The sequence below is a fragment of the Plesiomonas sp. ZOR0011 genome, assembly GCF_000800945.1.
Classification (GTDB): Bacteria; Pseudomonadota; Gammaproteobacteria; order Enterobacterales; family CAMTGL01; genus Plesiomonas; species Plesiomonas shigelloides.
Genome location: NZ_JRKB01000021.1, coordinates 1 through 57,671, shown reverse-complemented (window position 1 = coordinate 57,671; position 57,671 = coordinate 1). Strand labels below are relative to the sequence as shown.

The 57,671-nt window shown below is 51.2% G+C and carries 44 protein-coding genes (1 of these 44 running past the window's edge); 30 read left to right on the top strand and 14 right to left on the bottom strand.

Annotated features, from left to right (window positions below):
- On the bottom strand, positions 1-50 hold the beginning of the coding sequence (locus tag L975_RS03610) for a DUF417 family protein (protein ID WP_047707232.1). 424 nt of this gene lie to the left of the window's left edge; only the first 50 of its 474 coding nucleotides appear in the window; the start codon lies at positions 48-50; its stop codon lies off the left edge, out of view.
- A gap of 123 nt (positions 51-173) precedes the next feature.
- Here L975_RS03610 and L975_RS03605 point away from each other — a divergent pair, with 123 nt between their 5' ends.
- The gene (locus L975_RS03605; RefSeq protein WP_218185547.1) at positions 174-1,088 is read left to right on the top strand and encodes an AraC family transcriptional regulator; all 915 of its coding nucleotides are present in this window, start codon (positions 174-176) and stop codon (positions 1,086-1,088) included.
- A gap of 69 nt (positions 1,089-1,157) precedes the next feature.
- Here L975_RS03605 and L975_RS03600 read toward each other — a convergent pair whose 3' ends face one another.
- The 4 genes from L975_RS03600 to ebgR all read right to left on the bottom strand — a co-directional run bounded on the left by L975_RS03600 (position 1,158) and on the right by ebgR (position 7,642).
- Entirely contained in the window at positions 1,158-2,603 is a 1,446-nt protein-coding gene (locus tag L975_RS03600; RefSeq protein WP_047707230.1) for an amino acid permease, read from the bottom strand.
- Positions 2,604-2,721: 118 nt separating this feature from the next.
- Positions 2,722-3,171 (bottom strand): beta-galactosidase subunit beta, encoded by a 450-nt coding sequence (locus L975_RS03595; protein WP_010863255.1) that lies wholly within the window; start codon positions 3,169-3,171, stop codon positions 2,722-2,724.
- 3 nt (positions 3,172-3,174) lie between these two features.
- Positions 3,175-6,279 (bottom strand): beta-galactosidase subunit alpha, encoded by a 3,105-nt coding sequence (gene ebgA, locus L975_RS03590; RefSeq protein ID WP_047707229.1) that lies wholly within the window; start codon positions 6,277-6,279, stop codon positions 3,175-3,177.
- Positions 6,280-6,658: 379 nt separating this feature from the next.
- Positions 6,659-7,642, bottom strand: a complete 984-nt coding sequence (gene ebgR, locus L975_RS03585) for a transcriptional regulator EbgR (protein WP_047707227.1) — start codon at positions 7,640-7,642, stop codon at positions 6,659-6,661.
- A gap of 458 nt (positions 7,643-8,100) precedes the next feature.
- Between ebgR and L975_RS03580 the strand changes: the two genes are divergently transcribed.
- From L975_RS03580 to L975_RS03545, 8 genes are all read left to right on the top strand, one after another.
- Entirely contained in the window at positions 8,101-9,180 is a 1,080-nt protein-coding gene (locus L975_RS03580; protein WP_052181248.1) for a UDP-glucose--hexose-1-phosphate uridylyltransferase, read from the top strand.
- Between the two features lie 62 nt (positions 9,181-9,242).
- A complete protein-coding gene (gene galK, locus L975_RS03575; RefSeq protein WP_047707225.1) occupies positions 9,243-10,403 on the top strand; it encodes a galactokinase in 1,161 nt (386 codons plus the stop codon).
- 73 nt (positions 10,404-10,476) lie between these two features.
- On the top strand, positions 10,477-11,532 hold the full coding sequence (galM, locus tag L975_RS03570; protein ID WP_047707297.1) for a galactose-1-epimerase: 1,056 nt from the start codon (positions 10,477-10,479) through the stop codon (positions 11,530-11,532).
- Between the two features lie 67 nt (positions 11,533-11,599).
- Complete coding sequence (locus L975_RS03565) at positions 11,600-11,932, top strand: tRNA-binding protein (RefSeq protein WP_010863249.1); 333 nt, start codon at positions 11,600-11,602, stop codon at positions 11,930-11,932.
- 483 nt (positions 11,933-12,415) lie between these two features.
- Complete coding sequence (locus tag L975_RS03560) at positions 12,416-14,626, top strand: autotransporter domain-containing protein (RefSeq protein WP_081995590.1); 2,211 nt, start codon at positions 12,416-12,418, stop codon at positions 14,624-14,626.
- A 376-nt stretch (positions 14,627-15,002) separates the two neighbouring features.
- A complete protein-coding gene (locus tag L975_RS03555; RefSeq protein WP_039045120.1) occupies positions 15,003-16,358 on the top strand; it encodes a diguanylate cyclase domain-containing protein in 1,356 nt (451 codons plus the stop codon).
- A gap of 7 nt (positions 16,359-16,365) precedes the next feature.
- Complete coding sequence (locus L975_RS03550) at positions 16,366-17,664, top strand: glycosyltransferase (protein WP_218185546.1); 1,299 nt, start codon at positions 16,366-16,368, stop codon at positions 17,662-17,664.
- A 1-nt stretch (position 17,665) separates the two neighbouring features.
- A complete protein-coding gene (locus L975_RS03545) occupies positions 17,666-18,703 on the top strand; it encodes an HlyD family secretion protein (protein WP_047707219.1) in 1,038 nt (345 codons plus the stop codon).
- An 88-nt stretch (positions 18,704-18,791) separates the two neighbouring features.
- Here the strand turns inward: L975_RS03545 and L975_RS03540 are convergent, their stop codons facing one another.
- Positions 18,792-19,691 (bottom strand): dihydrodipicolinate synthase family protein, encoded by a 900-nt coding sequence (locus L975_RS03540; protein ID WP_047707216.1) that lies wholly within the window; start codon positions 19,689-19,691, stop codon positions 18,792-18,794.
- A 283-nt stretch (positions 19,692-19,974) separates the two neighbouring features.
- On the opposite strand from L975_RS03540, the gene L975_RS03535 reads away from it, so the two are divergent.
- From L975_RS03535 to nanQ, 5 genes are all read left to right on the top strand, one after another.
- On the top strand, positions 19,975-20,847 hold the full coding sequence (locus L975_RS03535; RefSeq protein ID WP_039045116.1) for a MurR/RpiR family transcriptional regulator: 873 nt from the start codon (positions 19,975-19,977) through the stop codon (positions 20,845-20,847).
- 377 nt (positions 20,848-21,224) lie between these two features.
- Positions 21,225-21,932, top strand: a complete 708-nt coding sequence (locus L975_RS03530; protein ID WP_047707213.1) for an N-acetylmannosamine-6-phosphate 2-epimerase — start codon at positions 21,225-21,227, stop codon at positions 21,930-21,932.
- Complete coding sequence (locus L975_RS03525) at positions 21,929-22,855, top strand: N-acetylmannosamine kinase (protein ID WP_047707209.1); 927 nt, start codon at positions 21,929-21,931, stop codon at positions 22,853-22,855. Before L975_RS03530 ends, L975_RS03525 begins: the two co-directional genes overlap by 4 nt.
- Positions 22,856-22,899: 44 nt before the next feature.
- Positions 22,900-24,381 (top strand): sodium:solute symporter, encoded by a 1,482-nt coding sequence (locus tag L975_RS03520; protein WP_047707295.1) that lies wholly within the window; start codon positions 22,900-22,902, stop codon positions 24,379-24,381.
- A gap of 149 nt (positions 24,382-24,530) precedes the next feature.
- The gene (gene nanQ, locus L975_RS03515) at positions 24,531-25,007 is read left to right on the top strand and encodes an N-acetylneuraminate anomerase (RefSeq protein WP_218185545.1); all 477 of its coding nucleotides are present in this window, start codon (positions 24,531-24,533) and stop codon (positions 25,005-25,007) included.
- A gap of 132 nt (positions 25,008-25,139) precedes the next feature.
- On the opposite strand, the gene L975_RS03510 is transcribed toward nanQ, so the two are convergent.
- Positions 25,140-26,462, bottom strand: a complete 1,323-nt coding sequence (locus L975_RS03510) for a Na+/H+ antiporter family protein (RefSeq protein ID WP_047707291.1) — start codon at positions 26,460-26,462, stop codon at positions 25,140-25,142.
- A gap of 613 nt (positions 26,463-27,075) precedes the next feature.
- On the opposite strand from L975_RS03510, the gene L975_RS03505 reads away from it, so the two are divergent.
- From L975_RS03505 to L975_RS03480, 6 genes are read left to right on the top strand one after another with little or no spacing between them, the layout of a single operon-like run.
- On the top strand, positions 27,076-27,759 hold the full coding sequence (locus L975_RS03505; RefSeq protein ID WP_047707206.1) for an ABC transporter ATP-binding protein: 684 nt from the start codon (positions 27,076-27,078) through the stop codon (positions 27,757-27,759).
- Entirely contained in the window at positions 27,747-29,021 is a 1,275-nt protein-coding gene (locus L975_RS03500; protein ID WP_047707204.1) for an ABC transporter permease, read from the top strand. The genes L975_RS03505 and L975_RS03500 overlap by 13 nt, the downstream gene beginning before the upstream one ends.
- Positions 29,014-29,847 carry an outer membrane lipoprotein-sorting protein gene (locus L975_RS03495; RefSeq protein ID WP_230400773.1) on the top strand — a complete coding sequence of 278 codons (834 nt, stop codon included), beginning with the start codon at positions 29,014-29,016 and terminating at the stop codon, positions 29,845-29,847. Before L975_RS03500 ends, L975_RS03495 begins: the two co-directional genes overlap by 8 nt.
- Positions 29,844-31,157 (top strand): hypothetical protein, encoded by a 1,314-nt coding sequence (locus L975_RS03490; RefSeq protein ID WP_218185544.1) that lies wholly within the window; start codon positions 29,844-29,846, stop codon positions 31,155-31,157. Before L975_RS03495 ends, L975_RS03490 begins: the two co-directional genes overlap by 4 nt.
- Positions 31,157-32,290 (top strand): sensor histidine kinase, encoded by a 1,134-nt coding sequence (locus tag L975_RS03485; protein ID WP_081995589.1) that lies wholly within the window; start codon positions 31,157-31,159, stop codon positions 32,288-32,290. Before L975_RS03490 ends, L975_RS03485 begins: the two co-directional genes overlap by 1 nt.
- Positions 32,290-33,075, top strand: a complete 786-nt coding sequence (locus L975_RS03480; RefSeq protein WP_047707203.1) for a LytTR family DNA-binding domain-containing protein — start codon at positions 32,290-32,292, stop codon at positions 33,073-33,075. The genes L975_RS03485 and L975_RS03480 overlap by 1 nt, the downstream gene beginning before the upstream one ends.
- 157 nt (positions 33,076-33,232) lie before the next feature.
- On the opposite strand, the gene L975_RS03475 is transcribed toward L975_RS03480, so the two are convergent.
- Entirely contained in the window at positions 33,233-34,297 is a 1,065-nt protein-coding gene (locus L975_RS03475) for a permease (RefSeq protein ID WP_047707201.1), read from the bottom strand.
- 112 nt (positions 34,298-34,409) lie between these two features.
- Between L975_RS03475 and L975_RS03470 the strand changes: the two genes are divergently transcribed.
- The 3 genes from L975_RS03470 (at position 34,410) to arsA (ending at position 37,145) form a co-directional block, all read left to right on the top strand.
- Complete coding sequence (locus L975_RS03470) at positions 34,410-34,706, top strand: helix-turn-helix transcriptional regulator (RefSeq protein ID WP_010863229.1); 297 nt, start codon at positions 34,410-34,412, stop codon at positions 34,704-34,706.
- 162 nt (positions 34,707-34,868) lie between these two features.
- Positions 34,869-35,297, top strand: coding sequence for an arsenite efflux transporter metallochaperone ArsD (gene arsD / locus L975_RS03465; protein ID WP_047707199.1), 429 nt, complete (start codon positions 34,869-34,871; stop codon positions 35,295-35,297).
- Between the two features lie 69 nt (positions 35,298-35,366).
- Positions 35,367-37,145 carry an arsenical pump-driving ATPase gene (arsA, locus tag L975_RS03460; RefSeq protein ID WP_047707197.1) on the top strand — a complete coding sequence of 593 codons (1,779 nt, stop codon included), beginning with the start codon at positions 35,367-35,369 and terminating at the stop codon, positions 37,143-37,145.
- 106 nt (positions 37,146-37,251) lie between these two features.
- On the opposite strand, the gene L975_RS03455 is transcribed toward arsA, so the two are convergent.
- Positions 37,252-38,454: an MFS transporter gene (locus L975_RS03455; RefSeq protein ID WP_047707196.1), complete on the bottom strand. Its 1,203-nt coding sequence runs from the start codon at positions 38,452-38,454 to the stop codon at positions 37,252-37,254.
- 153 nt (positions 38,455-38,607) lie between these two features.
- On the opposite strand from L975_RS03455, the gene L975_RS03450 reads away from it, so the two are divergent.
- From L975_RS03450 to L975_RS03440, 3 genes are all read left to right on the top strand, one after another.
- Complete coding sequence (locus tag L975_RS03450) at positions 38,608-39,495, top strand: LysR family transcriptional regulator (protein ID WP_230400772.1); 888 nt, start codon at positions 38,608-38,610, stop codon at positions 39,493-39,495.
- A 202-nt stretch (positions 39,496-39,697) separates the two neighbouring features.
- On the top strand, positions 39,698-40,693 hold the full coding sequence (locus L975_RS03445) for an alcohol dehydrogenase catalytic domain-containing protein (protein ID WP_230400771.1): 996 nt from the start codon (positions 39,698-39,700) through the stop codon (positions 40,691-40,693).
- 211 nt (positions 40,694-40,904) lie between these two features.
- Positions 40,905-41,087, top strand: a complete 183-nt coding sequence (locus tag L975_RS03440; protein ID WP_039045106.1) for a hypothetical protein — start codon at positions 40,905-40,907, stop codon at positions 41,085-41,087.
- 165 nt (positions 41,088-41,252) lie between these two features.
- On the opposite strand, the gene melB is transcribed toward L975_RS03440, so the two are convergent.
- The 3 genes from melB to L975_RS03425 all read right to left on the bottom strand — a co-directional run bounded on the left by melB (position 41,253) and on the right by L975_RS03425 (position 48,399).
- Positions 41,253-42,629 carry a melibiose:sodium transporter MelB gene (gene melB / locus L975_RS03435; RefSeq protein WP_047707194.1) on the bottom strand — a complete coding sequence of 459 codons (1,377 nt, stop codon included), beginning with the start codon at positions 42,627-42,629 and terminating at the stop codon, positions 41,253-41,255.
- A 382-nt stretch (positions 42,630-43,011) separates the two neighbouring features.
- Entirely contained in the window at positions 43,012-45,132 is a 2,121-nt protein-coding gene (locus tag L975_RS03430) for an alpha-galactosidase (protein ID WP_047707193.1), read from the bottom strand.
- A 144-nt stretch (positions 45,133-45,276) separates the two neighbouring features.
- Positions 45,277-48,399, bottom strand: a complete 3,123-nt coding sequence (locus L975_RS03425) for a beta-galactosidase (RefSeq protein WP_047707190.1) — start codon at positions 48,397-48,399, stop codon at positions 45,277-45,279.
- Between the two features lie 531 nt (positions 48,400-48,930).
- Here L975_RS03425 and galE point away from each other — a divergent pair.
- The 4 genes from galE to galM (L975_RS03400) all read left to right on the top strand — a co-directional run bounded on the left by galE (position 48,931) and on the right by galM (L975_RS03400) (position 53,471).
- Complete coding sequence (gene galE, locus L975_RS03415) at positions 48,931-49,962, top strand: UDP-glucose 4-epimerase GalE (RefSeq protein WP_047707187.1); 1,032 nt, start codon at positions 48,931-48,933, stop codon at positions 49,960-49,962.
- 80 nt (positions 49,963-50,042) lie between these two features.
- A complete protein-coding gene (locus L975_RS03410; protein WP_047707185.1) occupies positions 50,043-51,095 on the top strand; it encodes a UDP-glucose--hexose-1-phosphate uridylyltransferase in 1,053 nt (350 codons plus the stop codon).
- Positions 51,096-51,228: 133 nt separating this feature from the next.
- Positions 51,229-52,389: a galactokinase gene (galK, locus tag L975_RS03405; RefSeq protein ID WP_047707182.1), complete on the top strand. Its 1,161-nt coding sequence runs from the start codon at positions 51,229-51,231 to the stop codon at positions 52,387-52,389.
- 20 nt (positions 52,390-52,409) lie between these two features.
- Positions 52,410-53,471 (top strand): galactose-1-epimerase, encoded by a 1,062-nt coding sequence (gene galM / locus L975_RS03400; RefSeq protein WP_047707180.1) that lies wholly within the window; start codon positions 52,410-52,412, stop codon positions 53,469-53,471.
- A gap of 119 nt (positions 53,472-53,590) precedes the next feature.
- On the opposite strand, the gene L975_RS03395 is transcribed toward galM (L975_RS03400), so the two are convergent.
- Both L975_RS03395 and mgtE read right to left on the bottom strand, forming a co-directional pair.
- A complete protein-coding gene (locus tag L975_RS03395) occupies positions 53,591-54,589 on the bottom strand; it encodes a substrate-binding domain-containing protein (RefSeq protein ID WP_047707179.1) in 999 nt (332 codons plus the stop codon).
- A gap of 227 nt (positions 54,590-54,816) precedes the next feature.
- The gene (gene mgtE / locus L975_RS03390) at positions 54,817-56,196 is read right to left on the bottom strand and encodes a magnesium transporter (protein WP_047707178.1); all 1,380 of its coding nucleotides are present in this window, start codon (positions 56,194-56,196) and stop codon (positions 54,817-54,819) included.
- Positions 56,197-57,671 lie beyond the last annotated feature (1,475 nt).

The following is a 57,671-nucleotide window of genomic DNA, read 5'->3' as shown; positions in this document are numbered from 1 at the left end:
GCGAGTAGATAACCTTTATTGTATTGCGATAATTTATTGCAGTGTGACATTGCGCCTCCTCAATGGGTCATGAGCCCTGAGTGATTAATCCGTTATGTCAGAAATACTGACGTTACCTGGGCTTACCTTTTCAGAGCTTGAGTCTGCTTGAGTTGCGAAGCGGGTTTGTTACCATGCGTCTTTTAAAATATACCGGTCGTCTCAAAATGGATTTATTGTCACGCCTGCTGAGTCAGTCAGCGCCACAAACGCACCTGTTTTTTGCCGGTAACTTATGCGAGCGTTCGGAAAGCCGCGATTACCCTGATGGTGGGCACTTGCACTTGCTGCGTCGCGGTGAGCTGATGTTGTCGGATGAGACCGGTGGGCGTTGGCAGCTGACAACGCCGACGCTGGTTATGTTTCCCAAAGGTCGTGCCCATCGCCTTGAGCCGCAGCAATTAGCGGGATGCGATCTGGTGTGCGCCAGTTTCTCATTAGGGCCAAATACGGACTCCCCCTTACAGCAAGCGTTGCCGGAGGTGCTGGTGTTACCGCTCAGTGAGGTCGCCTTACTGGAGCCGGTGCTCGCGATGCTGTTTGATGAGGCCTTTGCGGCGCGCTATGGGCAAACATCAATGCTGTCGCGACTGCTCGAGATGCTGATCATCTTATTGCTGCGCTATATCGTGGCGCAGGGTTTGTGTCAGCACGGGATGCTGGCGGCGTTGTCGGATAGCAAACTGGCCAAAGCCATGTTGCTCATGCATGAGCGTAAAGACGAGCCGTGGACGGTTGCCTCGTTAGCGCAAGGGGCGGGGATGTCACGGGCGCGCTTTGCCGAGCATTTTCAGCGTCTTATCGGCCAATCCCCTTTGGCGTATTTAACCCAACTGCGTATGACGCAGGCCTGTCAGCAGCTGCTGCAAGGCCAGTCGGTGTTAGCGGTGGCGCTGAGTAACGGCTATAGCAGTCAGACGGCGTTTTCGCGCGCGTTTGTGCGCGCGATAGGAATGAGTCCGGCACGCTGGTTGAAAGCGCAGCAGGCGAAAACCGCGCATGATGCGCGTTTGCCGTTTAGCCATAACGGCAACGCTGACGAACAATAAAAAAATCCGAAACTCCTAACGAGTTTCGGATTGGTATTAGCACTGGCTTTTACGCCATTTTCTGTTGCATTACGAGGCTTGGGTTGAAACCTGAGTGGTTGGCTGCGCTTCTTTGGCTCGCGCTTCCTCTGTCAGTGAGGCTTCGTATTTGTTGTATTTCCACCAAGCAAAGCCCAAGAAAATCACAATCCCGCCTACGTTGTAGAAGATGATGGTCATGATGTCCGCGCCGGTTGGGAAGGTCGACGCCAAGAAGCCCACCGCAAAAATCATCATCAATACTGAAACTACTACAATACCGGTGGTACGTGAGCCCATTTTGAAGTCACGTGGCAGGTGATCCAGTTTCAAGCGCAGGTTCAGGTACGCCAGCATGATGAACAGTGGCGGCAGCATGGAGGCCGCAGCGGTCATGTTGATCACGGTGTTCATCAGGTCTTGTGCGGTGTTTGAGCCCATGGTTGGGATCAGCATCAGTGGCAGCACAATCAGGTATTGGATCCACGCTGCGCGTGCCGGTACGCCATTTTCGTTCAGCTCAACGGTCTTCTTACCAAAAATGCCTTCAGGGATTTCAGAGAAGAAGATTTTCACTGGGGTCGCAGTCCACATCAGCAGTGAGCCGAACATGGCGGTGAAGGATACCAGACCGACAAAACGGTTCATCAATACCGCAGGCAGACCAAAGTAAGACGCCAGACCTTCGAACACTTGCACAGAGCCGCCAGTGTATTTCAGGGTATCACTTGGCACAAACACGTTGATCAGCAAAGAGGCGATGGAGTACAGCGCGCCGATGAAGATCCCGGCAATGATGATCACTTTCACGAAAGACTTGGAGCCGCCTTTCACGTCATTTACATATACCGCAACCGATTCCGCACCACCCGCAGCCATAAAGATCCAAGTGGTAATACCCAAAAACGCCCAGCTGAAATCCGGGATCATGGCATCAACGGTAATCGGGTCAGCCGGCTGTACGCCACCGATTAACGCCGCGCCCGCTAACAGAATGTAGGACATCGTCAGCAGCAGCATCAGGGAGGAGGTCACCGAGGTGATAGGGCCCAGCATCTTAGCACCATTGGTCGACACATAGGTGGCAAAGGCGAACAAAATCATGCTCAGACCGGTGGTCGCCAGCGGAGTGAGGATGTATTCGTAGCCCAAAAACGCATACGAGGCGTAGGCGATCACGCGCGGTAACAGTGAGGTGAAGAAGAACAGGTTAACGAACCAGTAGGTGTAGGCTGAAATGAAGGCCCAACGACCGCCGAGCGAACTTTTCACCCACGCGTATACACCGGCTTCGGAGTTTTTATTCAATGACACAAATTCCGCGATGATCAAGCAAAACGGAATAAAGTAAAAAATGGTGGCCAGAAAGAACATCGGCGCGGAAGCCAGACCGATTTCGATGTTGTTGTTGATGACATTGTTAAAGCTGAAGACCGCCGCAAAGGTGAGCGACAGTAACCCGAACTTACCTATCGTATTCCGTTTGGTATCAGACATCATCCATCTCCAGGATTGTGTTTTATTGTGGGCCGAAAGGGCAGGTGGCAGGGTAGGGACAGTCCTGCACCTTTCGGCTTTTTTGTTTCGGTGTTAGCAGTGACAAAGCATCGGGTTGTTACTTATTCAGGAAGTAACCGTCTTCAATGGTGACTTTCAGCACCACTTTGCGCACCTGTTCGCCGCTTACGCAGCGATAAGCACAGCTGTTGTCATAGATGGCGACTTGCCCTTCGCGCAGCTCGCGGGTTTCGCCTTGGCCGTGCAGAAATTCACGATCAGTCTCGTCGCGGTAGGCTTCCAGCACGGTCAGATTAGCTTTAGGTGCAAACTCCACCTGCTCACGACCGGCTAAGTAGTAGTGCACATCGAAGTAGCGGCGATTGCCTTCAAAGCGCTGCGCTGGGATGACACCGTCTTGCACCATGTACACCAGCGAGTCACCGATGGAGTGCATCACGCCATCTTGAATGTTGCCGATGTTATTGATGGCTTCTACGCAGCGGTTCCATTTGCGGCCGTTGCGGTAGACTTGCTGGAACTGTTCCAAACTCTCTAACACGATCATGAATTACGCCTCATTCTCGGATGGGGTGGACTCGGATGGAGTGGCGAAGAAATCGGTAGCAAACTGATGTTTGGCCAGCGCCGTGGCGCTGCAATCACCGGCTTGTAACGGCATCAGGGTCAGGCCGTAGGCAAAGCGGTCCATGTACACGCGATAAGAGTCGAGCACTTCGCTGCCCCACGAGTTAGAGCCCAAGCCCATCACTTGATGGTCCAGATTCAGGGTGATGTAGCCGCTCTTTTCCAGCTCGTTGGTGTGCTGGGCCTGATGCAGGTTCTGGTTGGTGTAGAACCACGCGCTGAAGTTGATTTCTTGCTGCGGTTTAACCAGCAAACCACTGCCATGGCGGTCAGTGAGCGCTGCCCAACGGGTGTTCTGACGGTTGCCGTTGTTTTGCGGGAACGGGTAGTTCTCGAACATGTCAGCCACGGTGGTGTGGTACACATCAATCAGGTTGGCTTGGCAGCTGTCTTGATAGTTCTCTTCTGGGCCGCGGCCATAGTAGGTCACTTGGTCAAAGTCCGCGTGAATGCCTAAATCCAAACCAATCACTGGGATGACATGTGGGTAATCGCCATAACTCTCGCCGCTCAACGCCACATTCAGTTGGCCTTGGGCATTGATCTGGTAGCGATAGGTGCAGCGCATGCCAAAATCAAACACCGGTGGTGCGATGATGCTGGTGGTGGTGATATTGATGACCTCACCACACTCGCTCACGTCCATCTGGCGGAAGTGCTCTTGCATGATAGGCAAGTGCGCAGGCTCCCACAGACCTTGATGCTCTTGCTTGTGGTTATCGATCATCGGTTTGAAGAAATTCAGCTTAGGTGCTGACTGAATCAGCTCTTTACCGTTTACTAGCCACGAGGTCAGCTTGCCGTTGACCTTGGAAAAACGCAGGCAGAAGTTATGACCGCTGATGGTGTGCGACAGGCGATCTTCGCTGCGCTGCAAGGCGATCGCGTTGTGGTTGGTGTACAGCGGCGCACAAGCGGTATTGGCCTTGAGGTTAAATTGATAGACCGCGATGTCGTGATTGGCGGCGCAGTATGGCGTGCGAGAATCTTTACGTACCGTGAAGTTGATAAAGGTTTCCCGCTCATCCAACGCCGGCAGCGTCAGTTGCATTTCGCGTTCGGAGTCTGCTGGCAGGCCGAGCACTTTGAACTGCTGGGTGGCGAGCGTTTCCCCTTCAGCGCGCACTTCGGCGGTGATGGTGTAGTCATCCAGCGTGGAGAACCAGAACTTGTTGCTCACCACAAACTGGCCATTGCTGGCATCTAATGCGCGGATTTTCACCGGCGCAATCACTTGCTTGTATTCTTTCAGGCCTGGGCTTGGAGTTTGATCGGGGTAGATCAGGCCATCCATACAGAAGTTGTAGTTATTCGGGTAATCACCGAAGTCGCCACCGTATTTGTAGAAGGCGTTACCTTGTTCATCGCGGGCGAAGATGCCGTGATCGCACCATTCCCACACATAGTGACCTTGGATGTGTTTGTGGCGATAGAACACATTTTGGTATTCGGTTAAGCCGCCGGGGCCATTACCCATCGCGTGGGCGTATTCGCAGATAATGCGAGGCTTAGCGTGTGGATGCTCGCCGAAGTGATTCATCAACTGGGCGCGCGAATACATGGTGGAGATCACATCCACCACTTCGGCGTCACGATCTTCTTCGTAGTGCACCAAACGGGTGTCATCCAACGCTTTGGTGGCGTGGTACATGGCGCGGATATTACAGCCATAACCGGACTCGTTACCCAGTGACCACATGATGATGGAAGGATGGTTTTTCTGCGCATGCACATGACGCACAGCGCGATCAACGAACACCGCTTCCCACTCTGGATCATCGGTGATGCGGCTCAGATCGCCGACGTTGGCAAAGCCGTGAGTTTCGACATCGGTTTCGGCCATCACAAACAGACCGTAGATATCGCACAGCTCGTAAAAACGCGGATCGTTCGGGTAGTGCGCGGTGCGTACCGAGTTGATATTGTGCTGCTTCATCAGGATCAGGTCTTTTTCGACGCGATCCATGCCCACGGCGCGACCTTTGAGGTGATCGTTATCGTGGCGGTTCACCCCGTGCAACATCACGTAGTGATTGTTGATGTAGAACAGGCCATCGCGCACCTTGATATCACGAAAGCCCACACGCTGCGGGATTACTTCCACTGTCTGGCCATGCGCATCGCGCAGCGTCAGCATCAGGCGATACAAGTGCGGATTTTCCGCGCTCCACGCTATTGGATTGAATACATCGATAGCAAACGTGGTACGGGCGCGCTGGTTGATATTCAGGTTATCGCAGCAGCCTTCGGCGATAATTTGTGCGCCATCATACAGGGCATAACCCAGGCTATAGCCTTGCGCGACGGTGGTTTGCAGGTTTTCCAGCTCAACATGGCAGGAGAGGGTGGCGCTCTGGTAATCAGCCGCAAAGTCGGTGCGCACGGTAAAATCTTGCACATGCACCGGCTCTTTACCCACCAGATACACGTCACGGAAAATGCCAGCGGTCCACCACATGTCTTGGTCTTCGATGTAGGTGGAATCCGCCCATTGCATTACGCGAACTGACAACAGGTTTTCACCTTGCTGCACCAGCGCGGAGATATCAAATTCGGCGGTCAGGCGGCTGCCTTTGCTAAAGCCAGCATACTGGCCGTTGATGTAGATTTCGAAATAGGTTTCGACGCCGTCGAATTTCAAGATGGTTTGTTGGTTGTGCCAGCCTTCGCCCAGCGTGAAGGTGCGCTGGTAAGCGCCGGTTGGGTTGTCGGTAGGGACAAACGGCACATCAATTGGGAACGGGAACCCTTCGTCGGTGTATTGCAGGTCGCCGTGGCCTTCCATCTGCCACATGTTTGGCACGGTGATGTGGCCCCAATCGCGCATTGGCGCGGAGTAAAACTCATCCGGCACCAGCAGTGGATTGCTGAAATAGTGAAAAGACCATTGGCCGCTCAGCAGCATAAAGCGATGGCTGAGTTCGCGCTGGAACGTCTGCGCTTTTTCAGGGCAGTCATAGCCAAAGAAGTAGGCCCGCGGAGCCATCCGGTTCTCATGCAGACGGTGGATGTTTTCCCAATTGTTCACGTTTTATTCTCCTCTCGGCATGGCCATTTAGCGTTGCTAAAGATGGCCACTCACCGATGTCATTCGTAAAAGCGGGTACGGATTCTGGAAAATATATTAGTAAAAATTTACTAAATTAAATTGGTAAAAGTTGTTTTACTTAAACGCGATCACGAAAACGGTGAGATTTTGAACATGGGCTGTGATCGGGATAAAAATTATCCACGTATTGAAGGGGCAAAAACGGCAAGGAAGAGGGGGCTAGAAGATAAGATTGAGAACAAGTGTTCAGCGCGGGAAGTGGCGATGCTTGCTGTGATATCTGCGCTGCTCGCGCGAAGGCGCGCAGCGCAATTGACATGTGGTTTTTGAACGTCGTTTATGTTCGACAGTGGCGCCGTTAGCGTGTGGTGCCGCGTAACTTCAGCTTGGTTGGAACATACACTTGCAGTGGCAGTGCGCGGCCATCGCGCGCTTTTTCCACCAACATGTTGACCCCTTGTATCCCCATCATTTCGGAGTGGATACGCACCGTGGAAAGCGGCGGATAGGTAAAGCGGGCGGTTGGAATATCATTCACGCTAATCAGCGAGATATCATGCGGGATCTGCAAACCGTGCTCCAGCAACGCGCGAAGTACGCCGATCGCGATAGAGTCAGAGGCAATAAACAAGGCTTGTGGCCGCTGAGAATGACTCAGCATCTCACGGGCTAGGTGGTAGCCGGAGGCACTGGAAAAGTCACCGCGATAGATATCGCTGTCACGCACCACGCCTTTTAGCTGACCGTATTCGGCAAAGGCCATTTCGCGAATATCGGCACGGCCGGGGGCATCTTGTCCGCCGATAAAGCCAATGCGGTCAATTCCCTGACTGATATAAAAATCAATCACTTCCTTGCTAATTTTGGCCAAATCAATGTCGACCGAATCATAGCTAGACTTATCATCGTGAAAATCCAAACAGCAGATATTGTCAGTTAACTGTGCTGCTTGCTGGATGACCGCGTGGCTGGTTTTACCCACCAGCAAGATCCCCGTAACTTTCTTTAGCTCTGGATCTATCCCACTTTCGTAGCTGTTGGTCAGCTGCAAACCCAGTTTTTCGCATTGGGTTTCAATGCCATGGCGAATCGACAGGTAGTAGGGGTCATTGATTTCGGCATCTTGGCGGTAGTTATACAGCGCCAGAATGTGGTGCTCGGGGATCGCCGCCACATGGGCTTTTTTGGCGCTGCTGGTTTTGTACTCCAGCTTTTCGGCAATCTCCAAAATGCGGTGTTTGGTCTCTTCCTTAACGCTTAAGGAAGGGTCGTCATTGAGTACGCGCGAGACGGTTGCCAGCGATACGCCTGCTTCCGTTGCAATATCTTTTAACGTGGCCATGTTGTTATCTCTGTCGCTATCTCGTGTTTGCCATTTGGCGGCGTAGCTTGGCTGAGTGCTTTAGCGTGGTGGCGCAGCACTGCATGTAAAACAGCGCGTAAAAAAGCACGTAAACAGCTCGCAAAGGCAGTCGTTAACGGCATTGTAAATTATGCCGCAAAATATGCATTCATTTTTAGTAAAACAGACAATTTATATCCGACTCGGTTTTTCACGTGTCATGGATCACACTAGCATGGCATTTACTGAATTAAATAATGTTTTAGTAAAATTTTACCTTTGCCGTTTTGATCACGGAACCCGAATAGAGGGGTTGTTAATCTGGTCATCAATCACATGGACCAGACTGAGGATCGCGAGGGTAAGCAAAACGCTGGCTATCGAGGTATCCACAGTGCTCTGCCACCCGCCCAATGACGCTATTCGCGCGGGTAGGGCGGCATGACAGGAGAAAACCTATGCAAGTTACCTCTGCGGCGTTTGTCGCTGGGTTGGATCCGGCTAACGATCCACATCGCCGTTATAACCCACTGACCGGCCAGTGGGTCTTGGTTTCCCCGCATCGCGCGCAGCGCCCGTGGAGCGGACAAGACGAAGCCCCTGCCGAGCAGGCGCTACCAAGTTATGAACCCAAGTGCTTCTTGTGCCCGACCAATACGCGGATTTCTGGCGATGTGAACCCTGATTACGTGGGCACCTATGTATTCAGTAATGATTTTGCGGCGCTGAAAACCGATACGCCGCAGATTAGCGCGCAAGATAACCCGCTGTTTCAAACCCAAGGGGTGCGCGGACTGAGCCGAGTGATCTGCTTTTCCCCCGATCACAGTAAAACGCTGCCGGAATTATCCTTGCCGCAGATTGAAGGCGTGATTGAGACATGGAATGCCCAAATTGAAGAGCTGGGGAAAACCTATCTGTGGGTGCAGGCGTTTGAGAATAAAGGCGAAACCATGGGCTGCTCGCAGCCTCATCCGCATGGTCAAATCTGGGCTAACAGTTTTCTGCCCAATGAAATTGCACGTAAGGATCAGCATCTAGAGGCGTATTACCAGCAATATGGCCGCAATTTATTGCTCGATTATGTGGCCGCCGAGCTGTGTGATGGGGCGCGGATTGTTACGGAAACCGAGCATTGGGTGGCGTTAGTGCCGTACTGGGCGGCGTGGCCATTTGAGACCATGCTGCTACCGAAAGCGGCGGCGCGCCGCATGAGTGATTTAAGCGCGGCGCAGCGTAGCGATTTAGCGTTGGCATTGAAAAAGCTAACCAGCCGCTACGATAACTTATTCCACTGTGCATTCCCGTACTCCATGGGTTGGCATTACGCGCCGTTTTTTACCGATGGCCGTGACACCGCGCATTGGCAGTTGCATGCATTGTTCTACCCGCCACTGCTGCGTAGCGCATCGGTGCGCAAATTTATGGTCGGCTATGAAATGCTGGCGGAAACGCAGCGCGATATTACCCCAGAGCAAGCCGCTCAGCGTTTACGCGATGTCAGTGATATTCACTATAAAGACAGCGCGCAAGGATGATGATGTGCGGATAACACACGGGTGTTGTTCGCCAACAACTGAAAAATAGGAAGAAACCACTGATGTCAGAATTAACGCAGAAAGTCACCGCCGCGTTTACCGAGATCTTAGGCTACGCGCCGACCCATGTAATCCAAGCGCCAGGGCGAGTAAACCTCATCGGCGAACATACCGATTATAACGATGGTTTCGTGCTGCCGTGTGCCATTAATTATCAGACGGTGGTTGCCGCCGCGCTCCGTGATGACAATCTGGTGCGCGTAATTGCGGTGGATTATGACAACGCTCAGGATGAGTTTGATGCTACCTGTGCGCCGGCGTTTTTGCCGGAGAAAATGTGGGCCAACTATATTCGTGGTGTGGTGACGTGTTTGCGTGAGCGTGGCTATCAGTTTGGTGGCGTGGATTTGGCAGTCAGCGGTAATGTGCCGCAAGGCGCGGGACTGAGCTCATCAGCGGCGTTGGAAGTGGTGATCGGACAGACGTTTAAAGTGCTGTACGGTTTGGAAATAAGCCAAGCTGAAATCGCCTTGAACGGTCAGCAGGCGGAAAACCAGTTTGTCGGTTGTAACTGCGGCATCATGGATCAAATGATCTCGGCTGAAGGGCAAGCTGGCCACGCGCTGCTGTTGGATTGCCGGACACTGGAAACCGACGCGGTAGCGATGCCGTCGACCCTGCGGGTGATGATAATCAACTCAAACAAAAAGCGTGGGCTGGTGGATAGCGAATACAACACGCGCCGTCGCCAGTGTGAACAGGCAGCGGAAATTTTCGGCGTACCGGCCTTGCGCGACGTGACCTTAGCGCAATTTACCGCGCGTGAGCATGAATTAGATCCAGTGGTAGCACGCCGAGCACGCCATGTGATCACCGAAAATCAGCGCACCTTAGATGCCGCCGCGGCGTTACGTCGGGGTGATGTGGGCGCGATGGCCGAATTGATGGCACAGTCGCATGCCTCAATGCGCGATGATTTTGCTATCACCGTGCCGGAAATCGATCTGCTGGTTGAGATGATCAAAGACGTAATCGGCGAGCAAGGCGGAGTGCGTATGACCGGTGGCGGTTTCGGTGGTTGTGTGGTCGCACTGGTTCCTCCGACGTTGGTGGAGGCAGTAACCCGTCGCGTAGAGGAGCGTTACAGCCCCGCGACCGGTCTGCAAGCGGATATTTATGTCTGTGAGGCCTGCGATGGGGCCGGTGTTATGGCCCGTCACTGAGGAGCGCACAGTGGATAAATGTTCGCAATATCGCACTGGCAGTGCCTCAGAGTTACCGGATTTGCGCCTGAGCATGACGCGCGACCCGGCTCCCGATGGGCGTCCGGCCACCGTTATCACCTTGCGCAATAGCAACGGCATGCAGGTGGTGGTGATGGATATCGGTGCCACCTGGCTCAGTTGCCGTGTGCCGCTGGCCGGAAGTGGCTCGCGCGAGCTGTTACTTGGCCAAAGCACCATGCCGGATTTTTTGCGCCAGCAGGCCTACATGGGTGCAACAGTCGGTCGTTATGCAAACCGGATTGCCGGAGGAAAGCTCCATCTGGCTGGGCGTGACATCCAGCTGAGTCTCAATCAAGGCAAGCATTGTTTGCACGGCGGGCGTGAGGGGTTTGATCGTCGTCGTTGGGAGATTGAAGCGCAGAGCGCTGATAGCGTAACGTTTTCCCTTTATTCTCCTGATGGCGATCAAGGTTTCCCGGGCAATGTGCAAGCGTCAGTGACTTACACGCTCACCGCGGATAATCAGGTGGTGCTGCGTTACCGAGCGCATACCGATCAGGCGACGCCACTGAATCTGACCAACCACGCTTATTTTAATTTGCAGGGGGCTGATGTGCCGAGCGTGGAAACGCAAGGTGCGGATGCTCGAGCTCATCATCTTTATATTGCCGCGGAGCAGTTTTTACCGACCAGCGCCGATGGCATTCCGCTCGGGGATTTTGCCGATGTGCGGCAGACCGGTTTTGATTTTACCCAGCGCAAATGCATTCATGAGGATTTCCTGCGCGACCTGCAGCAGCAACAGGTGCGTGGTTATGATCACAGCTTTATCTTTACCCCTTCGCGTGACAAACGTCAGCCGATTGCCCAGCTAATTAGCGCGGATGGCCGGGTTCAGATGTCAGTATTAACTGATAAACCGGCATTGCAACTGTATACCGGTAATTGGCTTGGCGGAACGCCCGATCGGCGCGGTGGCCATTATGCCGATTTTGCTGGTGTGGCCCTAGAAACGCAGTATCTGCCCGATGCGCCAAATCGCCCACAGTGGGGGCGTGATAACGGTATCTTAGCGGCCGATCAGGAATACTCATCATGCACGACCTATGCCTTTACGTTTGCATAAATCAACGCTAAAGGCTGGGGATAACTAGCCAATCAAAAACCGAATAATGAAATGTGGAGAGCTGAAAATGGAACGTGTTAAGTATGCTGATTTTGCCAAACTGGAGATCCGTACCGGTAAGATCGTGGAGGTGAAACGCCATGCCAATGCCGATAAGCTCTATATTGTGCAAATCGAGGTTGGCGCTGAGCGTTTACAGACTGTCACCAGTTTGGTGCCGTATTATACCGAAGAAGAATTGCTCGGTAAGCAGGTGGTGGTGTTATGCAATTTAGAAAAAGCCAAGATGCGCGGCGAAACCTCAGAGTGCATGCTGCTGTGCGCCGAAACCGATGATGAGTCAGAAAGCGTATTACTCACCCCTGAGCGCGTGATGCCAACGGGCGTCAAGATTGTGTAAGAGTGAGAGGGATTTGAATAGACACGTGTTTTATATCCTTATTGACGGATTTTAATGGGTAATTTCTTGCCAAGAAGAAATAATCCCATTTTGTTACCTTTCTTAATTGACGAGATATCAGGACTAAGATTAATTGTCATATAAATATTGATGATTGTTTTGGTTCTGATATACTAAAAAAAGTTTATCCTTTTGTGCTTTCTCTTCTGGAATAGAAATACTTATTTTCTAAATAAGTGAAAATTTTACTATTCCACCTCTTGTTTTCACATCCTGTTTCATCTGATTTTGATAGCCATTACTTATTATATAAATCGGTAATAACTATTATAGGATCTCCATAAAGCGTCGCTATTATCCGCCCCCTAAGCAAATTCAATTGCTTTTATAAAATCAATTTTCTCTATTTTAACTTAATGTGCTCTATGTGACTTAGCGTGTCATGTGGTCACGTGGCGCATATTTTATCAGACAGAAATTAGTATGATTTTTAAAAAGAAAATATGTGCGACCTTTATTTCATCAATATTGTTGGCATCACAAGCAGTGCATGCTAATTCAAAAACAGAGAATATATACGATATATTGAATGAAGATGGGATCGTGGTGGCTGGAGCGTTTGGCCAATCCAATGTTTTAGCATTATCTGATAGTGGCAATACCGCACTAGGATTTTCGGCACCCAGTATGTATGCGCCTTCAACTGATGTGGTAGCAACGGTATGGGATAGTAAAAAGGGAATGATTAGCCTGCCAAAATATAGTGGATACAGTGGGTTAAGTGCAGCACGTTCTATTAGCGGTGATCATCAAAGTATCGTTGGCTACCTTAGCCGAGAAACGGGCGGTGAGCGTGCAGTGTATTGGGATAATCAATATAACATTCATCTGCTAGATAACTTATCCAGTAATGAACATGCAAGCTCTGCTGCATTTGATATAAGCCGTGATGGTAATATTATCGTTGGTCATGCTACTACTGACAGTAATCTAGAATCAGCGGTGTATTGGACTAAGCATGATAATAAAGTGCATGCGCTTAATATGCCTGGTGATTACTCATCCGCGAGTGCCGTAAATGGCAATGGTACGATGATTGTTGGTAAAACCAATATTGGATCATCAGATATTAAACATGCCTTTCGCTGGACAGATAAAGGTGGTGTTGAGCTATTACCCAGTTTAAGTCGAGATCACTCTACCACTGCAAATGGACTGAGTGATACAGGTCGAGTGATCGGCACTGCAGAAACTAGCCCAACTACTCTTAGGGCGGTGTATTGGGATACAGATAATCAGATTCATGACTTAGGTACACTAGGTAAAGACAATCAAGGTAGCAGCCAGACGATTGGTATCAGTCGTCTTGGAACTGTGATATCAGGGAGTAGTTCTACCGATGATGGAAAACGGTTGGGATTTATCTGGAAAGAAGGCGTGGGCATGCGCTCAGTCAATCAGTGGTTGACTGATGCTCATGTGGATGCTGGCACAATGATAGCGAGTAGTGTGAATGCCATGTCTTCAGATGGTGCAACCATTGCAGGGCAATTGGCGGATGGCAGCGGCTATGTTGCTCGGGTTGTCACCATTAAAGAACCACCTATTGTGAAACCAGAAGAGCCAAAGCCAGAACCACCTATTGTAAAGCCAGAAGAGCCAAAGCCGGAACCGCCGACTGTGAAGCCAGATGAGCCAAAACCACAACCTCCGAGCGTTAAACCGGATGAACCTACGCCAGACGGTGGCAGTGGTATTGTCAACGTGGATCAGGTGAATCAATCGTTATCGTATGTGCAGCAAAGCATGGAGTTACAGCGCCAAGCGACTGTGCAAGCGGCCGATAATGCCGATTGTGCGACCTTTGGACCTAACGGAATGTGCGTGAAAGTTAATGCAGACGTGCGAAATCGCAATGATGATATCGGCGAATACACTAATCCTTCAGCCACTATTACCATCGCCAAGCAGCTGCAAGAACATGGCCGCGCGGGGCTATCGGTGACAGAGTTACACAGCCATATCAAGAACGATATTGGCACTAAGATTGAGCAAACGGCACCGATCTTCACGGCCTTTGTCGGCTACGGCAACGATACGGATCTGGGATGGAAAGGTTACGCTGGCATCAGTGTCTTAAATGCGCCAGTGGATATTGATCGCGCCTATTACAATGGTGCTGATAAAGAGTGGGGTTATGGTAAAACTCGCGCCCGCTCATTGAACTATCAGGTACGTGGTGGTTATACCTTCCAACCTAATAGCCGTTATCAGGTGACGCCATTTGTGGCATTGAACTATAACGATACTAAATGGAATGGCTATCAAGAAACGGGTGATGGAGCGTTTTTAGCCGCGTTTAGCAATCAACGTAGCCGCGTTTCGACTCTGCACATTGGCGTTGATAACCAGTATCAGATTGACGATAAAAATAGCATGGGTATGACGTTGGGTTTGCGTAAAAACCTGCATACCAATAACAGTACAGGTAATGCGATCGTGCTGGATGGCTTTGGTGGCTTAGCAACCCAGTATCAGGTGGCCAAGGTCTCTAAAGTGTTACCCGAGTTGGAAGCCAATTACTCCTATACGCTGGATAAAAACCAGAAGGTCACATTGTACTCTGGTTATCGCGATGTGGGTTTTGGTGCCGGTGAAGTGAATGGCGGGATCAGTTACCGAATTAATTTCTAAATAAAAACACAAGAGAATATCAGCCCAGAATACCATGAAAATGGAGCTGGGCTTTTTTATTCACCAAATTAACATTTGCTTATTTCACTTACCATGCATAACGTAGGGTTCCACAATATGTAATAATTACGAAATGTTTTATCAATAGTTCTGCATGTAACAAACAGTATATTTTGGATCTGTGTCTTGTGAGTTTGGCAAATCAATAGGATACGTTACAGATTTTATTATATAAATCATAAACCTACATTGTTTATTTCCTATTCTCCCGTATAAAACATATCAGATATATGTGTGACTTATTGTTGTGTGTTGAGGCGGAACGCGACACAATATACAGCTTTAAAGCAACATAATTTTATTTGAGAGTTTAGGGATGTATTCTTTAAATGATTGCCTTTATTGGGTTGGCGGATCCATTCCCGATCTATTTACCTTTTCGAATGTAAATCATATTCAATCAGTTAATGATATTTCTGATAGCGCAGCCGGTGCGGTTTGCTTTGATTATGATGATGAGCATGAGTTGCAGGAGGCATTAAGACTCTTTTTCAGTAAGCCGTATCGCTGGTCATGGTGTGTTTTTACGACTAAAAAAACGGCGTTCACTGAGTGTGTGGCGGATGATGTTTTTAAAGAGGAGTCGGCTTTCCGATTATGGCAGGAAGTCAAAACAAAGTTTATGACGATATCAGATGCGGACTTACTCAGTCCACTGGTAGGTTGGTTAGGGATTAACCGAAAGCGCAGAGTTTTACCACTAAAAGATACTCAAACTACGGCGCTTTACTTCTATCCCATTATCGAGTGTTTTTATCCGGATTTGCAGTCTGCGTATAACTATATATTGGCAGAGGAGAAGCGCGGAATTCTTGAAGCTGATGTGTTAGTCGACAGAATCCGAGTGTGTCCACATTGCCATAGTGGGCACCTCAATTATGTTGAGGTATGTCCTAGCTGTAATGATATCGACATTGATACGCAAAGTTCATTGCATTGTTTTACATGTGGCTATGTAGGTGAGCAACAGCTGTTTTTGCGAAGAGGAAAACTGGAGTGTCCAAAATGCCTCACACAATTACGCCATATTGGTGTGGATTATGATCGTCCACTTGAAAACTATACCTGTAATAACTGCTCTCAGCATTTTGTTGAGGCGCAAACTGTTTGTCAATGCCTGACATGCTCAACGAAAACTTCTCCAGATAAGTTAATAGTAAGAAAGATCTATAAGTTTATGTTAGGAGAGCAAGGTGAGTATATTTATCAACATGGTAAAACGGCTCAGGCCCCAGAGCTATCCATTAAAGGAAAAGTGGACGTCAGTTTCTTTAAAAATTTAATTTTATGGGTGAATAAGGTTGCGCTACGTCATAATGACTCACACTTGCTATTAGCCCTTCATTTGCCATCATTTAAAGATTACAACCAACAATATGGGGAAAGTAAACTATTTTCTCTTATTGAGCAAATTACGCTCAGACTCAGTGGTATGTTTCGGGATACGGATATCTGTTGTCAGTATCGACAAGATGTGCTGCTTGTTTTAATGCCTAAAACACCTAAGGCTAGTTTACCGGCATTAGAGCAAAAATTAGCACAATTAAGTAAGCTGATTACAGATGATGGCTTTGAGTTGAATGTATTTGCTTGGGGGCTGCCAGAGCCATCGATAAGTGACAGTGTTGATATTTGGATAGAAAATATTATCGGTGAAGTTTATGCTTCATGATAGTTGGATGTTACTGCATTACTCCGTCGGAATGCTATTGAATAACCATGCATTGTGGATGGTGTTATTCCCTGGGTTAATAATTGTAGAGTTGCCTCTTTATCTTTTGGTTTTTACTGGGATCTTTAGATGGGCCTACAATCAGCCGCAATATACTGTTAATCAGTACCCTTCAGTAAGTATTGTGATTACTTGTTACGGCGAGGGTGATGCGATAGGCGTTACCATAGATACTTTAGCGGAGCAGTTGTACCCAGGGATCATTGAAATCTTAGCCGTTGTGGATGGCGCAGTGCAGAATAAGGCTACATATCTTGCAGCATTACACGGAGAGAGAAAATACAAAGGCCTTAAAAACAGAAAAGTAAGAGTCGTGCCAAAGTGGCAACGTGGTGGCCGAGTGTCAACTCTCAATGCCGGACTTTCGGTTGCCTCCGGTGACATTATCATGAATGTTGATGGTGATACTTCGTTTGATAATGATATGGTGATGACCATGGTCAGCGAGTTTTCTTCTGCCAATGTTATTGCCAGTGGTGGTGCATTACGTGTCAGGAATCATGATAAAAATATTCTGACTAAAATGCAGGCTCTGGAGTATATGCTTTCAATGCAGGCGGGTAAGACCGGCATGGCAAATTGGGGGGTGCTCAATAATATTTCTGGTGCATTTGGCGCTTTTAGGAAACAGGTGTTGTCTCGGATTGGTGGATGGGATACTCATACCGCAGAAGATCTCGATTTGACGATGCGTTTAAAGCAGTATAAACGACGTTATCCAAAGCATAAACTGACGTTTGCGACACACGCAATAGGGCATACTGATGTGCCAGATACGCTGAAAGGGCTTATATTACAGCGATTGCGGTGGGATGGGGACTTACTCTTCCTCTATCTACGCAAGCATAATAAAGGATTGTCGCCCTCGCTCTTAGGGTGGGGAAATTTTATCTTTATTCTTGTTTACGGCATACTGCAAAATGTACTATTGCCATTTTTGGTTATTGTGTTTTCGGTGTATTTAGTCTTTAGCTATCCGATACAGTCAGTATTGGCGTTATGCATGCTTTTGTATTTTGTCTATTTGTTTTTCTCATTACTATTATTCACTGTTTATATCGGTTTAGTGTCTGAGCGAAAAAGCGCAGATATCCGTATGGCGAAGTGGATCTTTGCTTATCCTATCTATCAGTTTTTAATGCGAATGGTAACAGCGTTTGCCATGATAAATGAAATTGTTCGGCGTAGCCATGAAGAGTCAAGTATGGCTCCATGGTGGGTGTTGAAAAAAGGGAAGAAATTCTAAAATGAAAGTTAATTTTCACTTGGATAAACAAAATAACCCACAAGCTGAAAATGGCGTTAAGGTTCAATATGGCGCGCCGAAGCGCGGCGGATATCGGATACGGTGGTATATAATCTTAGCTATCGTTATCAGCCCTGTTGTGTTGATGGCATATTATCTTTTCCGTTCTCAGTTTTTGATTACCGCGCCCGCGATTGTAACGTCAAACCCGATTACATTGACTGCACCACAAACGAGTGCCGTGTTGTCAATCGATGTAAAAATAGGGAGCGCAGTCTCGAAAGGGCAAGACCTTATTTTGTTAGATGATCAGGTTTTAAATAAAGAGATAAACTTTATTCACGAGCAGTTAGCGACATTGACCTATCATAATGATACTAATACTGACGTATTGTATCAGCAGGCTATTGCTAATACTGAGCAAAGTGTTAAAAAAGCGGAAAGCGCCCAGCGCAAATACGATTTTTATCGTGCAAAGGGACAAGTTTCTGATGTGGATTATACGGCGATCGTTAATATCAATAACAGCTTAAATAGTCAATTAAGTAGCCAGAAAGTGGCGTATGAAGATTCTCAGCGTGATTTACGCCAGATGCAGTTAGCTGGTCCGGTGGCACAAGCCCACCGCGCTTTAATGAAAGAGTTGGTGGTCAAGCAGGCAGAAAAAGAACGTTTGACGGCTAAAGCCCCTTTTGATGGGCGTATTTTAGATATCTTCGTTAAAAAAGGTGAGACAGTCAGTGCGGGTGCGCCATTACTCACGATGACAACGAATACCCAACCGGAAGTGGTCGCGTTCTTAAAACCGAAATATTTGGAGTACAGTCAATTGGGCACAAAAGCTAAAGTGACCTATCCCGACGGTAAAGTGTATTTTGCGACAGTGTCGGGACCGACGGAAACGGTCAATAAGTTACCGACTGAATTGCAGCGTCCTTTTGAAGGCCAACCTGCCTATTTAAAAGTTCGCTTAGCGTTTGATAAACCGTTAGACCGCGCTCGCTGGGTAGATGGCGTCGAAGTGGAAGTGACTTTTTAGTGCGTTGCGTTTTACTCCGTTTGGCATGACCAGCCTATAAATAAAAAATCCCGGCAATACCGGGATTTTTTATGAAGCAGCAAATCACTTAGCGTTTAACCAAGAAACCTGCGTTACGCATTCTGTCGACCACAATGTCTTTTTGTTGCGGGGTCAATGCACGCAGTGGCAGACGTGGGTCACCAGCATCGATGTCATGCAGCGCCATCGCCGCTTTACCGGCGGCAACACCACCGAACTCGACCAAGACACGGATCAGTTCGATCACGCTGTTCATCCCCGCATAAACCGCTTCGTGGTTACCTTTTTGGTAATCAGCGATGATTTGCAGGAAGTGAGGGGCGGCATAGTTATAGGTACTGCCCACCGCGCTGGTGGCGCCGACCGCTAATGCGCCCGGTAAGTGCTCGTCTACCCCGAATGGAATATCAAATTTGCCGCCGCATGCACGCAGGCAACGTTGGTATTCGTACAAATCTGGGCTGTTAAACTTGAGGCCGGACAGGTTTGGAATACGGGCATCGGCTTTGATCAGGAACTGCTCCATGTCGAAGTTCACGCCTGACATGCCGGAGTGATAGTAGTAGAAACCTTTCGACGGCGCCGCGGCGGCCACAGTAGCACAGTAGGTGACCAAGTCATCCAGCGAGCCAGGCTTGAAGAAGCAAGGGCCAATGACTGAGGTCGCGAAAATATCGAGGGTTTCTGCGTGGCGAGTCAGCTCTAAGGTGTCGACAATGCTGAGGGCGCCGGTATGGATAATCAGCTTCAGTTGACCTTGCGCCGCGCTCACCCAACGTTCGGCGATGGCTTTACGCTCGGCAACCGAACAATGGATCCCTTCGCCGGTGGTGCCGCAGATGTAGGCACCACGCACACCGTCACGAATCAGGTGAGCGGCAATTTTGTCGATGCTATCGAAATTTACGTTGCCGTTGGCATCAAAAGGGGTATGCGGGGCGGCAATCAGTCCGGAGAGTTTTTCCATCTTTCAGTGCTCCATGAAGTAAAACTTCATAAGTTAAGTTTATATCGGAGTTTTATTCATGGTATGGAGTAAAGCTTCATCGCGCAATGGCTATTCATCAAAAGCCGGCGGCAGATGTACAAACTGTGATTGGGATAACATCCTCTTCCTTGAGCGGTTAATGTGGTGACTTAGCGCTAATTTGGGGCCGATCTCATCCTTCTCACTGGAGCTTTACTTCACAAGCGCGGCGTGAAATGTAAGAATCAGATCAGGGATTTATGTTCATGATGTGGAGCAGTTTATGGTTGCCAAGCACCTGCCGGTAAAAACAGGAAAAGTTCTGGATATGATGGGAAGCCTGTTTGAAAGCATGACGCCGTCTGCTCGCCGCATTGCCGAGTTCGTGCAGCATAATGCCGAAGAGGTGACCAAGCTCTCCATCGCGGAGCTGTCACACAAAGTGAATGCCGGTGAGGCGACCATCATTCGCTTTTGCCGTTTGCTCGGTTTTAAAGGTTTTCAAGACTTTAAGATGGATTTGGCCATCGAGCTTTCTTCTTTGCACCACAGTGATCGCTCGATTTTAGATACCGACATCGCCCCGCAAGATAATGTGGAGCTGATTGGGCAAAAGCTGCAGCAGGGCATCAATAACGTGCTCTCTGAAACCTTAAATTTACTCAGTTTTCCGACCTTAGAGACAGTGGCGCGCCAGATCCGTGAGGCGCGTGGGATCTATATTTTTGGCGTGGGCTCCTCTGGCATAACGGCGGAGGATGCGAAAAACAAGTTCATGCGTATCGGTTTTAATGTGGATGCGCTGACCAATAACCACTTTATGTACATGAAAGCCACGCTACTGCAGCCGGGCGATCTGGCGATCGGGATCAGTCACTCCGGCGTGTCGGTGGAGACCACGAAGGCGCTGCAGTTGGCCAAAGAGGCGGGGGCGTATACCGTAGCGTTGACCCACAATCCTAAATCGCCCCTGTGTGAGTATGCCGATGCGGTTTTGCTCAACGGTAACCGTCAAGGACAGATGCAGGGAGACTCCATCGGCACCAAGATAGCGCAATTGTATGTGCTCGATTTGCTGTATACCTTGCTGGTCAAAGACGATATTACTGGCTCGATGGATAAGAAACAGCGCACGACGCGCGCACTCGGTGTGTAAGCGCGGAGTCTTGCTCCGTGAGTATTGATTCATGAGTATCGTTTCGTGAACGCCGCGATTTGCTGCGCGCGTTCACCGCAGCCCTGATTCCCTGGCCATCGCTCGGCGTTGGCGGAGGGAGTTTTACTTCCTTCCTTCCTTCCTTCCTTCTTTACTGTTCTGTTATTCGCTCCACGCCTATCGAACGGGTTTCTCTCTACGGGATTTTCGGTGGGCGTTGCGGTCAAAATCCAACCGCCTTCTCATTTTTTAGCCTCAGGGGAATCAAAACTGAGGTGTCCATCTCCATTTTAACTTGTCTTCTTTGAAGTTTAACTCCATTGGCAGTAGATTGAATTAAAACTTCATTCTCTGATTTATTCTTGGAGTTAAACTTTATGTCAGTTTATGCACACTCCGTTCTGGCCCGGCTAAAGACCGGCTTTGTTTCCTCATGCCAACCGGTGGATGACGGTCCGATGGACACTCCCGCCATTATTGCCGCCATGGCGCAAGCCTCAATTGCCGGTGGTGCGGTGGCCGTACGCATTGAGGGCGCTGAGAACGTTAAGGCGGCACGGACAAAAGTCGCTGCTCCGATTATCGGGATTGTGAAACGTGATTTAGCGGATAGCCCCGTGCGCATTACGCCGTATCTGGATGATGTCCGCGCGCTGGCTGAAGCCGGTGCTGACATTATTGCCATTGATGCTACCGCGCGTCAGCGTCCGGTTAGTGTTGCGGACTTGGTGGCGGCGATCCATGACGCAGGTTGTCTGGCGATGGCGGATTGCTCCGATTATGCCGAAGGCATGGCGGCATTCCATCTGGGCGTGGAAATTATCGGTACGACCATGTCCGGTTATGTCGGTCCTGTCACGCCAGCGGAGCCGGATTTGGCGCTGGTAACCGCGCTGAAGCAAGCCGGATGCTTTGTGATGGCTGAAGGGCGCTATAACAGCCCGCAGCTGGCGGCGCAGGCGATTTTAGCCGGTGCGGATTGTGTCACGGTGGGCTCGGCTATCACGCGGATCGAGCATATTTGTGGCTGGTTTGCCGATGCCGTGGATGGGGCGAAAAGCGAACGTCACGGAGCCGTAGCATGACCATCTGTCTGGCTGTTGATATTGGCGGCACCAAGCTGGCGGCGGCCTTGATTGAGATGGACGCGACCTCCTCGTCGTCTGCATCACGCATGTCTGCGCCACGTATTGTGGCGCGTCATCTGGCGGAAACTCGCTCATCGTGTGATCCGCAGGTACTGACTGCCACCTTGACCGAATTGCTGGGGCCGCTGGCGGCTTCGGCTGATTACGTGGCGGTGGCGTCGACCGGCATTATTGATCACGGCGTGTTGACGGCGCTAAATCCACACAATTTGGGCGGATTGAATCGCTTCCCTTTGCAGAGCGTGATTGCCGATATCACCGGTCTTCCCGTTTACCTCATTAATGATGCGCAGGCTGCGGCCTGGGCGGAATATCTGGCTTACGAGCAGTCGTTTGCCGATCTGGCGTTTATCACCGTGTCGACCGGTGTTGGCGCTGGGTTGGTGCTTAACCATCAGTTAATCACGGGTGCTCGTGGCATTGCCGGACACGCCGGTCACATGCTGGCTGATCCGCAGGGGCCTACGTGCGGTTGTGGCCGTCGCGGCTGCGTTGAGGCCATCGCCTCGGGTCGCGCGATAGCTGCGGCTGGACAAGCGGTGTTCGGTACAGATTGCAGTGGCCAGCAGGTGTATCAACGCTATCTGCAAGGCGACGCGCAGGCGCAAGCCATTATCGAACGCTCTGCGGCCGCAGTAGCGGAGCTTATCGCTAACCTCACCATTACGTTGGATCTCGATGCAATCGTTATCGGTGGTGGTGTCGGGCTGGCAGAAAACTACATCGCCTTGGTGGAACAGGCGTTGGCACGCATGCCAGCACTCTATCGACCACAGGTATTACCCGCTCGTTGCCACACGGATGCCGGTTTAATCGGCGTAGCCCAGTGGGCATCGGCGCACAGTCAGGCACAACAATAACGATTGCCTTAACCCTATACTCTACACAGAACAGAGGAATACTCATGGAGACGCATGCATTTGGTACGCTGAACTATCTAGTTCTTATCGGCTATCTTGCCGCGATTATGCTGGTCGGTGTGTATTTTGCGAAACGCCAAAAATCAGCGGATGATTATTTTAAAGCGGGCGGACGTATTCCAGGCTGGGCGGCAGGGGTCAGTGTGTTTGCCACTACACTGAGCTCTATCACGTTCATGTCTATTCCGGCCAAAGCCTATACCGGTGACTGGACATTTCTGATTGGCCAGTACATTACGATTGCGATTTTGCCTTTCGTGTTTATGTACTACATCCCGTTTTTCAGAAAGCTCAATCTGACCTCGGCGTATGAGTATTTGGAAAAGCGTTTTGATATTCGGATGCGCTTATTTGCCAGCATTTCGTTCATGCTGTTCCATGTGGGCCGCATCGCGATCATCACTTATTTGACAGCATTGGCGTTGATGCCGTTTGTGGATATGAGTCCACTGACCATCGTGTTCCTGATTGGCGTGCTCTGTATTATTTACACCTTCCTCGGCGGTATCGAAGGGGTTATCTGGACTGATGTTATCCAAGGCATCATGTTATCCGGCGCTGCGGTGTTAATCTTCATCATGATCTGCTTTAAGGTCGATGGTGGGATCACCGAAGTGTTTGCGGTATCCGCCGCTGCGGATAAGTATTTCCCAGCGAGCCAAATGGGCTGGAGCTGGACCAGCAGCACCGTACCGGTTCTGATGATTGGTTTCTTCTTTTCTGGCTTGCAGCAGTTCACCGCCAGCCAAGACGTTGTACAGCGTTATATCGTGACTGATTCTATTGAAGAAACGAAAAAAGCGCTGATCACCAATGCCAAATTGGTCGCCTGTGTACCGGTGTTCTTCTTCGCTATCGGCGCAGCACTGTATGCTTACTATGGCCAGCATCCTGAGCTGTTACCGAAGAACTTTAATACCGGCGGTATTCTGCCATTCTTCATTATCTCTGATATGCCTGCCGGTCTGGCTGGATTGATTATCGCGGCTATCTTTGCGGCATCCCAATCCAGTATCTCCAGCAGCTTGAACAGTATTTCGGCGTGCTACTCGTCTGACATTTACAGCCGCTTTGGTAAAGCCAAATCATCAGAGCAGAACCTGAAAAGTGGCCGTCTGGTGACCGTGATTGCCGGTGTGCTGGGGGTGGTGGCTTCCACGTATCTGATTATGTCGAACGAAAGTGAACTGTGGGATGCGTTCAACAGCCTGTTAGGCTTGATGGGTGGCCCAATGACCGGTCTGTTTATGCTGGGGATCTTTGTTCGCCGTGCCAATGCCAACAGTGCACTGGTTGGGGTGATTGCCGCCGTGGCTTCCATCTTGTGGGTACGTTCGTTCACTGACCTGAACTTCTTCTTCTACGGGGCGATTGGCACCATGATGGTGGTCTTCGTGGGTTATCTGACCGCGCCACTGTTCAAGAGCTGTAAGCAGCCGGAGAATGTGGAAGCCCTGTCTTTATAACACGTGATTAATAGGGTAAGTCATTGAGTTGTTCTGACCCGAGTAAATGATTATCTCCTACCGGTCTGCTCACACACAAAGGGTGGCAGACCGTTTTTTTCTAGCATGTATAGCGATGTGAGAGCGCTTGCTATATATGGATGACGAGGATGTACAGCATGATTTTTGGTCATATCCAGCAACCCCACACTTACGCTTATTTGCCTGTAGCGCTTAAGCAGGCGATTCACTATTTGCAGCAAACCGATATGCAAAGCTTGCCGGTAGGGCGACATGATATCGAAGGGGATTTGCTGTATGTCAACGTGATGGCATTTGATACTCAGCCCGCCGAGCAAAAGCAGGCTGAAGTGCATCAAGAATATATTGATATTCAGTATCTGATCTCGGGCGCAGAGCGTATTGGTTTTGGGCTGGAAAATAGTGATAACCCAGTAGCGAAAGCCTATGACGCTGAAAATGATTATTATCTGGTGGCGTCAGTGCGCGATGAGTCTGAGGTGCTGTTGGCGCCGGGTATGTTTGCGGTCTTTTTCCCAGAGCAACCGCATAAGCCGGGCTGCTGTATCGGGCAACCGGCGGCATTGAAAAAAGCCGTAATCAAAATGCATAAGTCGCTACTGTAAAGCCGTGACTGAGAACGTATTACTCAGATAGCTGAAAATATCGCGATAATATAAACGCGAGTGGTAATAAAAAAAACGCCTCCCATCCATCTTAGTGTGGCAAGGAGGCGGTTTTATTTTCACTGGATTAAGTTACAACACCATGGCCGCCAGCCAACCGAATGCTAGCATCGGGATATTGTAGTGGACGAACGTCGGCACCACGGTGTCCCAAATGTGATCGTGTTGCCCATCAATATTCAACCCTGCCGTTGGGCCAAGGGTGGATTCTGAAGCCGGAGAGCCGGCATCGCCAAGCCCGCCGGAAACGCCGACCAACGCAATGGTGGCAATAGGCGAAAAGCCCAGCGAGATACAAAGCGGGACATAAATGGTGGCCAGAATGGGGACGGTGGAAAACGAAGAGCCGATCCCCATGGTGATCAACAAACCCACCAAGAGCATTAAGAATGCCCCCAGCGCACGGTTAGAGCCGATAATGCTATGAATCGAGCTTACCAATTCCTCCACACCACCAGTGGCTTTAATTACGGCGGCAAACCCCGAGGCAGCAATCATGATAAATCCGATCATGGCCATCATTTGCGCGCCATGATTAAACACATCTTGCGTATTTTTCCAGCTAATTACGCCACCGAGGATAAAGACAAAAAAGCCGACCATCGCGCCAAAAATAATCGCGCCGGTATAAATCTGCACGCCTAACGCCACCAAAATGGCCAGCAGTGAGACGGCAATACTCTTTTTATCGATGGTGCCGGTTTCTGGCTCGGCTTCCAATGTTTTGGCAATATCGTACTGGCGCGGCTTGCGATAACTAATAAAGAGTGCAGTCAGCAAGCCCAAAAACATGCCCAGCACTGGCAGAATCATCGCCTGATAAATCTGATCGGGTGATACTGCCATACCATTATCGACAATACTATTAAGTAAAATATTGTGCAGATAAATACTGCCAAAGCCGACCGGTAAAATAAGGTAAGGGGCGATCAAACCAAAGGTGATTGCACACGCAATGGCGCGTCGATCAATGTGCAATTTATCCATCACATGTAACAGTGGCGGGATTAAAATCGGAATAAAGGCAATATGAATCGGAATGGCGTTTTGTGACAGTAATGCTACCACCGTGATGGCAAGAAATATCACATATTTAAATAACCGTTTTTTATTGTCACTCGGGGCAACGCCAATGCGATGGATAATGGTGTTTGCCAATAAATCGGTGATCCCCGAGCGAGAAATAGCAACTGCAAACGCCCCCAGCATGGCATAGCTCAGCGCAATATTAGCGCCACCCCCGAGGCCATCGGAAAAAATAGTAATAGTTTCATGTAAGCTATGACCGCTCAGTAATCCACCGACAATGGCGGAGGTGGTCAGGGCGATCACAACGTTGATTCTGGCTAAGCTGAGCAGCAGCATAACGAGAACGGAGACAATAACAGGATTCATATTTTTAATTGTTTGGTTTAACAAGGTGAGCAAACGCTGCGGTACAACAAATAACATCAATACATGTGATTAATTACTGCGTACGTAGCACAAAGAGATAAAAATGTGCGATGTTAACGTAGATGGATGTAAAGCAAAGTAGCCATTCCTTTTATTTCCCTGCATTAATAAATTTAATTTGTTTTTTATAAAATGATAGTTTTGCAAATTGCGTAAGATAAACCGAATGACTGTAACGCAATAATATGCATAAGTATAGTGACATGCGGTTATTTATCTGCCACTGGGTAGTGAGTGAGATATTTTTAACCACCTTTCTTCATTGCCGATTAATAGCGCCAATAAAACGCTCCCTCTTGGCGCATACCCTGTGATTTTCCTCGTTCTTAATCTCATAGGCCGCTTGGCATGCTCAATGTGTTCCGTTGATTGGCACCCCAATTCTCACCATTCACGCCCTTAAATTACCGTTCGTCGCATAACCACATAGCGTGTCTTCGCACCTTGTACAGTGCTGTCATCAATACAGGATGTAGGAGTTCAATCATGCACAACCGTGAGTTACTGAGCAGAGTCATTTGTTGCGTGTATCTCGCAACGCCGGAGGTGGCCAATGTTGCGCTTTGAAGGCATCACCAAACATTATGCGCTGGGCAGTCGTGAGATTACCGCGCTTAACGGCGTGAGTGGGGAGATCCACCGCGGTGAGATGGTGGCGCTGTGTGGGCCATCAGGCTCGGGCAAAAGTACCTTGCTGAATGTGTTGGGGTTACTGGAGCCACATTATCAAGGCGTGGTGACGCTTGATGGCCAACGTTATCCGCAGCACGCGCGTAAAGCAGCGATGCTACGCCGCACCCAACTGGGCTTTGTCTTTCAGCGTTTTAACCTGATCCCCGTGATGACCGCATGGGAAAACGTGGCCTATCCCTTACAGCTCAACGGCTGTAGCGAGCAGGTACAGCGCCAGCGCGCGCAAGAGATGTTGTGCCGAGTAGGGTTAGAAACCGTGCTGCACCAGCGCCCAGATCATCTCTCGGGTGGACAGCAGCAGCGCGTAGCGATTGCGCGGGCATTAGTCCATCGCCCGCAGTTGGTGATTGCCGATGAGCCCACAGCCAGTCTCGACAGTGAAACCGCCGCGCAGGTGGTTGGATTGATGAAAGCATTGAGCCGAGAAACCGGCACCACCTTTGTGGTGGCTACGCACGATGCGCGGATGGCGCGGCACTGTGATCGCTGCTTGACGTTAGTGGATGGCACCTTGGTCGGGGAGGATTTGTCATGGGCCAGTTAACGGGGCGGCTGTGGCGCATTGCCGCCTTGAATCTGTATCGCAACCGGCGGCGCACGGTGTTGTCAGTGTGCATTATTGCCATCGCGGTGTTTGCGCTGACCAGTGCCGGTGGCTTTGGTTTGTATACCTATGATTCGCTGCGGGAGTCGACAGCGCGTGATGTCGGTCATTTGACCATCAGCCAGCAAGGTTACTTCGCGCGTGAAGAAGAAACGCCGCTGGCCAATGGTCTGCACTTTACGCCGCAGATGAACCGGCTATTGAGCGCTAACCCCGCCATTGTGGGCATTGGGCCACGTATTGAGCTGACTGGGCTTATCTCCAACGGGGCGAAATCGACCATTTTTATGGGGCTGGGGGTCTTGCCGCAGGAGTTTACCCTCAAGGGCGAATTTCTGGATCTGCGCTCAGGGCATACGCTCACCGAGCCCACCAAGGGCAATAGTGGCGCTGCCGCCAAACAGGTGGACGATCCGCAAGTGATGTTGGGCGTGGATCTGGCGCGTAACCTGAACGTGCGGGTTGGCGATTCGGTGACCTTACTGTCGACTACCGCCGATGGTGCGCTCAATGCGCTCGATTTTCGGGTGGCGGGGATTTACTCCTCCGGCGTGCCCGAGGTAGATGAACGCCAGCTGTATTTGCATTTGAACGCCGCACAGGAGTTATTGGCGTCCGATAAGGTCAGCACGCTGTCGCTGTACCTGCACAACACCGCCGCTACCGAGGCTGTTGCACCGTGGGTTAATCAACAACTGACGGATCTTGGTTTGGCGCAGGCGTTGGAAGTCACGCCGTGGCAAAAATTGGCGTTTTTCTATCAGAAAGTCAAAGACCTCTACGATCGCCTGTTTGGCGTGATGGGCGGGGTGATGAGCTTGGTGGTATTTGTCGCCTTGTTTAACACCCTCACGATGTCCGTTACCGAGCGTACTCGGGAGATCGGTACCCTTTCTGCGCTGGGGGCCTATCCGCTCGACATTATCGGCGGATTTATTCGCGAAGCGGTGTGGTTGGCGGTACTGGGCTCGCTGCTGGGGACACTGTTGACCGGCGTGACCAGCCTGACCTTGCAGTGGGCGGATGTACAAATGCCAGCCCCGCCTGGGCGCAGTGCAGGCTATCCACTGCATATTTACTTTTCGTGGCAGCTGGCTTTGTTGTGCGCAGCCGGTGTGATGGTGATTTGTGTGTTGGCGGCGTGGCTGTCGGCGCGTAAAGGGGTTCGTAAACCGATTACGGAGGCGTTGGCTTATGTATAACCTCATAGAACACGGCAACATGCGCGAGCAAAGCGGGCGTGCGCAGCTTGGGAAGAATGAGCAGAGAACGGCTCGCCCTCGGTGGCAAGGGGCGTTACTCGTCGTGTGTACGGCGATCACGCTGTGCACTAGCACTGTTAGCTATGCCGATGATGTGGCAGCGATGGTGCGTGAGGCCGATCGCTACCGCTTACAAAGTAATGCGGCCAAGGTGATCTCCAACGTCAGTTTGTACCAAGACGGCAAGTTGGATAAAACCCGTGAATATCACGTCTATCTGCGTGAAAACCGAGAATCACTGGTGCTGTTTAAATCCAGCGTGGAAGCGGGGCAAAAAATGCTGATGCTGGGGGATAACTATTGGCTGCTGATGCCGAAAAGTCGGCGTCCTATTCGCATCACCCCGATGCAAAAGCTGCTGGGGGAAGCGTCAGTGGGAGATATTTCAACCCTAACCTGGAGTGATGATTATCAGGCGCAAGCCGATGGCCGTGAAACGGTGACGCCGCCACAGGGTAGCGCGGTAGCCACCGAGCGTTTGAAGCTGACCGCGAAAACCCCCGGCGCTAGCTATCAGGCGATCACGCTGTGGTTAGCGCAGGGCCGCCACTATCCCGTGAAAGCCGATCTCTATGTGCAGTCGGGCAAATTAGCCAAGCAAGCGTGGTTTGATGTGCAAGGCGAGCGGGTGCGCAGCATGACGCTGCAAGATCGGATCCAAAACGGTAAATCGACCGTGATTGTTTATCAATCGGTCAGCCCTGAGCGATTAGATGATCGGTTTTATAATCCGGCGTATCTGATTCAAAACGGAGCGGGGTTGTGAACAGCAAGTTCGGTAGAGGCGCGCGGCGGATGTTCGGCAGCATGCTCTGTGCAGTAGGGCTCGGCAGTGGTTGGGCGCAGGCTGCATCACTGCCGATGCCGATCGCGGAATGGGACTGGATGCTCAGCGCCAGCCAAACTCAGCATCGCGCCACGCCGTGGACAGACAAGCGTGACGCGCAACAAACCTTTGGCGCATTGCTCGATGTGCAAACGCGCTGGCAGCAATGGACGGGGCGCTTTGCACTGGTGGGCGATCCACTATGGCAGGATAATGCGCCGCCGAACAGTGCGGACACTGAGCTGGATCTCATCCCGTATGAGCTTTTTTGGCAAGGTCCGTTAACGCTCGGAGAGACCAACGCGGATGTGACGCTCGGCAAAATCCGTCTTGATTGGGGCGTGGGCTATGGTTATCGTCCGTTAGATCTGTTTTTGCCCTATCAGCAAAATCCGCTCGGTATTCAGGTAGAAGAGGGGCCGGGTGTGGCGCTACTTTCGCTCTACGATGCGACCGGCGAATGGAGTCTGGTAGCCACCGATGCTTCTTGGGTCAGCGAGCAGCGCACCACACCATTGCAGCGCCAAAACCAGCAGCGCGGTGTGGGTCTGCGCCATTATCGCTTAAGTGGCGATAGTGAGTGGCAAGTGATTGGCTATGTTGATGATGTGCGCAAAGGCTTACTCGGCGCTTCGTGGGTATCGGTATTGAATGCCAGTTGGGAAGTGCATGGCTCTGCGCTGTATCAGCGCCGTTACTGGCAATATGCACTGCCGCAAGAGAGTCATCAGCCGGTACAGCTCAAAGAGCAGCACGATGCGGGGCAAGCCCTGATCGGGGTTAACTGGGCGGGGAGCAGCGGTCAAAATGTGATTGCCGAATACTGGTATGACGGGCGCAGCTGGCGTGACAGCCAATGGCAAGAGGCCTTGGCGCGCGTGGGCAGTTTGCAAGCGCAACAACAGCCGGCATTAGCGGGGGCGTACGCACAAGGATTTGAGCACACCAACTTGATGGCGCATAACCTGTTAGTGCACTGGAGTTTGGATAAAAGTGCGTGGCGTAATTGGACTTGGAGCCAGAGCTCAGATTTGTTGTCGCGCGTCACGCCCACGCTTGATGTGCTGTATGCTCCGCAAGATGGTGGGGTCATGCTGACGCCGCGCGTGAATATCGAATTGCATGACTCGGGTGCGTCATCGAGCGCCTTGGAGCTGGTGGCGCGCTATGCCGGTGGCGACAGCCACTCGGTGTATGCCCAGATCCCCGATCGACTGACGTTTTTGCTTAATCTCAAAGGACGATTCTGATGCGAACCCCGTTTTGGCTGGCCGCATTAAAGGCGGTCAAGACCCCGCGCTGGTACAACGCCCGCAGTAGCATCCTGTTTACGACGTTATTTTGCGTGTTGGTGGCCTTAGTTACGCAGACCATCTGGCCAAGCCCCTTGATAGAGCACCTGATGATCAGCATCGGGTATGGCTACAGCTATCTGGTGTGCTCGTTATTGCTCTACTGGCGTCTGCCCAATTGGCCGCAGCATCGTCACACGCTGGTCGCGCTCGCCACGTCTATGCTGGTGGGCTCGGCCAGTGCTTACGCGATGTTGAGCAAATACCCGCAGTTTGCGCATTTAACCGCGATGCGTCCGGTCGTGGTGCTGGCGTTCATCTTTACTGGGGTCTGTTCGCTCTATTTTTACCACCGCGAACAGCAGCGATTGGCGCAGCAAGCACTGGCCGAAGCGCGTCATCGGCAAACTGAGCAGGATAAAGCGCTGCTGTTAAGTCAATTAAAGCAATTGCAAAGCCAGATTGAGCCGCATTTCTTATTTAATACCTTGGCCACCATTCATGCGTTGATCATGGTTGAGCCACAGACAGCACAGCAGATGTTGGGAAAATTAACGGCGCTGCTGCGCGGATCGTTACGCCGTCACCGCCAGACCTTAGTGCCATTAGCCGAAGAGCTGGCGTTGGTGGAAGCTTATTTGGAAATTCAGCAGATCCGCTTAGGCGAGCGTCTGACTTATCGCTTGCCGCAGGACAGCGAGCTGGGGCAAATCCAGTTCCCGCCTTTGCTGTTGCAGCCGTTAGTGGAAAATGCGGTGGTGCACGGCATTGAGCCGAAAGCGGAAGGCGGTGAAGTGCAGATCTCTCTCTCACTGCAAGATGAACAGCTGGAGCTGGCGGTCAGTGATAACGGAGTTGGGCTGGCGCCGCACTTGAGTGATGCGGCGAGTGATGTCCATAGTGATGCGTACAGCGCCGCAAGCCGTGCGATAGCGGGCAGTCATATTGCGCTGGAGAACATTCGTCAACGGCTGGCCGGATTGTTTGGCCGCGCGGGGGAGCTGCGCGTGCAGCAAAATGCGCGTGGCGGCGTAACGGCTACTTTGCGCATTGACCGTCGGCAACTCAGCCGCTTACCGGAGGGGGAATAATGGAGACACCCGTAACCGCAATTATTGCTGATGATGAGCCACTGCTGCGATTTCACCTTAATCAGGCTTTGGCCGAAATCTGGCCGACGCTGGATATCGTGGCACAAGCGGCCAATGGCTCACAGGCACTCACCGCCATTGAACAGCATCAACCGGATATCGCGTTTTTGGATATCAAGATGCCGCAACTTGATGGCATGACCTTGGCGCACCGCTTACAGACGCTGCCTTGCGTGCCGCTGGTGGTGTTTATTACCGCCTATGATGAGTTTGCTGTGCGTGCGTTTGAGGAAAATGCCGTCGATTACCTGCTCAAACCGGTGTCAGAGACGCGTTTGCAGCAGTGCTGTCAGCGCCTGCAAGCGCGCATCGCGCGTAATCGAAGCGCCAGTCATCATGCTCAGCCGCAAGAGCTGTCGTTATTGTGGGATAAGCTACAAGGCATGCTGGAAAAGCCAACCTACTTAACCTGGTTACGCGCCAGCAAAGGTGAGGATATCCACCTGATTGCGGTAGCCGATGTGCTCTATTTTCGCGCCAGTGATAAATATATCTCGGTATTTCGTGCTGGATTGCAGGGGTTGGAAGAGTATCTGCTGCGCATATCGCTACGCGAATTGCTGGCGCAACTCGATCCTGCGCAGTTTTGGCAAATTCACCGCGCGGTGGTGGTGAATGTCGCGCAAATTGACAAGGTAAAAAAAGATCTCACTGGTCGCATGTTTGTACATATTGGCGAGCAAAAATTACCGGTCAGCCGCGCGCAGCAAGGGTTGTTTAAGTAAGCCGAACGTCATATGCCCAAGCATCAGGTATGCAGGTGGTGCAGGGAAGGTGCGGATGAGCAGGCCGACTGAAGTGCATTGACGTTCGGCCTGCGATTGGTTAACGCGCAGTGTGAATCACCAGAAGGTAGAGTCTACATAGCGATGACTCGCGCGATTAAAACAGCATCTGTGTCAGATAGCCCATAAATACCGCCATACCGAGGATCACCGTCAAGAACGCCACAATCATTGGCGTTTTGAACATTGAGCGTAGTAACACCACCTCCGTCAGGCTTGCCCCCGCGCTGCCAATAATGAGCGCCATGACTGCTCCCATCCCCATGCCTTTAGCTAACAACACGGAAGCCAGAGGAATGACGGCTTCTGCACGAATATAAAGTGGGATCCCGATCAGGGCACTAAATGGAATCGCCAGCGGATTATTGGCGCTCGCATGCTCGGCAATCCAAGCGGTCGGAATGAAGCCGTAAATGAAAGAGCCAATCAGTACCCCGAGCAAGAGATAGGGCAACACCGCTTTAAACTGTTGCCATGCCTCTGCACCGGCTTGGGCAAAATTAATGTTGTGCGTTGATGCCTGCTTGTTCTCATTACGCACGCAGCAATTCGCGTCCGTTTGCAGAGAAATAGCGTTGGGTGAGGAGGTCAGCGCACGGTATGCCGGCGTGTTCTGAAGATTAAGGTTGAGCTGGTGCCGTTGAGTCATTACCGCTGATTTTACTACCGGCGCGCAGCACGTATTGGTTGGTGCACACGGGCTGGATTTTGCTGTCTGAGCGGGAATGATATGACGTTCAAAGCCCAGTTTATTGAGCAGCATGCTCGCCAATATCGAAACGCCGGTGGCGATGCTGGCGTAGAGTAACGTGACTTGCCCGCCAAAGGTCGCCCAAATCAAACCCACGATAATCGGGTTCAGCAGCGGGGAGACAAAAAGAAACGTCAACGTTGGCCCAAACCCTGCTTTAGCGGATAGCAATCCGCGTAGCATCGGGATGGTTGAGCAGCTGCAAAATGGGGTTAATGCGCCCAGTAGCGCAGAAATAGCATAGCCTTTACCTCGTTGGGCACCCAACAGGGATTGGATTTTGCTGTCGGGCAGTTTTTGCCGAATCAGGCTGACGCCTGCACTGATCAGCAAAAACAGAATCGACAGTTCGAAAGCTAAAAATAAAAACATATGGCTGGCATCTTGGAGCATGGTGAGCCAATGGTGCATGGGGAAGATCCTTACAAACTTAGTAAACTATATTTCTAAAATAATCGAAATGTAATGGTGGTCAAGATATTTCTGGTATTATCGAAATATCACTTTATCAGAGGTATTGTGCATGCAACTGGAAGAGGCCGCTAAGGCATTGAAAGAATTAGGGCATCCCACTCGGTTGTTCATTTTTAAACATCTGGTCAAAGCTGGCGAGCAGGGGTTACCAGTCGGTGAATTACAAAAACAGTTAGCCATTCCAGCGTCGACATTGAGTCATCATATTGCCGCCTTGGTGTCGGTTGGGCTGGTTAAGCAAAATCGAGAGAGCCGTACCCTCTTGTGTGTATCGCAATACTCGGTGCTGGAAGACATCATTGAATTTTTGCGTGCCGAATGTTGTGTAAACAGTAAACAACACTAGCCATATCCAGATGGCGGTGTTCATGCGTTGATCGTTTCAATTATTCTTGTATAGTTGTAATAATGAGTTTGGCGATGATAACAAGAGCAAACGCGATGAAGGGCAATGCTCGTGTTGTCATCCATCTTGCTGGTTGCAATGAGATTGATGAAGGAATAGATCATGCGGCAAATTCAAGTCTTTGATCCTGCGTTGTGTTGTTCGAGTGGCGTGTGTGGTACCGATGTTGATCAGGCATTAGTGACATTCTCTGGTGATGTTGAGTGGCTTAAACAGCAAGGCACAACGTTGCACCGCTACAATCTGGCGCAGCAGCCCATGGTTTTTGCACAAACTCCCGCTGTGGCGCAGTTCCTTGAGCTTTCAGGTGTCGAAGGATTGCCTATCGTGTTGGTAGATGGGCACATTGTATTGACGGGGCGTTATCCAAATCGTACGGAATTGGCGCGTTATGCGGGCTTGGCCGCCGATGCTGTGGCCGGAACTGATACCGCAGCAACGGCTGGGGAGGAGAGCACTACCGCAGGCAAAGTAGTGATTAAAGGGATCATTAAAAAGGGTTGCTGTTCAGATAGCGGTGATTGCTGCTAAGTGGGTTTTCGATTGCGTGAAAACGTTGCCCAAAGTCACTAACCAAAGCCTACGAGCAAGGAGTTTATGATGTTCTCGTTTTTGACGAATCCACCGGCATTTCTCTTTTTTACCGGTAAAGGCGGTGTGGGTAAGACATCGTTGGCGTGTGCTAGCGCGGTGGCGCTGTGTGAGGAAGGTAAGCGCGTATTGCTGGTGAGCACCGATCCTGCATCCAACGTAGGGCAGGTGTTTGGTACCGAGATCGGCAATCAGATCACCGAGATAAGTGCAGTACATGGGTTGTCAGCCTTAGAGATAGATCCGCAAGCCGCTGCACAAGCGTATCGTGAACGCATCGTCGGGCCAGTACGCGGCAAGCTACCCGAGAGTGTGGTCCGTAGTATTGAAGAGCAACTGTCGGGGGCTTGTACCACCGAAATTGCGGCTTTTGATGAGTTTACTGCGCTCTTGACCGACCCTGAACTGGTGTCGCAATACGATCATATTGTGTTTGATACCGCACCGACAGGGCATACGATTCGTCTATTGCAACTGCCTGGCGCATGGAGTGAATTTTTAGAGCAGGGCAAAGGGGATGCCTCTTGCCTTGGTCCGTTAGCCGGATTGGAAAAACAGCGTAGTCAGTATGCGGATGCGGTGGCGGCATTATCCGATACACAGCGTACCCGCTTAATTTTAGTGGCGCGCGCACAAGCATCGACGCTGCGCGAAGTGGCGCGTACACACGATGAGTTAGCGGCCATTGGTTTGGTGAATCAGCAATTGGTCATTAACGGCATTTTCCCTGCGGATGACGTCGCAGATGATCCACTGGCGCACGCAGTATGGCAAAGGGAGCAACGTGCTTTGCAGACGATGCCTGCGCAGTTAGCGGCGTTGCCGACCGATCATGTCCCGCTATTGGCCACCAATTTGGTGGGAATTGATAGTTTACGCCAATTATTAGCCGGTTGCGCTTTAGCTAGCGAATCTACGACGGCGTCGTTGGTGAGTGAATCTCATCCGAGTTTGAGCGCCTTAGTGGATGAGCTGGCCGCTGACGAGCATGGCCTGATTATGTTGATGGGCAAAGGCGGTGTTGGGAAAACTACATTGGCTGCCGCAGTAGCCGTCGCGTTGGCGCAACGTGGCCTACCGGTACACTTAACCACCTCCGATCCGGCTGCGCATTTGTCCGAAACGCTGGCAGGGGAATTGCCGACATTGGAGGTTAGCCGTATTGATCCGCTGGTGGAAACTGCGCGTTACCGGGCTCAAGTATTGGCGACCAAAGGGGCGAGCTTAGATGAGCAAGGGCGGGCGTTGCTGGAAGAGGATTTACGCTCACCTTGTACCGAGGAAATCGCGGTTTTCCAAGCATTCTCACGGATTATTCGTGACGCAGGAAAACGCTTTGTGGTGATGGATACGGCGCCGACCGGCCATACCTTGTTGTTGCTCGATGCCACTGGCGCTTATCATCGCGAAATTGCGCGTCAGATGGGCGGTAAGGGATTGCATTTCACAACGCCGATGATGCAGCTGCAAGATCCGAAACAGACCAAGGTAATGATCGTGACATTGCCAGAGCCCACTCCTGTGCAAGAGGCGGCGAACCTGCAAGCCGATCTGCGCCGTGCCGGTATTGAGCCATGGGCGTGGATCGTCAATCATGCGTTGCACACCGAACAGGTACGTTCACCGTTGTTAGTGCAACGCGCCCATCGTCAGCAACCACATATTGATGCGGTGAAGCACTTACATGCTCATCGTTATGCCGTAGTGCCTTTATTGGCCTCAGAGCCGGTGGGGGTTGCGGCATTGCAAGCTCTCAGCCAAGGATCAACAGAGCATACCAAGCCGTAAGATGGGAAAGTAGAACTAGTGATAATGACGGGCTCTCCCGCTAAGGGGAGAGCCCATTTTAAATGACCACGTTGCACTCGCTTCACGCTGACCTTCAGCGCTGTGTTTACAAGCTTTCTGGTGCGGGCCGCGGTATCAGGTTTTTAGTATTTTCTTTCCTGTCCAAATAACCACTGATGCGGGTGAGCAGCAACGCCACCAAGACCACCAGTGCGCCGACCCACGGGGTGTGCATTAAACCGGCCTGAGCCACAATCATTCCACCTCCCCATGCGCCAAGTGCGATCCCGACATTAAAGGCTGCGATATTCAAACCCGATGCCACATCCACCGCATCTGGCGTGTAGCGCTCGGCCAGTTTCACCACATACACCTGCAATCCCGGTACGTTACCAAAGGCAAATGCGCCCCAGATTAAGATCGTGGCTACTGCGGCCAGCGGGTTAAACGCGGTGATATTGAAGACCAGTAAAATCGCCGCTAAACCGGTAAAAATAAGGGTCAATGCCTTAATGGGCCCCATTTTGTCGGCCAGCTTGCCGCCCCACAGGTTGCCGACTGCCACCGAGACGCCGTACACCAACATGATCAGGCTGATCATGTGCGTTGAAAAACCAGAGACTTGCTCAAGGATCGGGGCTAAAAATGTAAATGCAGTAAAGGTGCCGCCGTAGCCGAGCGCGGTGATGGCATACACCAACAACAAGCGCGGCTGGGTTAATACTTTCAACTGGGCGACCAGCTTGGTCGTTGGCGGCTGAGGCAGGTTACGCGGCACCAGCAGCATACTGCCGAGCAATGCGATCAAGCCCAATAAAGCCACAATCAAGAAGGTGGATTGCCAGCCGAATTGTTGCCCAATATAGGTACCGAGCGGTACACCGGTGACCAACGCCACGGTTAAACCGGTGAACATAATAGCAATTGCGCTGGCCGCTTTTTCTTTGGGCACCAGACCTGTGGCGATGGTGGAGCCAATGGAGAAAAACACTCCATGCGCTAACCCAGTCAGAATGCGGGCCACTACCAGCGTTGGGTAGCCGGGCGCTTGCCAAGCTAACAGGTTGCCGATGACAAACAACGACATCACCCCCAGCAATACGGATTTCCGGTTCCATTTGCCGGTTAGCGCGGTTAAGACCGGTGCGCCAATAGCGACGCCTAAGGCATACAGGCTGACCAACAGACCCGCAGATGGCAGCGATACCTGTAAGTCGTTGGCCATGGTGGGGATTAACCCCACAATCACAAATTCGGTGGTTCCGATGGCAAAGGCACTTAATGTCAGTGCCAGAAGAGCTAATGGCATAGTTGATCTCGTTAATTAATCGCGCTGGATAGGAGACATATCGCCGCTGTGTCGTGGCGGCGACGTGACAATGGCGGAGATTATGCGTGGCATTGTCTTTGCGAAAAATGGTGTAAAATTAAAATCACTTTTGTTGAAAATGAAAATATTGGCATGACGATGCAGACTCGCTCCGATGATTTGGCCATTTTGGTGACCGTGATTGATAGTGGCAGTTTTTCCGCTGCCGCCGACGTGCTGGATATTCAGGTAGCGCGGGTATCCCGGGCGGTCAGTAAGATAGAAAAGCAATTGGGAGTGTCGATTTTAAATCGCACGACCCGACGCCTTGAGCTGACCGACGAAGGGCGACATTTTGTCGATGCCGTACGTGCAGGCTTGCAGATGTTGCAGCAGGCGGAGGAGGATTTGATTGCCCGTGGCGAGTTACCGCGCGGCCATCTGCGGGTGGACGCGGCCAGTCCGTTTGTCTTTCAGCAACTGGTACCGCTGATTGGCCCGTTTCGCGAGGCCTATCCGGATATCACCTTGGAGCTGACTTCGAACGAAGGATTTGTCGATCTGCTGGAAAAGAAAACCGATGTGGCGATCCGCATTGGGCGGCTGACTGACTCGACCTTACATGCCCGTCCGCTGGGGCGCAGTGCGTTGTATGTGGTGGCATCGCCGGAGTATTTGTGCCAGCGCGGTTTGCCCAAATCCGCCAGTGAGCTGACGCAGCACAGCATCATCGGCTTTCTGGGCGCGAAAGTGTTGAACCAGTGGCCGCTGAAACAGTTTCCCAATTTGGAGCCGACCTTAACGTGCAGTAATGGCGAGATAGTCCGTCAGTTGGCGCTGTCGGGTAATGGCATTGCCTGCTTGTCAGGTTTTATGGTGAAAAAGGACATTGCCGAAGGGCGGTTGGTACCACTGTTAGAGCAGGAAAAAATTGCCGGCTCTGAGCGTGAGCAAGTCAATGCGGTGTTCTACAAATCCTCATCCGTGGCCAAGCGGATCTCGGTGTTTTTGGATTTCATCCAGCCACGCTTACAGCTGTAGCGCTGAGAGATGCGCAACTGTTTAGCCGTGAGAGCCGAGAGTGTAGATTTTTGTCATTTTGACAAAAATAATTTGTGGTTTTTGTACTCAATCGCTTGCCGATAAGCTGGTTACACTGCGGAGTCGATGAAAGGCTCATGCCGCGTGATTTATCACCCCGCTTGGCCACTCGATAAACCTTCAACCGTATAAGGATCACCGCATGCCAGAACAGACCACACAGCAAGCGTGGGGCTATCAAACACAACAATCTATGCCTCGGTCAGCAACGCCTCAATCCGTTGATCAGCCCGTTTATCCGATAGTGCAAATCACATTGCCGCGGCCTGAATTAGCGCCGGATGAAGTGTTGGTGGAAAATCAAGCCATCGGGATTAATCCGGTGGATTGGAAGTTTATTCAGGCCAACCCACTGAACTGGCCGGCACGGCATATCCCCGGCGTGGATGGTGCGGGGATTGTGGTCGCGGTGGGGAGTTTGGTTGACGCGGCGCTGATTGGTCAGGCGGTGGCTTATCACACTGCGCTTAAGCACAATGGCAGTTTTGCGCAGTTTACCGCAGTGAATATGCATCGCTTCATGCGGTTGCCACATAAGATGAGTGCCTCACTGGCGGCGGCGTTACCTTGTCCGATGCTGACAGCGTGGCAGGCGGCGGAAAAAATCCCTGTAAAGTCGGGGGCGCGCGTGCTGGTGGCCGGTTTGGGCGCGGTGAATAAGATTTTAGTGCAATTGCTGGCGCAGCGTGGCTTTGTGGTTGATGTGTTATCACGCAGCATGAGCGAGTCACAAGCACAAATGCTGGGCATCCATCAGATCTATCGCCAACTGTCGGCGGTCGACGCTACTTATTTTGCCGCATTTGATGCTATTGGGCCGAAAAGCGCGGCGCAGTTGGTGCCGTTTTTACAGGCGAACGGCCACATTGTGTGTATTCAGGGGCGCATTGAGCAACCGGTGGATGCTCCGTTCACCCGTACCATTTCTTACCATGAAATTGCGCTTGGTGCGTTGCATGATTTTGGCGAGCAAGCGGCTTGGCAGACGTTAATGCTGGCCGGCGAAGCGTTGCTGGAGCAAGTGGCCAAGCACACTTTGCACATCACACCGTCGCACTGTGTGGAGTTTAGCCAATTGCCGCGCGCGCTGGCGCTCAGCGAGCAGCGCAAAGAAAAGATGGTGGTGCTGGCTAATTAAGTTAGGGTGTATTGGCGAAACCTGTGCTGGACTGGCGGTGTATTGCTGTCCAGCCTTGTGTGTGCCATCTCGCGATAAAACTTCGAATAAACCCCACATGCTTTCCCTATTGATATTGCCCCGCGCTTTGCTACCAACGACCAACTACACTTAATGTAGACGCCATCGAAATAGCTGGTTGGTTAGTACTGTTGAGTGTCGGAGGTGTGCCATGCGAAATCATCCGCTACTTCCCCCGGGCGAAGATCTGCGCCGCGCCGTGCGCTGGCTCAGCGAACATCATCAGTATGACATGGCCGCTATTGAAGAAGCTTGCCAACGCTTTGATCTCTCACCACTGGATGAGGAGTTTCTGATCCAATTATGGCGCCAGCATGAGCCACATGAATCGTGAGGGAAGGGCATAGCTGCTCTGTTGGCTAGGCGTAACGTAAAAGGTCTATTTCGCCAAACAGACACTCGACAAAGCGCATAAATAAAAAGGAGAACCGTAGGTTCTCCTTTGGGAAGATTAGCCACCGCGCACTCATGCACGGGCATGGTTTAGTTTCGGTATTGCTTAGACGGCGGTATTGGCCGCTGACATAGCCGGTTTTACCGCATCCACGTTGAGGTCGGTTTTATGAAACCCATCGTGTAAGTGGTAATAGCGTCGGTAAATCAGGCCACTGATGGTCATTAAGATAGCCGGTAAGCCAATCATCATGAACTCAAGGCCGATAATGGTGCTGGCCGATTGCACTACGTTAGGCACATAGCCAATCATTGATAGACCCACCCCGACGATAAAGCCACCGGCGGCGCCAGCAAACTTCACCAGCATGGTTTGTACCGAGAAAATCACGCTCTCACTGCGACGGCCGGTTTTGTGCTCACCGTAATCCACAACGTCAGCCAGCATAACGGTTTGCAGCGCATTGGCGATCCCCACACCGAATTTGATTGCCGCACCGGCCATGCCAATCATGATGGCATTACTTGGTGCAACAAAACCCATAATCAGCAGCAGGATGCAGGAAACCACCGGGAATCCACAAGCAATCAGCCACAAATATTTTCTTGGCACTAACGTCGCAATACGAGGGAATAAGAATACACCCGCCACTTCAGCAATACCTGCCACCATCATGTAGATAGGGAATAATTTAGCATCGCCTAAAGCGTAGGAAAAATAATAGATAGCAAAGCCGCCGACCAATAAGTTAGCAATTTGGAAACACAATACAGTGCCAATTAACGCTTTAAGTTGGTCGTTCTCACCAATAATAGTGCGTACATCTTTAAAGGTGAATTTTTTGGTGGCTTGGGTGGTAACGGTTTTCTCTTTCACGTTGCGTGCAATTAAAAATGCACTCAGAATAAACAAGACGGCAATCAGCATCGCGACATTAAAAAATCCATCGCCCTGATTACCATTGCCTAATTCACCGACAATGTGCAAACCATAAGTACCGGTAATAAACCAAGCTAGGCTTGCAAATAAACGTGGCCATACCACTAGCTTCTCACGCTCTTGGCGCGAGCTAGACAGCGCGGGGATCATAGACCAGTACGGAATATCCATGATGGTGTAGGTCAGGCCCCAAAGAATATAAGCGGCAGCCGCATAAAGATACAATGCTGTGCCGCTAAACATATGGGTACTGAAAAGAGCCACTAATACGACAGCATTTAGTAAGGTGCCAATGACAATCCATGGGCGAAATTTACCAAAGCGTGAACGGGTATTATCTACAATCACGCCCATCATCGGATCGGTCACCGCATCAATAATTCGTGCAGCGAGGAAAATAGTACCGACAAACGCTGCAGATAATCCGGCAACATCAGTGAAGTAGAACATTAAGAATATGTAGATAGGAGCACAAGCAAAGTCTTTGCCCAATGCGCCAAGACCGTAAGACAGCTTAGTTTGTAGTGTAATTTTATCTGACATAATGGTTCCTTAGTGCCGAGCAGCTATGTATTCCCTGACTAGAAGTCATAACGTCAACGTCGCTGAGTTGTATTTTCGATGCTCATGCTACGCATTCGTGAGTGGCGATGTTGTGATCAAATACCATTTTGTGGAAACGTTTTCAGTTGGATGCTGATAATGTGATGGAGGTAATAAATGTCAGGTGTTGCGCGGCGAATAAGACAGGTTAACTCACTGTTTTTACATGTCGCTACGGAGGCTTAATAGATCGCCTTGTGGAAACGATTCCATCGTGGCGATGGCGCATTGGCTCGGTAAAAAAGCCGCCCCACCCAGTCAGGGTGGGGCGGCAAAGGGATGGTGAGAAAGCTAGAATAAACGTGAGACGATAGTAGTTAACCTAGGCACTAATACGCTCGAATTTCACTAATAGCGCGGTTTCGGCATCCAAAATCGGCAGGGTTAACCCTATGTGCTGGCTCCAGTCGCCGGATATTTCACATCCTTCGCAAGTCCACTCTGGTTGGCGGTTCACGATAGCGTGATAATTACTCGGCTTATCCAGCAGGTACACGCGGTATATCGCATCGGGATCAAGACCTGGTACCCGTAAGTGACCACTGAGGGCATGGGTTGGCATCGCCAGTTGTGCCACCATCACCACTGCTTCCGAGCGATCTGGCGCAACAACAGCATGGATCTGATGGGCCGGATCATCACTGGGTATGCGCCACGTTTGTCCGCTATGCAGTAACGGACGCAGCGATTTGTGCAATTGGATATAGCGCTCAAAGCCCTCTTTTTCGGCTGGCTCTTCTTTTACCGGATCCAGCTCAATGCCCATGTGACCAAACAGCGCGGTGATCCCACGAAATGCAATATCGTGACGGCGGCGGGTACTGTGGCAATGACTCGCGCCGATATGGCTGCCCATCACTTCCGGCGGGAAAAAGTAGCTCATGCCGCGCTGAATGGTTTGTCGCTCGAGCGCATCGTTATTGTCTGAGGTCCAAAAGCGGTGGGTGCGGGTCAGCACTTCAAAATCGATGCGCCCTCCGCCTGCGGCGCAAGACTCAATTTCCACTTGTGGGTGTTTAGCGCGCACTTGATCTAACAGCGCATAATAACGCTCGGTTTGGCGATAACCGGCCGCTTGTCCACCGTGCGCAGGCTGTACAATTTCACGGTTCATATCCCACTTGATATAGGCTATCGGGTAAGTGGATAAGAAGTGATCTAAGCGTTCAAACAAGAACTCGAACGCTGCTGGATTTTGTAAATCAATCACATATTGATTGCGGCCGGTGGGCTGCTGGTAGCCGTCAATGGCCAGTAACCAATCGGGATGGCGTCGATACAAGTCTGAGTCTTTGTTGATCATCTCCGGCTCAAACCACAATCCAAATTCCATGCCGAGTTGATTAACATGCTCGACAATCGGCCGCAGTCCGGCAGGGTACTTGTCCTCACACAAGAACCAATCGCCTAAACCGGCTTTATCGCCATTGCGCCCTTTAAACCAGCCATCATCGATAATAAAGCGCTCTACGCCCATTGCGGCCGCTTGAGTTGCCATCAGCATGATGTAGTCAGGATCGTGATCAAAGTAGATCCCTTCCCACGTATTGAGATGGATGGGGCGCGGTTTTTGGGTTACTTGCGTCGGTAAAATCGCGTGGCGTACGTGAGCATGGAAATGCTGGCTCATGCCATTGAGCCCACGGGCGCTGTAACTGGCATACAGCCACGGCGTGGTGATGCTCTCGTCTTGCTGGAGGCTAATCTCCCCCGGCAGATAGATAACTTCCGCCTGCATATAACGGCGGCCATCGGTTTTCACATCCACGCGCAGCCGGTGGTTGCCACTCCACGCAAAATGAAAGCCCCACACATCACCGGTGAGCTCATCAAAGTGTGCGCTACCGGCCACCAAGGCCGGATAATGTTCATGGGAGGTGCGCCCGCGACGGTTTTCTTGCTGGTAGCCCCCTTGTAGCAGCGGTTGCCGCACCGTTTGAAACTCGTGTACCCAGCGGCCATAGTAGGTCAGCAGCTCATTGGCCCGCGCCGGCAGTGGCAAGGTCGTGGCCAAGCGGTTAACCTGATACTCCCCCGCGTTGAGGTTGGTCAGGGTGTGGCGCGTTTTCACCACATCGTGTGCATCAAGCTGTAATTCGGTTTGTAGTGCTAAGCCGGCGCGGGGATCAGTGCTGGTGATCAGCACACCGTTTTCGCTCTGCGCTATGTTGGTGATGTTAAATACCGGCGCCCAGTCTTGCCCATTTCGGTGACCTTCTACACCGGGGCTGCTAAATACACCGCGCCCCAGCTCAGGCTGTAAGGTCATCGCCACATCGTTATCCAAGCGACCATAGGGAACTGGGCGTTGTAGCGCGATGCGCGAGCGCGCCATATCGGCGTTGACTTTCGGCCCCCAATGCAAGATTTCCGCATACTCGCCAAGCTCAATCATGAGCTGAGTTTCTGTACCGGTAAGCGTGATACGTTGTTTTTCAGTCATCTTTTTCGTTCCCAATGCCTCACGGATGTTGGCCTTACAGGCGCGGCCGTGCGGCGTGAATAGTGTGTTAACGAAACCTGTTCAGGCAATGGGGCCACCTGCTTGAGTCAGTAGCCCCAATTTGTAGCCTGAGACAGAGGGCGGTCAGTGGTGCGTGCGCGGTTTCATGCTGACGCGATACTGGTAGGTTTTATCGGTCAGCTGGAACGCTTGATGCACGCTCGGGCTCCACGAGTCATCACCGCCTACCCCCATATGCTGGTGGTCGATACGGACATAAATTTTGTCTTCCTCCCGCAACTCATGGGTGTGTTTGGCGGCGGCCAGATGCGTTTGTGCATAGCGGCTGACCGCAAAGTGGAACTGCCCACTGATCTCCAGTTGATTGACCTGCAATTTTTGCGTGTTACAACGTAATCCACTGTCGGTAGGGAAAATATACGGTGTGTGCATCGCGGCCAGTGGCTGGGTATATACACCCATGCGCGCGGCGGCTAATCGATCCGGATAGTTTTCAAATGGACCCAATCCAAACCACGATACCGACGTTTGGCTCTCATGCAGCGGCAATTGTAACTCGAGACCAATGCGCGGCATTGGCGGGAGGTGCTCTGCCAGTTGTACGTCGATGGCTAGTTGCATCTCGCCGCTATTGTGCAGGGTGTAGGTCCACGTAGTGATGGCTTGGACAACGCCGTTAAATTGGTAGACAAAGGTTGAACTGACCTGCGCGTTTTGTTGCAGCATTTCGCCCTGACAGCGGATGCACTCACGTGTCCACTGGTTGATGCCGGCCAGATCCCAGCGGCAGGCCCACGCATTCGGGTCGACATTATCGACTTCACTGATCCCGATATCGTTATCCAGTGGGGCGCGGAAAAAGTTATCGTGTGGCGCGGCTAAAAATTGCGCTTGGCCAGCGATGCGCCAGTCGGTCAGCAGACCAGTGTGGCAATCCCAAGTCCATTGCACCTGATTATCGAGACTGCTGACCTGTAAGGTTTGCGCGTTACGGGTTACGTTGTGACTTAATTGCGGGGCAGGCAGCGCGTTAATGTGTGGCGCAAAACAGGGTAAGCGCAAACCAGCATGGTGGGTTAATGCAAATTGTTCACTGGCGCACACATGACCGGCGGGTGCCCACGGCGTGTCAGCCAACAGGGCGATGTCAGTATTGAGGTGATATACCGCCTGTGCTTTAGGCTGGAAGTGACACGGGATTGCCAGCGTCTGCTGGCTATCGGCGGCAAGGTTCAGTGCCACAGAGCCGGTTTGGATCACCAGGCCATTTTCCAGCAATGACCAATGCAGCACTTCGTTATCGGTGGCGCGAAAGAGATGCTCATTACGCACCAGCAGCACGCAATCTGCAGCGCGTTGCTGTTGCAGCGTTACCGTCAGCATCCGCTGGCAGTATTTCGCTTCTTCCAAGGTCGGATGGATTGTGCGATCAGGGAAAACGAGGCCATTGATGCAAAATTGGCGGTCATTGATGTCATCGCCAAAATCGCCGCCGTAGGCCCAGAAATGTTGCCCGTGTTCATCCCACTGGCTGAGCCCTTGATCCACCCAATCCCAAATAAAGCCGCCTTGCAGGCGCGGGTACTCACGAAACGCATCCCAATAGTCATTAAAGCTGCCCAAACTGTTCCCCATAGCATGGGCGTATTCACATAAAATCAGCGGGCGCTGCTCATTAGGCAGTGAAATCCACTTTTTAATTGGCCACTTAGGTACGGCCTCATCGGCAATGGTGGTTTCCACGCGTGCATACATCGGCGCGATGATATCGGTAGCCGATGAGTTGGCACCGCCACCTTCGTACTGCACGGGGCGTGACGGGTCAAAATTTTTCGACCAGGCGTACATCGCATCATGGTTGCTACCATGCCCCGATTCATTACCGAGTGACCAAATAATAATCGATGGATGGTTCTTATCGCGCAGCACCATCTGGGTATAACGGCTCATGTAGGCATGCGCCCACTGCGGATCGCTGGATAAACGGCACATCGGCTGCATGCCGTGGGTTTCGATATTGGCTTCATCGCACACATATAAGCCGTACTGATCGCACAGTTCATACCAGCGTGGATGGTTCGGGTAGTGCGCGGTTCGCACGGCATTAAAGTTGTGCTGCTTCATCAGACAGATATCGCGGATCATGTCTTCTTCCGTCATCACATGACCCAAGGTTGGGTGATGCTCGTGGCGGTTGACCCCACGGATCAACAGCGCTTTGCCGTTGAGCTTTAATTGCCCATCAACAATTTCTACCTTACGAAAACCAACCTGATATGCCTCACTTTCAATGTGCTGGCCTTGCTCATCCAGCAGCGAAACCACCACGCGGTACAGCGTTGGTGTTTCTGCGCTCCATTGTTTCGGCTCGCGAACATGCAGAGAATGGAATACCACATCGCGCCATGAGCCGCGCTCATCAATCCGGCGGTTATGTGGGCGTTCAATACAAGGTTCAGTGATAGGTTGCTCACCCTCGAACAGCTGCACTTGCACTTGGTAAGTCTCTGGCGCACAGAGATGAGTTTGAATAGAAAGCGTGCCATCGCGGTAGCAAGCATCTAAATCTGGGGTTACGAACACATCGGTAATGCAGTGCTGCGGCTTGGAGAGCAGGGTCACGTCACGGAAAATGCCGCTTAACCACCACATATCTTGGTCTTCTAAATAACTGCCATCACTCCAGCGCAGCACCATCACCGCTAGCGTGTTTTCGCCCGCAATTAAATAGGGGGTGAGATCGAACTCGGCCGGTAAACGGCTATCTTGGCTATATCCGACCCAGTGGCCGTTACACCACAAATGAAACGCGGAATTTACCCCATCAAAAATAATGCGCTGAGTATTGGTGAGCTCGGCGTCAGTTAGCGTGAAGGTGGTGCGGTAACAACCGGTGGGGTTGTCTTGCGGCACAAAAGGGGGATTCACGTTAAACGGGTATTTCACGTTGGCATAAATCGGCTTGTCGTAACCGTGCATTTGCCAGTTCGAAGGCACCGGAATGCTATCCCACGGCGTATCATCGAAGTGAGGGGCGATAAACGCACCTTCTACCCACTCGGGTGCCTCAAATAACTTGAACTTCCACTCACCATTGAGCGAGCGGCGTTGCGCGCGCACGCCATCGCGTGCATCGGTCATGCTGCGAAAGCTCGACAGCGGACTATGGGCTTGCAGGCAGTGAATATTGACCGATTGCGGGTTTTCCCAGTCACGCCGTTGAAGAATAGATGAAAATGCGTTCATTTTTTCCTGCCTAGTTTGTGTTACTGACCATATGCACTGCGCTATTTACGGCATGATTCACTGCTCTAAATGAGTGAAGAGCATTGCCGCTGGGGGATGGCACCGTTTCCCAGCGTCTTGCGCGTCCTGTCATCGGTAGCTGTCATCGTTAAAAGGTGTAATGCCCGCAGTGTATAATTTAATGGAAACGTTTCCATGACTAGGTTGGCATTTTTTCATCTGCAGGTCGAGCGCAGCATTTTTGTGTGATCTGGCGCATTCTTTTGGGCTGGATTTAGCCGGTTACACGGGATGTTGACGACAGTTTGTAAGCGTTTTACAGGCCACTATTCACGACAAGAATCAAGGGATGTCTTGCTACGAGGTAATCCAGAATTTATCCATAAAATGGAAACGTTTACACATTTTGAGTTGGATCACGGACGCTACGCCATGCCGGTTGGTAGACTTTTGCGCAATGAGAGCGGGGCTGTATGCCGAGGTGACGGCGAGGAAATATCCGCAGTCTGACCAGCGAATGGAGATGTGAACATGAAAGTTCTTGTGACGGGTGGTATGGGTTATATCGGCAGCCACACTTGCGTGCAAATGATTGCTGCAGGTATGGAACCCATCATTGTCGATAATCTGTGCAATGCCAATCAAGAGGTGTTGCAACGCATTGAAGCCCTCACCGGCACACGGCCAGCGTTTCATCAGGGGGATATCCGCGATGAAGCATTTTTGGATGCAGTTTTCCGCCAGCATGCGATTGATGCCGTGGTGCACTTTGCGGGGTTGAAAGCCGTGGGCGAGTCGGTGGTCAAGCCGTTGGAATATTACGATAACAATGTCAACGGCACCTTGGTGTTGGCGCGCTGTATGCGTAAAGCCGGCGTAAAAAGCTTGGTCTTTAGCTCATCGGCCACGGTCTATGGCGACCCCGCGCAGGTGCCGATTACCGAACAAGCGCCGACTGGCGCGACTACCAACCCGTATGGACGCAGCAAATACATTGTCGAAGAGTGTTTGCGCGATTTGTGCCATGCCGAGCCGGATTGGAGCATAACGTTGCTGCGCTATTTCAATCCGGTCGGGGCGCATCCGTCTGGTCAGATGGGCGAAGATCCGCAAGGGATCCCGAATAACTTGATGCCGTTTATCGCGCAAGTGGCGGTGGGGCGGCGTGAGAAATTGGCAGTATTTGGGAAGGATTACCCAACGGTGGATGGCACTGGCGTTCGCGATTATATCCACGTGATGGATTTAGCCGATGGACATATCGCCGCGCTTAACGCACGTGGTCAGCAGGCGGGGCTGCACATTTACAACCTCGGCACCGGCAAAGGCACTAGCGTACTAGAGATGGTGGCGGCATTCGGTGAGGCCTGTGGTCGACCGGTTGCGTACGAAATTTGTCCACGCCGCTCTGGCGATATTGCCGAGTGTTGGGCGAGCACTGATAAAGCTACGCGTGAATTGGGCTGGCAAGCGACCCGTTCGGTCGAGCAGATGACCGCCGATACGTGGCGCTGGCAATCGCATAACCCTCAGGGCTATGCGAAGGACTATACGAAGAGCTAAGTGCATTAATACCGACCATCACGAGAGGCCACGCTCATAGAGCATGCGGCAATCTTGAACAGCGAAGATTGAGAACGAATATGTCAAACGTTGAATTTAATCCCGTGGATCATCCACACCGTCGCTACAACCCGTTGACCGGACAGTGGATTTTGGTCTCCCCGCATCGCGCCAAAAGGCCGTGGAGCGGCGCGGATGAAAAACCGGCGTTAGAGACGTTGCCAAGCTATGACCCAACCTGTTTCTTGTGTCCAACCAATGCGCGTATCTCCGGTGATAGCAATCCAGATTATACCGGCACCTATGTGTTCACGAACGATTTTGCCGCCTTGATGGTGGACTCGCCAGAAGCGCCGCCAGCGGAGAATCCGTTATTTCAAGCGCAAGGGGTCCGTGGTTTAAGCCGCGTGATTTGTTTTTCCCCGGATCACAGCAAAACCTTGCCGGAATTGCCGCTGGCCAATATCCGGGCGGTGATCGATACCTGGAATGCACAAATCGAAGAGCTGGGTAAAACCTATGTGTGGGTGCAGGTTTTTGAAAACAAAGGCGAGGCGATGGGGTGCTCGCAGCCACATCCGCATGGTCAGGTGTGGGCCAATAATTTCCTGCCCAATGAAATTGAGCGCAAAGAGCGTCATTTGAAAGAGTATTACCAGCAATATGGCCGCAATCTGCTGGTGGATTATGTGCAAGCTGAGCTGAAAGACGGCAGTCGGATTGTGGTGGAAACCGAGCATTGGGTCGCGCTGGTGCCGTATTGGGCCGCGTGGCCATTTGAAACCATGCTACTTCCGAAAACCCATATTCGCCGGATGAGTGAGTTAACGGACGAACAACGCGATGACTTGGCGCTCGCCATTAAAAAATTGACCAGCCGTTACGATAATTTATTCCAATGTGCCTTCCCGTATTCGATGGGCTGGCATTATGCGCCGTTTTTCGATGCCGAGCTGGATATCGAACATTGGCAGCTGCATGCGCTGTTTTATCCCCCGTTATTACGTAGCGCTAGCGTGCGTAAATTTATGGTCGGCTATGAAATGTTGGCGGAAAGTCAGCGTGATTTAACTGCGGAGCAAGCGGCGCAGCGCTTACGTGATGTCAGTGATGTGCATTATAAGCAGCAGTAATTGCAACTTGAGAGTGTAGCGCGAGGCGCTCGATGGTGGGGGGAAGTATCACGATGCTAAATCAGGCATCACACCCCATCCCTCATTATTCTTTTTAATCTTCTTTTTATTCTTCTTTGCCAGGAAATACGCGATGTCTGAACTGATTGATAATGTAAAAAACGCATTCAAGGCAACCTTGGGTTATGCACCTACACATATTGTTCAAGCGCCTGGTCGAGTGAATTTAATCGGTGAACACACCGACTATAACGACGGCTTTGTGTTGCCGTGCGCCATTAATTACCAAACCGTGGTCGCGGCGGCTAAGCGCGATGACAATATCGTGCGCGTGATTTCGGTGGATTATGGCAATGCGCTGGATGAGTTTGATTTAACACAAGAGATCGCGTTTCAGCACGATAAAATGTGGGCGAATTATATTCGTGGCGTCGTGAAATGCCTGCTAGCGCGCGGTTTACAGTTTACCGGTGCCGATATTGCGGTGAGCGGTAACGTACCACAAGGGGCTGGCCTGAGCTCATCGGCCGCGCTGGAAGTGGTGATTGGGCAAACATTCAAGGTGTTGTTTAATCTTGAAATTAGCCAAGCGGAAATTGCGCTTAACGGTCAGCAAGCTGAGAATGAGTTTGTCGGCTGTAACTGCGGCATTATGGATCAGATGATCTCTGCCGAAGGTTCGCAGCAGCATGCCATGTTGCTGGATTGCCGGAGTTTAGAGACTACCTCGGTTTCGATGCCCGAAGAGTTGGCGGTGGTGATTATCAACTCCAACAAAAAGCGTGGCTTGGTCGACAGTGAATACAATACTCGCCGTGAGCAGTGCGAAGCGGTGGCGGCGATTTTTGGTGTCAAAGCGCTGCGCGATGTGACCCTTGAGCAATTCAATCAAAAAAGCCATGAATTAGACCCGTTACTGCGCAAGCGTGCACGCCATGTGATCACGGAAAATTACCGTACACTGGATGCGGCGCAGGCGCTCAGTCAGCATGATATGCAGCGAATGGGGCGATTGATGGCCGAATCTCATGCCTCTATGCGCGATGATTTTGAAATTACGGTTTCAGAGATCGACACCTTGGTGGCGATGGTCAAAGAAGTGATCGGCGAGCGCGGCGGTGTACGCATGACCGGTGGCGGTTTTGGCGGCTGCGTGGTGGCGTTAGTGCCGCACGATCTGGTAGCCAGCGTGCAAGACGTGGTGGATGCCAATTATGAGGTGCAAACCGGTCTGAAAGCCGCTATTTACGTCTGCCAAGCGATGGACGGGGCTGGGTTAGTCGAGCGTTTATAAGTACAAGGCCAACATTGACCATGACTCAGCCTCTTTCAATCACCATGACACAGCAACCGGCTTATGATGGCCGGTTAGCCAAGCTGGTGGAGCTCAACAATGCGCGCGGCATGCGTGTTACTTTCATGGATATCGGCGCGACGTGGCTAAGCTGTCAGGTGCCGGTTAGCCAAGAAGAGCGCCGCGAGGTGCTGCTTGGCGTGAGCACTATGGCTGATTTTATGCGCCAGCAGTGCTACATAGGCGCTACCGTCGGGCGCTACGCCAATCGCATTGCCCATGGCCGGTTTACCTTACAAGGCAAGACATTCCAAGTTTCTACTAACCAAGCTGGACATTGCTTGCACGGTGGCCAGCAGGGCTTTGATAAGCGCCGTTGGCACATTGCGGTGAAAAGTCAGCAGTCCGTAACCTTCTCTTTGTTGTCGCCGGATGGCGATCAGGGGTTTCCCGGCAATCTGGCGGTGCATGCGACATACACCTTGACCAACGATAATCAGGTGACCATCCATTACCGCGCCACGACCGATCGAGCAACGCCGGTTAATCTGACCAACCATGCTTATTTTAATTTGCAGGGTGAGCAACCGGTGCCGGATTGCCGATCGCATTTCATCAAGATTGCGGCTGAGCAGTATCTGCCCATCAATGCCGAAGGGATCCCGCTCGGTCATCTGCAAGCGGTCGCCGGCAGCGCGTTAGATTTACGCGCGCAAGCCCACATTGGTGAGCGGCTGTTATGCGAACCACAGCAAATCGCGGTGAAGGGATTTGATCACTGTTATTTGTTCGCCAGTGGCCGCAAGCTGTCTGAGCCGGTAGCCGAGGTGGTGTCTGCCGACCAAAAAGTGCGGATGTTGGTGACAACCGACAAGCCCGCCATGCAGCTGTATACCGGAAACTGGTTGGCCGGAACGCCAGATCGCAGCGGTGGCACTTACCAAGACTATGCTGGGCTTGCCTTGGAAACCCAGTTCTATCCTGACTCACCCAACCATGAAGAATGGACGCAATCAGACTGTATTCTCCACCCGCGACAAGAATATGTTTTTAATACGGGCTATCAGTTTGTGGTTGCCTAATCGCCATTGACGCTATGTCTAGTAAGCTCTCGCACCCTCGCACCATTGGTGTGAGAGTTTATTGTTTATGGCCAAAGTATGCGGTGCGGCTTCTGGAGGAGAGGCGAGTAATGTGGCGATTATAAATTGATTGCCGAATTTCGCCGTACCAGCGTTGGGCTAAAGATAATCGTTTCATCTTCCACCGCTTCATCGCGTGACAGTGCTAGCGCTAAACGCGCGGCGCGCTCGGCCATCATTTCAATCGGGTAACGGATGGTGGTCAGGCTTGGCGTCACAAAACGCGCGATCAACCCATCATCAAAGCCAATCAGTGAAATTTTACCCGGCACCTCAATGTCATTTTGGTCTAGCGCCGTTAACACGCCTGCGGCCATATAGTCGTTGTAGGTAACCACCGCCGTAATATCGATGCCTTGCGTGAGCAAATCAGTCATGGCCGCTTCACCGCCTTCGCTATTAGGCTCACCAAAGGCAATATAACTTTTCGGCAAGGTGATCTGATTGTCATTAAGCGCGGCGAGGTAGCCTTGCAAGCGCTCATTGGCATCTTCAATTTTGTGCGATGAAGCAATGCAGGCAATTTTTTTATGGCCGTGTCGAATCAGATATTCGGTGGCTAAATAGGCGCCTTTATGGTTATCCAAGGCGATACAGCGGTCAGCCAGTTCTGGGATATGGCGGTTAATGAGTACCAAGCCTTTGACTTCGTTGGCATAGCTAATCAGCTCTTGATCCGACAATCCTTTTGAATGCAGGACAATGGCTTCACAGCGGTTATTGATCAAAAGCTCTAAGGCTTGCCGTTCATCTTGCGGGCTGTGGTAGCCATTGCCAATCAGGATATGCTTACCATTTTCGCGCGCCACTTTATCCACGGCTTTCACCAGAGAGCCAAAAAAAGGATCGGAGACATCGCCTACCAGCACTCCCATTGTATTGGTGCTTTGGTTAACCAAGGCGCGCGCCGCCGCATTCGGACGATATCCCAGTTTGCTCATTGCTTCAGTCACCGCATCAATAGACGCCTGACTGGCTTTTGGCGATTTATTAATCACACGGGAAACCGTTGCAACTGAAACGCCAGCTTCCTTTGCGACATCTTTGATTGTTGCCATGAGAAACCTTTTGGTCCGAGAATTGTTAACCAAGGCATTAAACATGCATTGTGCTAAAAGTGCAATTTAAGCCGGGCGTTCTTCCATTGAGATCGACTTTTACTCTCTGTATTTACTGATTTTTCTGCGCTTGGTAACGTTTTCACATTTTCAGTAAAACCGGCGTCATTAAAAGACGCCGGAGGGTAGGACAGCTCTCGCTCCGAGGCACTTGCTAAGCGCGGGGGTTATACCAGTAACTCACCGAGGAACAAGTAAGCGAACCCAAAATAAATAAAGACGCCAACCAAATCCATCACCGAGGTGATCATCGGTGAAGATAAGGTGGCCGGATCGGTGCCCATGCGCCGTGCGACAAAGGGCAGCAGCGCGCCAATCACGCCGCCGAGTACAGTACAGGTCAACATGCTTAAGCCGACGATCAGCAATACATCCAGCCCAACGCCTTTACTGAAATGCGCTAAAACCACTTCCAATATCGCGATGGTAACCCCGAGAGCGGCGGCGAGGGGCAACTCGCGCTTAATGACAAACCACACATCCCGCCAGCGTAAGGTCAGATCGCCCAGCGCCATCGCGCGGATCACCAGTGTTGCAGATTGGCTGCCGGTATTGCCGCCCATGTCGACAATCGGTGCTAAAAATGCGGCCAGTACAATTACCTCCGACAAAATCGCTTCTTGAGAGGCCACGAAGGTACTGGTGATGACGCCAAACAGGGTCAAGATGGCCAACCAAAATACCCGCACCCCAAACATTTTACGCAGCGATGAGGTGCGGATATCCAGATCGTTATCGCTTCCCAAACTGGCGGTGCCACCAAATTTCGCCAGTTGCGCTGTATCGTCTTCATGCTCGATGTCCATGGCATCGTCAACGGTGACGATGCCGATCATTTTGTCGCCGCCATTGAGCACCGGTACCGCCAGCAAATCATAGCGACGGATCAACGCCGCCGCTTCCGCGCGCGGCCAATGGGCGCGGGTAAATACTGGGTCAGGGCGCATGATCTCGGCAATTGTGGTATCGGTGGCTGCGAGCACCAGATCGCGCAGCGATACCGTGCCGAGCACGCGCCGCTCGGGATCGAGAACATAAATCACATAGATGGTTTCAGTGCCAGGTGCGTTATCGCGAATATGGCTCAGCGCATCGCTGACCGTCATGTGTGGGTTAACCGCTACGTAATCCGAAGAGGTCACCGCTCCCACCGCATCATCTGGATAAGCTGCGAGATTAAGCAGATTATTCTGCTCATCGGGGCTGAGTTGCAGTAGCAGCTGTTGCTGCTGGTGTGGGCTGAGGCGGTTGTAGAGATCGGCGCGCTCATCAGAGGGCATCAGTTTAATTAACCGGATCACCACATCGTGTGGTAGGTGCTGCAGTAGTTCATCTTGTCGCGTATCGCTAAAGCCTGTAAACAAACGCGCCCGTTCGCGCGGGCCTAATTGCATCACCAGCGGCACGAGATCTACGGCGGGCAGTTGGCTTAGGGCATCACACAGATCAGAAGGATGTGTCGTGCGAGCGAGGGAAACGATATTGGCCGGATGACGCAGCAGATTTTGCAGCGCGTCAGGGTGTAAAGCGGTATGTGTGAATGTCATGGATAGGCTTCCTTTTCGGCGCAGCGGTGCGCGAAAAGCTGCTATCCCTCACATCAAGATAAGCGAGCTCTCCGGTAGCCGAACACCGGTAAATCAGTATGAAATCGAAAAATAATCAGATGAGTTCGCCAACTCGGGTCTGGATCCACGATGACCTCCTGTATGTCGGTGGGAGAGCACTGCATGGCAGCAGTGCTGGCTGCATGCGGTATAGCTTGTATATTGGCGCTGAATGTACAGGCGAACGAGGTGCCATCGCAATCATCAGGCCGCGTGTAAGACAAATGGTTTCATGTCCATTTAGGGTGCGAGCCCAGCGCCGTATGCTGTATGTAGTAGATGAAAAAGGCTGTCACTGATTTGGGGAGTGGCAATTTCCCATTGAGTGGTCCGTTATTCATCACTTTTTGAACGTGACGATTTTATTGAATGGCGAGTTGTCTTTTTTACCTGTGTAGGTATTACGCCGTTTTAACCCGAAAGCCCTGTGGAACAATCTCATTTGTTTACGCTCTGGTTAGCTGAGCAGTTCAAAAAGTTCGATATAGTACTCAAAAGCTACCAACAGATCGCTTTTAGATGGACGGTTGATGTAACTGCCCTGTGTTCGTTCACGCCTATAACTGAGAGGTGACTTTTGGGGGGCTTTTTGATGACCCATATGAACGTTCAAGCTTGATATTATAGATTGATGAGCAATGAGGGCTGGAGTCGTCATTTTCTTCCCTGAGATTCCAGATAGATAGGGGGGATTTTAAGAACATTCCACAGCAAGAATAAACTTAGTTTACTTTGGAATATCAGTGACAGTAATCCAGAAGGGAATGTTAGCAACAAGATTCCAGATAGATAGGAAACTTTGCGGATTTATTCCAATGGACGATTTTTCCGTGAGATTCCATTTACGTGGAATTTGATGAGCAACATTCCAGATAGATAGATATGTGGAACGTTATTGGCTAGCTATTGGATAGGAATAATCAGACATTTTCCAATGTGGAATATTGTTGTTTGTATTTTTATAAATTGTTATAACGAAACAAAGTTGTTATTTCTCAATTTGGCATTGTTTTTCCTTTGTGTAGGAGCCATGATTCATTGAGAACTAGCCACGGGAGGAAAAAAGATGACTGCTTTTGAATGGGGTATGTTTGGGATTTTGTTGTTTTTCACACTAGTGTTCGCTTGGAGTTTATACAGTTACTGCTCCAACAAAATGAATAGCAAAGGACACTAGAGTAACGATAAGAGGCTGGTGCTTGCATTTTCAATGTAGTGTTAGATAAAGTCGTGACTAATACAGCTTACGGCAGTCCTTATCGGGCACGCTTCCAGAGATGTAAGCGTTAATCGTGCAGCAAACCAAAATACTGAATGTTTAAACGTGCACCGTTCCCATATATACCAAGGCTGTGGCATTACATGTCACACTGTCTATTCTGGACGTAGTTCTCAGCCTTTATACAAGTAATTGG

Bases quoted from the DNA above. Each gene is read 5' to 3' on its own strand.
- L975_RS03430 (WP_047707193.1), bottom strand. From the start codon at position 45,132: ATGACTGAAAAACAACGTATCACGCTTACCGGTACAGAAACTCAGCTC.
- L975_RS03475 (WP_047707201.1), bottom strand. From the start codon at position 34,297: ATGCACCATTGGCTCACCATGCTCCAAGATGCCAGCCATATGTTTTTA.
- L975_RS03550 (WP_218185546.1), top strand. From the start codon at position 16,366: ATGTTACTGCATTACTCCGTCGGAATGCTATTGAATAACCATGCATTG.
- L975_RS03605 (WP_218185547.1), top strand. From the start codon at position 174: ATGCGTCTTTTAAAATATACCGGTCGTCTCAAAATGGATTTATTGTCA.
- arsD (WP_047707199.1), top strand. From the start codon at position 34,869: ATGCGGCAAATTCAAGTCTTTGATCCTGCGTTGTGTTGTTCGAGTGGC.
- L975_RS03485 (WP_081995589.1), top strand. From the start codon at position 31,157: ATGCGAACCCCGTTTTGGCTGGCCGCATTAAAGGCGGTCAAGACCCCG.
- L975_RS03540 (WP_047707216.1), bottom strand. From the start codon at position 19,691: ATGGAAAAACTCTCCGGACTGATTGCCGCCCCGCATACCCCTTTTGAT.
- L975_RS03480 (WP_047707203.1), top strand. From the start codon at position 32,290: ATGGAGACACCCGTAACCGCAATTATTGCTGATGATGAGCCACTGCTG.
- L975_RS03425 (WP_047707190.1), bottom strand. From the start codon at position 48,399: ATGAACGCATTTTCATCTATTCTTCAACGGCGTGACTGGGAAAACCCG.
- L975_RS03445 (WP_230400771.1), top strand. From the start codon at position 39,698: ATGCCAGAACAGACCACACAGCAAGCGTGGGGCTATCAAACACAACAA.
- L975_RS03565 (WP_010863249.1), top strand. From the start codon at position 11,600: ATGGAACGTGTTAAGTATGCTGATTTTGCCAAACTGGAGATCCGTACC.
- ebgR (WP_047707227.1), bottom strand. From the start codon at position 7,642: ATGGCCACGTTAAAAGATATTGCAACGGAAGCAGGCGTATCGCTGGCA.
- L975_RS03560 (WP_081995590.1), top strand. From the start codon at position 12,416: ATGATTTTTAAAAAGAAAATATGTGCGACCTTTATTTCATCAATATTG.
- L975_RS03520 (WP_047707295.1), top strand. From the start codon at position 22,900: ATGGAGACGCATGCATTTGGTACGCTGAACTATCTAGTTCTTATCGGC.
- galK (WP_047707182.1), top strand. From the start codon at position 51,229: ATGTCTGAACTGATTGATAATGTAAAAAACGCATTCAAGGCAACCTTG.
- L975_RS03600 (WP_047707230.1), bottom strand. From the start codon at position 2,603: ATGTCTGATACCAAACGGAATACGATAGGTAAGTTCGGGTTACTGTCG.
- mgtE (WP_047707178.1), bottom strand. From the start codon at position 56,196: ATGACATTCACACATACCGCTTTACACCCTGACGCGCTGCAAAATCTG.
- L975_RS03510 (WP_047707291.1), bottom strand. From the start codon at position 26,462: ATGAATCCTGTTATTGTCTCCGTTCTCGTTATGCTGCTGCTCAGCTTA.
- L975_RS03450 (WP_230400772.1), top strand. From the start codon at position 38,608: ATGACGATGCAGACTCGCTCCGATGATTTGGCCATTTTGGTGACCGTG.
- L975_RS03525 (WP_047707209.1), top strand. From the start codon at position 21,929: ATGACCATCTGTCTGGCTGTTGATATTGGCGGCACCAAGCTGGCGGCG.
- L975_RS03495 (WP_230400773.1), top strand. From the start codon at position 29,014: ATGTATAACCTCATAGAACACGGCAACATGCGCGAGCAAAGCGGGCGT.
- nanQ (WP_218185545.1), top strand. From the start codon at position 24,531: ATGTACAGCATGATTTTTGGTCATATCCAGCAACCCCACACTTACGCT.
- L975_RS03545 (WP_047707219.1), top strand. From the start codon at position 17,666: ATGAAAGTTAATTTTCACTTGGATAAACAAAATAACCCACAAGCTGAA.
- L975_RS03595 (WP_010863255.1), bottom strand. From the start codon at position 3,171: ATGATCGTGTTAGAGAGTTTGGAACAGTTCCAGCAAGTCTACCGCAAC.
- L975_RS03535 (WP_039045116.1), top strand. From the start codon at position 19,975: ATGGTTGCCAAGCACCTGCCGGTAAAAACAGGAAAAGTTCTGGATATG.
- L975_RS03470 (WP_010863229.1), top strand. From the start codon at position 34,410: ATGCAACTGGAAGAGGCCGCTAAGGCATTGAAAGAATTAGGGCATCCC.
- L975_RS03505 (WP_047707206.1), top strand. From the start codon at position 27,076: ATGTTGCGCTTTGAAGGCATCACCAAACATTATGCGCTGGGCAGTCGT.
- galE (WP_047707187.1), top strand. From the start codon at position 48,931: ATGAAAGTTCTTGTGACGGGTGGTATGGGTTATATCGGCAGCCACACT.
- L975_RS03555 (WP_039045120.1), top strand. From the start codon at position 15,003: ATGTATTCTTTAAATGATTGCCTTTATTGGGTTGGCGGATCCATTCCC.
- L975_RS03530 (WP_047707213.1), top strand. From the start codon at position 21,225: ATGTCAGTTTATGCACACTCCGTTCTGGCCCGGCTAAAGACCGGCTTT.
- L975_RS03440 (WP_039045106.1), top strand. From the start codon at position 40,905: ATGCGAAATCATCCGCTACTTCCCCCGGGCGAAGATCTGCGCCGCGCC.
- L975_RS03395 (WP_047707179.1), bottom strand. From the start codon at position 54,589: ATGGCAACAATCAAAGATGTCGCAAAGGAAGCTGGCGTTTCAGTTGCA.
- L975_RS03410 (WP_047707185.1), top strand. From the start codon at position 50,043: ATGTCAAACGTTGAATTTAATCCCGTGGATCATCCACACCGTCGCTAC.
- galM (WP_047707180.1), top strand. From the start codon at position 52,410: ATGACTCAGCCTCTTTCAATCACCATGACACAGCAACCGGCTTATGAT.
- L975_RS03580 (WP_052181248.1), top strand. From the start codon at position 8,101: ATGCAAGTTACCTCTGCGGCGTTTGTCGCTGGGTTGGATCCGGCTAAC.
- arsA (WP_047707197.1), top strand. From the start codon at position 35,367: ATGTTCTCGTTTTTGACGAATCCACCGGCATTTCTCTTTTTTACCGGT.
- L975_RS03455 (WP_047707196.1), bottom strand. From the start codon at position 38,454: ATGCCATTAGCTCTTCTGGCACTGACATTAAGTGCCTTTGCCATCGGA.
- L975_RS03500 (WP_047707204.1), top strand. From the start codon at position 27,747: ATGGGCCAGTTAACGGGGCGGCTGTGGCGCATTGCCGCCTTGAATCTG.
- melB (WP_047707194.1), bottom strand. From the start codon at position 42,629: ATGTCAGATAAAATTACACTACAAACTAAGCTGTCTTACGGTCTTGGC.
- galK (WP_047707225.1), top strand. From the start codon at position 9,243: ATGTCAGAATTAACGCAGAAAGTCACCGCCGCGTTTACCGAGATCTTA.
- galM (WP_047707297.1), top strand. From the start codon at position 10,477: ATGACGCGCGACCCGGCTCCCGATGGGCGTCCGGCCACCGTTATCACC.